This is a genomic window from Halomonas sp. SpR8, assembly GCF_031010195.1.
Lineage (GTDB): Bacteria > Pseudomonadota > Gammaproteobacteria > Pseudomonadales > Halomonadaceae > Vreelandella.
Genome location: NZ_JAUAMC010000006.1, coordinates 115,343 through 173,013, shown reverse-complemented (window position 1 = coordinate 173,013; position 57,671 = coordinate 115,343). Strand labels below are relative to the sequence as shown.

At 55.3% G+C, this 57,671-nt stretch carries 52 protein-coding genes (2 of these 52 running past the window's edge); 24 read left to right on the top strand and 28 right to left on the bottom strand.

Annotated features, from left to right (window positions below):
- The 7 genes from QT230_RS13520 to ccoG form a co-directional block, all read right to left on the bottom strand.
- A protein-coding gene (locus QT230_RS13520; protein WP_308322417.1) for an acetate--CoA ligase family protein crosses the window boundary here: on the bottom strand, positions 1-376 show its 5' end (the start). Its footprint begins 1,739 nt before the window's first position; the window shows 376 of its 2,115 coding nt (coding positions 1-376); the start codon lies at positions 374-376; its stop codon lies off the left edge, out of view.
- Entirely contained in the window at positions 373-1,170 is a 798-nt protein-coding gene (locus QT230_RS13515; protein WP_308322415.1) for an enoyl-CoA hydratase/isomerase family protein, read from the bottom strand. Before QT230_RS13515 ends, QT230_RS13520 begins: the two co-directional genes overlap by 4 nt.
- Before the next feature lie 255 nt (positions 1,171-1,425).
- Complete coding sequence (locus tag QT230_RS13510; protein WP_308322413.1) at positions 1,426-2,382, bottom strand: tripartite tricarboxylate transporter substrate binding protein; 957 nt, start codon at positions 2,380-2,382, stop codon at positions 1,426-1,428.
- A 181-nt stretch (positions 2,383-2,563) separates the two neighbouring features.
- A complete protein-coding gene (locus QT230_RS13505) occupies positions 2,564-3,541 on the bottom strand; it encodes a tripartite tricarboxylate transporter substrate binding protein (protein WP_308322411.1) in 978 nt (325 codons plus the stop codon).
- Between the two features lie 113 nt (positions 3,542-3,654).
- Positions 3,655-5,016: an MmgE/PrpD family protein gene (locus QT230_RS13500; protein ID WP_308322409.1), complete on the bottom strand. Its 1,362-nt coding sequence runs from the start codon at positions 5,014-5,016 to the stop codon at positions 3,655-3,657.
- A complete protein-coding gene (locus QT230_RS13495; protein WP_308322407.1) occupies positions 5,013-6,257 on the bottom strand; it encodes a CoA transferase in 1,245 nt (414 codons plus the stop codon). The genes QT230_RS13500 and QT230_RS13495 overlap by 4 nt, the downstream gene beginning before the upstream one ends.
- A gap of 206 nt (positions 6,258-6,463) precedes the next feature.
- Positions 6,464-7,894 carry a cytochrome c oxidase accessory protein CcoG gene (ccoG, locus tag QT230_RS13490; RefSeq protein ID WP_308322405.1) on the bottom strand — a complete coding sequence of 477 codons (1,431 nt, stop codon included), beginning with the start codon at positions 7,892-7,894 and terminating at the stop codon, positions 6,464-6,466.
- A 345-nt stretch (positions 7,895-8,239) separates the two neighbouring features.
- Between ccoG and mapR the strand changes: the two genes are divergently transcribed.
- Complete coding sequence (gene mapR / locus QT230_RS13485) at positions 8,240-9,649, top strand: GntR family transcriptional regulator MpaR (protein ID WP_308322547.1); 1,410 nt, start codon at positions 8,240-8,242, stop codon at positions 9,647-9,649.
- Positions 9,650-9,823: 174 nt separating this feature from the next.
- Here the strand turns inward: mapR and QT230_RS13480 are convergent, their stop codons facing one another.
- Complete coding sequence (locus QT230_RS13480; RefSeq protein WP_308322403.1) at positions 9,824-10,030, bottom strand: cold-shock protein; 207 nt, start codon at positions 10,028-10,030, stop codon at positions 9,824-9,826.
- Between the two features lie 439 nt (positions 10,031-10,469).
- Here QT230_RS13480 and QT230_RS13475 point away from each other — a divergent pair, with 439 nt between their 5' ends.
- A complete protein-coding gene (locus QT230_RS13475; RefSeq protein WP_308322401.1) occupies positions 10,470-11,090 on the top strand; it encodes a LysE family translocator in 621 nt (206 codons plus the stop codon).
- A gap of 60 nt (positions 11,091-11,150) precedes the next feature.
- Here the strand turns inward: QT230_RS13475 and QT230_RS13470 are convergent, their stop codons facing one another.
- The 5 genes from QT230_RS13470 to QT230_RS13450 form a co-directional block, all read right to left on the bottom strand.
- Entirely contained in the window at positions 11,151-12,557 is a 1,407-nt protein-coding gene (locus tag QT230_RS13470; protein ID WP_308322400.1) for a Na+/H+ antiporter NhaC family protein, read from the bottom strand.
- Between the two features lie 34 nt (positions 12,558-12,591).
- Positions 12,592-13,881, bottom strand: a complete 1,290-nt coding sequence (locus QT230_RS13465) for an FAD-dependent oxidoreductase (protein WP_308322399.1) — start codon at positions 13,879-13,881, stop codon at positions 12,592-12,594.
- A 6-nt stretch (positions 13,882-13,887) separates the two neighbouring features.
- Positions 13,888-14,685, bottom strand: coding sequence for an IclR family transcriptional regulator (locus tag QT230_RS13460; RefSeq protein ID WP_308322398.1), 798 nt, complete (start codon positions 14,683-14,685; stop codon positions 13,888-13,890).
- Between the two features lie 345 nt (positions 14,686-15,030).
- The gene (locus QT230_RS13455; RefSeq protein WP_308322396.1) at positions 15,031-15,183 is read right to left on the bottom strand and encodes a hypothetical protein; all 153 of its coding nucleotides are present in this window, start codon (positions 15,181-15,183) and stop codon (positions 15,031-15,033) included.
- A gap of 144 nt (positions 15,184-15,327) precedes the next feature.
- Positions 15,328-16,653, bottom strand: coding sequence for an MFS transporter (locus QT230_RS13450; protein WP_308322395.1), 1,326 nt, complete (start codon positions 16,651-16,653; stop codon positions 15,328-15,330).
- Positions 16,654-16,884: 231 nt separating this feature from the next.
- Between QT230_RS13450 and QT230_RS13445 the strand changes: the two genes are divergently transcribed.
- Together QT230_RS13445 and paaX are read left to right on the top strand one after the other, a co-directional pair.
- On the top strand, positions 16,885-17,361 hold the full coding sequence (locus QT230_RS13445; protein WP_308322393.1) for an NYN domain-containing protein: 477 nt from the start codon (positions 16,885-16,887) through the stop codon (positions 17,359-17,361).
- A 300-nt stretch (positions 17,362-17,661) separates the two neighbouring features.
- The gene (gene paaX, locus QT230_RS13440) at positions 17,662-18,588 is read left to right on the top strand and encodes a phenylacetic acid degradation operon negative regulatory protein PaaX (RefSeq protein ID WP_308322392.1); all 927 of its coding nucleotides are present in this window, start codon (positions 17,662-17,664) and stop codon (positions 18,586-18,588) included.
- Positions 18,589-18,637: 49 nt separating this feature from the next.
- On the opposite strand, the gene paaY is transcribed toward paaX, so the two are convergent.
- Positions 18,638-19,252 carry a phenylacetic acid degradation protein PaaY gene (paaY, locus tag QT230_RS13435; protein ID WP_308322391.1) on the bottom strand — a complete coding sequence of 205 codons (615 nt, stop codon included), beginning with the start codon at positions 19,250-19,252 and terminating at the stop codon, positions 18,638-18,640.
- Between the two features lie 11 nt (positions 19,253-19,263).
- On the bottom strand, positions 19,264-19,506 hold the full coding sequence (locus tag QT230_RS13430) for a hypothetical protein (protein ID WP_308322388.1): 243 nt from the start codon (positions 19,504-19,506) through the stop codon (positions 19,264-19,266).
- Positions 19,507-20,075: 569 nt separating this feature from the next.
- Here QT230_RS13430 and paaG point away from each other — a divergent pair.
- The 10 genes from paaG (at position 20,076) to paaZ (ending at position 30,686) form a co-directional block, all read left to right on the top strand.
- Positions 20,076-20,867 (top strand): 2-(1,2-epoxy-1,2-dihydrophenyl)acetyl-CoA isomerase PaaG, encoded by a 792-nt coding sequence (paaG, locus tag QT230_RS13425; protein ID WP_308322386.1) that lies wholly within the window; start codon positions 20,076-20,078, stop codon positions 20,865-20,867.
- 1 nt (position 20,868) lies between these two features.
- Positions 20,869-22,419: a 3-hydroxyacyl-CoA dehydrogenase PaaH gene (paaH, locus tag QT230_RS13420; protein ID WP_308322384.1), complete on the top strand. Its 1,551-nt coding sequence runs from the start codon at positions 20,869-20,871 to the stop codon at positions 22,417-22,419.
- Positions 22,412-22,879: a hydroxyphenylacetyl-CoA thioesterase PaaI gene (gene paaI / locus QT230_RS13415; RefSeq protein WP_308322382.1), complete on the top strand. Its 468-nt coding sequence runs from the start codon at positions 22,412-22,414 to the stop codon at positions 22,877-22,879. The genes paaH and paaI overlap by 8 nt, the downstream gene beginning before the upstream one ends.
- Positions 22,880-22,987: 108 nt before the next feature.
- Positions 22,988-24,301, top strand: a complete 1,314-nt coding sequence (gene paaK / locus QT230_RS13410) for a phenylacetate--CoA ligase PaaK (RefSeq protein ID WP_308322380.1) — start codon at positions 22,988-22,990, stop codon at positions 24,299-24,301.
- 313 nt (positions 24,302-24,614) lie between these two features.
- Positions 24,615-25,601: a 1,2-phenylacetyl-CoA epoxidase subunit PaaA gene (gene paaA, locus QT230_RS13405; RefSeq protein WP_308322377.1), complete on the top strand. Its 987-nt coding sequence runs from the start codon at positions 24,615-24,617 to the stop codon at positions 25,599-25,601.
- Between the two features lie 115 nt (positions 25,602-25,716).
- The gene (gene paaB, locus QT230_RS13400) at positions 25,717-25,998 is read left to right on the top strand and encodes a 1,2-phenylacetyl-CoA epoxidase subunit PaaB (protein WP_022521442.1); all 282 of its coding nucleotides are present in this window, start codon (positions 25,717-25,719) and stop codon (positions 25,996-25,998) included.
- Between the two features lie 11 nt (positions 25,999-26,009).
- Positions 26,010-26,834 (top strand): 1,2-phenylacetyl-CoA epoxidase subunit PaaC, encoded by an 825-nt coding sequence (paaC, locus tag QT230_RS13395; protein ID WP_308322372.1) that lies wholly within the window; start codon positions 26,010-26,012, stop codon positions 26,832-26,834.
- Positions 26,818-27,432 (top strand): 1,2-phenylacetyl-CoA epoxidase subunit PaaD, encoded by a 615-nt coding sequence (gene paaD / locus QT230_RS13390; RefSeq protein ID WP_308322370.1) that lies wholly within the window; start codon positions 26,818-26,820, stop codon positions 27,430-27,432. The genes paaC and paaD overlap by 17 nt, the downstream gene beginning before the upstream one ends.
- Positions 27,433-27,451: 19 nt before the next feature.
- Positions 27,452-28,534: a 1,2-phenylacetyl-CoA epoxidase subunit PaaE gene (gene paaE / locus QT230_RS13385; protein ID WP_308322369.1), complete on the top strand. Its 1,083-nt coding sequence runs from the start codon at positions 27,452-27,454 to the stop codon at positions 28,532-28,534.
- A gap of 109 nt (positions 28,535-28,643) precedes the next feature.
- Positions 28,644-30,686, top strand: a complete 2,043-nt coding sequence (gene paaZ, locus QT230_RS13380; protein WP_308322368.1) for a phenylacetic acid degradation bifunctional protein PaaZ — start codon at positions 28,644-28,646, stop codon at positions 30,684-30,686.
- 111 nt (positions 30,687-30,797) lie between these two features.
- On the opposite strand, the gene QT230_RS13375 is transcribed toward paaZ, so the two are convergent.
- From QT230_RS13375 to QT230_RS13360, 4 genes are all read right to left on the bottom strand, one after another.
- Positions 30,798-32,093, bottom strand: coding sequence for a TRAP transporter large permease (locus QT230_RS13375; protein ID WP_064235576.1), 1,296 nt, complete (start codon positions 32,091-32,093; stop codon positions 30,798-30,800).
- Positions 32,086-32,628, bottom strand: coding sequence for a TRAP transporter small permease (locus QT230_RS13370; protein WP_308322367.1), 543 nt, complete (start codon positions 32,626-32,628; stop codon positions 32,086-32,088). Before QT230_RS13370 ends, QT230_RS13375 begins: the two co-directional genes overlap by 8 nt.
- A gap of 27 nt (positions 32,629-32,655) precedes the next feature.
- Positions 32,656-33,705, bottom strand: a complete 1,050-nt coding sequence (locus QT230_RS13365; RefSeq protein WP_064235578.1) for a TRAP transporter substrate-binding protein — start codon at positions 33,703-33,705, stop codon at positions 32,656-32,658.
- A gap of 357 nt (positions 33,706-34,062) precedes the next feature.
- Positions 34,063-34,551, bottom strand: coding sequence for a MarR family winged helix-turn-helix transcriptional regulator (locus QT230_RS13360; protein ID WP_064235579.1), 489 nt, complete (start codon positions 34,549-34,551; stop codon positions 34,063-34,065).
- Positions 34,552-35,029: 478 nt separating this feature from the next.
- On the opposite strand from QT230_RS13360, the gene QT230_RS13355 reads away from it, so the two are divergent.
- From QT230_RS13355 to maiA, 6 genes are all read left to right on the top strand, one after another.
- Positions 35,030-35,998, top strand: a complete 969-nt coding sequence (locus QT230_RS13355; RefSeq protein ID WP_064235580.1) for an MBL fold metallo-hydrolase — start codon at positions 35,030-35,032, stop codon at positions 35,996-35,998.
- Positions 35,999-36,072: 74 nt separating this feature from the next.
- Positions 36,073-37,803: an FAD-dependent oxidoreductase gene (locus QT230_RS13350; protein ID WP_308322365.1), complete on the top strand. Its 1,731-nt coding sequence runs from the start codon at positions 36,073-36,075 to the stop codon at positions 37,801-37,803.
- Positions 37,790-37,990: a DUF2783 domain-containing protein gene (locus QT230_RS13345; protein WP_215094170.1), complete on the top strand. Its 201-nt coding sequence runs from the start codon at positions 37,790-37,792 to the stop codon at positions 37,988-37,990. Before QT230_RS13350 ends, QT230_RS13345 begins: the two co-directional genes overlap by 14 nt.
- A gap of 62 nt (positions 37,991-38,052) precedes the next feature.
- Positions 38,053-39,360: a homogentisate 1,2-dioxygenase gene (gene hmgA, locus QT230_RS13340; RefSeq protein ID WP_308322364.1), complete on the top strand. Its 1,308-nt coding sequence runs from the start codon at positions 38,053-38,055 to the stop codon at positions 39,358-39,360.
- 34 nt (positions 39,361-39,394) lie between these two features.
- Complete coding sequence (locus QT230_RS13335; RefSeq protein ID WP_308322363.1) at positions 39,395-40,414, top strand: fumarylacetoacetate hydrolase family protein; 1,020 nt, start codon at positions 39,395-39,397, stop codon at positions 40,412-40,414.
- Positions 40,415-40,439: 25 nt separating this feature from the next.
- Positions 40,440-41,084 carry a maleylacetoacetate isomerase gene (gene maiA, locus QT230_RS13330; protein ID WP_308322362.1) on the top strand — a complete coding sequence of 215 codons (645 nt, stop codon included), beginning with the start codon at positions 40,440-40,442 and terminating at the stop codon, positions 41,082-41,084.
- Between the two features lie 55 nt (positions 41,085-41,139).
- Here maiA and QT230_RS13325 read toward each other — a convergent pair whose 3' ends face one another.
- The gene (locus QT230_RS13325) at positions 41,140-44,655 is read right to left on the bottom strand and encodes an indolepyruvate ferredoxin oxidoreductase family protein (protein ID WP_308322361.1); all 3,516 of its coding nucleotides are present in this window, start codon (positions 44,653-44,655) and stop codon (positions 41,140-41,142) included.
- A gap of 177 nt (positions 44,656-44,832) precedes the next feature.
- Here QT230_RS13325 and QT230_RS13320 point away from each other — a divergent pair, with 177 nt between their 5' ends.
- The gene (locus QT230_RS13320) at positions 44,833-45,315 is read left to right on the top strand and encodes an Lrp/AsnC family transcriptional regulator (RefSeq protein WP_064235587.1); all 483 of its coding nucleotides are present in this window, start codon (positions 44,833-44,835) and stop codon (positions 45,313-45,315) included.
- Between the two features lie 91 nt (positions 45,316-45,406).
- Here QT230_RS13320 and QT230_RS20870 read toward each other — a convergent pair whose 3' ends face one another.
- The 5 genes from QT230_RS20870 to QT230_RS13300 all read right to left on the bottom strand — a co-directional run bounded on the left by QT230_RS20870 (position 45,407) and on the right by QT230_RS13300 (position 50,103).
- The gene (locus QT230_RS20870) at positions 45,407-45,643 is read right to left on the bottom strand and encodes a glutathione S-transferase family protein (RefSeq protein ID WP_374694464.1); all 237 of its coding nucleotides are present in this window, start codon (positions 45,641-45,643) and stop codon (positions 45,407-45,409) included.
- Positions 45,644-45,747: 104 nt separating this feature from the next.
- Complete coding sequence (locus QT230_RS13315; protein ID WP_308322360.1) at positions 45,748-47,061, bottom strand: aminotransferase class V-fold PLP-dependent enzyme; 1,314 nt, start codon at positions 47,059-47,061, stop codon at positions 45,748-45,750.
- Positions 47,062-47,124: 63 nt separating this feature from the next.
- Positions 47,125-48,621, bottom strand: coding sequence for a tripartite tricarboxylate transporter permease (locus QT230_RS13310; protein ID WP_308322358.1), 1,497 nt, complete (start codon positions 48,619-48,621; stop codon positions 47,125-47,127).
- A gap of 33 nt (positions 48,622-48,654) precedes the next feature.
- The gene (locus QT230_RS13305; protein ID WP_308322356.1) at positions 48,655-49,089 is read right to left on the bottom strand and encodes a tripartite tricarboxylate transporter TctB family protein; all 435 of its coding nucleotides are present in this window, start codon (positions 49,087-49,089) and stop codon (positions 48,655-48,657) included.
- 24 nt (positions 49,090-49,113) lie between these two features.
- A complete protein-coding gene (locus QT230_RS13300; RefSeq protein WP_308322355.1) occupies positions 49,114-50,103 on the bottom strand; it encodes a tripartite tricarboxylate transporter substrate binding protein in 990 nt (329 codons plus the stop codon).
- 179 nt (positions 50,104-50,282) lie between these two features.
- On the opposite strand from QT230_RS13300, the gene QT230_RS13295 reads away from it, so the two are divergent.
- Together QT230_RS13295 and QT230_RS13290 are read left to right on the top strand one after the other, a co-directional pair.
- The gene (locus tag QT230_RS13295) at positions 50,283-51,212 is read left to right on the top strand and encodes a LysR family transcriptional regulator (protein ID WP_308322353.1); all 930 of its coding nucleotides are present in this window, start codon (positions 50,283-50,285) and stop codon (positions 51,210-51,212) included.
- A gap of 558 nt (positions 51,213-51,770) precedes the next feature.
- Complete coding sequence (locus tag QT230_RS13290; RefSeq protein ID WP_308322352.1) at positions 51,771-52,826, top strand: TRAP transporter substrate-binding protein; 1,056 nt, start codon at positions 51,771-51,773, stop codon at positions 52,824-52,826.
- Positions 52,827-53,235: 409 nt separating this feature from the next.
- Here the strand turns inward: QT230_RS13290 and QT230_RS13285 are convergent, their stop codons facing one another.
- The 3 genes from QT230_RS13285 to QT230_RS13275 all read right to left on the bottom strand — a co-directional run bounded on the left by QT230_RS13285 (position 53,236) and on the right by QT230_RS13275 (position 57,099).
- Positions 53,236-54,696 (bottom strand): sodium-dependent transporter, encoded by a 1,461-nt coding sequence (locus tag QT230_RS13285; protein ID WP_308322351.1) that lies wholly within the window; start codon positions 54,694-54,696, stop codon positions 53,236-53,238.
- A gap of 330 nt (positions 54,697-55,026) precedes the next feature.
- Positions 55,027-56,589, bottom strand: coding sequence for a sigma-54-dependent transcriptional regulator (locus QT230_RS13280; RefSeq protein WP_308322349.1), 1,563 nt, complete (start codon positions 56,587-56,589; stop codon positions 55,027-55,029).
- Between the two features lie 33 nt (positions 56,590-56,622).
- The gene (locus tag QT230_RS13275; RefSeq protein WP_308322348.1) at positions 56,623-57,099 is read right to left on the bottom strand and encodes an Lrp/AsnC family transcriptional regulator; all 477 of its coding nucleotides are present in this window, start codon (positions 57,097-57,099) and stop codon (positions 56,623-56,625) included.
- A 128-nt stretch (positions 57,100-57,227) separates the two neighbouring features.
- On the opposite strand from QT230_RS13275, the gene hppD reads away from it, so the two are divergent.
- Positions 57,228-57,671 carry the 5' portion of a 4-hydroxyphenylpyruvate dioxygenase gene (hppD, locus tag QT230_RS13270; RefSeq protein ID WP_308322346.1) on the top strand. Its footprint extends 663 nt past the window's final position, so 444 of the gene's 1,107 nt are visible here — the first part of the coding sequence; it begins with the start codon at positions 57,228-57,230; its stop codon lies beyond the right edge, outside the window.

The following is a 57,671-nucleotide window of genomic DNA, read 5'->3' as shown; positions in this document are numbered from 1 at the left end:
GGAGCCGCATGGAACCTGCGGCTTCTTTTAACTCATCTTGTAACGCCAGGCCTTCCTCACCAGCTTCGGCATAACCACTGGCCAGCACCACCGCCGCCTGACAGCCCATTTTGGCTAAGGAGCGTACGGCGTCGATACTGCGCTTGGCATTCAGCAGCACAAGCCCTACATCGGGTGCTTCGGGTAGCGCTTCGACACTGGGGTAACAGGTCAGCCCCTGGATCTCGGTTGCTTTGGGGTTAACCGGATAAATCGGCCCTTTAAAGCCATGCTTAAGCAAATAAGAAACCGGCAGCCCTGAGGTTTTTTTGGGGTCTGCGGAGGCACCGATGACCGCAATGCTTTTAGGATTCAGGAGGGCGTTAATTTGACTCATTGTTGAGCCTCCTTCATGCGGTCAAGGAATGCCTGCACCGAGGTACGGTGCTCTTCAGAGGTGTAACAGATGCCCTGGGCTTTGCTGCCTTCAGCAAACACCTGCTGTTCGGACATTTCGTAGCTTTTATTGATAATTGATTTAGTGAGGGCCACCGCTGTGCGTGAACCGCTGCTCATCTCATCCGCCATGGCGTGGGCTGTGCTCAGCAGTGCATCAGCACTACAGCGCTGATCAGCAATGCCTAGCTGCAACGCCTCATCGGCATTGACCTGCCGACCACTGAAAATCAGTGCCTTGGCACGCGGCAGCCCGACCCGGCGTGGCAGGAAGTACATGCCACCGCCATCAGGAATCAACCCACGGGCAATATAAGCCCAGGTGAAGTGGGCATAGTCCGAGGCAATCACAAAATCGCAGGAGAGCGCTAAATCCGCGCCTAGACCAGCCGCCGCTCCATTCACCGCCGCGACGGTCGGAATGGGCAAGTTAAGCAACAGGCTAGCCGCATAGTGAACGCCTTGCTGGCGCTCCCAACCGTTAAAACCAACGGTGGCGGGGTCGGCTTCCATCCGGGTTTTCATACCGGCGATATCGCCGCCTGCGCAGAACCCTTTGCCGCTTCCGGTGAGTATCAAGGCACGCACCGAGCGATCCGTGCGGATATTGACTAAATGGGCGACTAACTCAGCGCGCATGGCATCGCTCATGGCGTTGCGTTTATCGGGGCGGTTTAGGGTGAGCAGGGCAATGCCATTTTCAACTGAATAAGACACTAATGATTCTTGGTTCATAACCAGATCCTCTAATACGTTATTATTTGCAGGGTTATTAGAAATAAGTCGTTAATAGCAATAATTAGCCATTAGAAATAAAGCGCTAACAGTTATTTTGACCACAATGCTTTATATCTTCCATTGACGAAAAATAAGGGTCTGACTATCAAATTGTTATAGCGAAGGTGGGGTATAGAGCTTCAATAAGTAAAGGAAAGCATTAATATGCGGCGAAGAGATTCGCCGCATTAAATCATCTAAATAACAGTGATTTTATTTGTCTAGCTCTTCCTGAGCGACTTCACTAATTCGATAAGCAAACTCGGTATATTCTTCAGGGCCCATCCAAGAGTCTGTTACCCCAGCGCTACGCGCATAAGCTTGGTAGTGGTCGGTTTTCATCGCCTCATGGAAAGCATCGGCAATTTGCTGCTGCAGCTCCATGGGCATACCGGCTGGGCCAAAGATGCCCCTTACCTGTACCCAGCTTGAATCAACCTCGTAGCCTTGCTCTTCAAAAGTAGCCACATCGGGAAGACTCTCTAGCCGATCCTCGCCATGTACCCCAAGCCCTTTCAAACGGCCCGCGTCGAAATACGCCTGAGCACCGCTTAAGTTGGACATCCCCACATCTATATGGCCACCTAACACAGCGGCAACAATGTCGGGCGTGGAGTTAAAAGGCACCCACTCAAACTCCACATCGGCGACATTTTCAAGCATGCTAAGACCGATATGCTGCGTAGAACCCTGCGGCCCAAACCCGCCAACCGTCACTTTTCCATCGCGCTGTCTAGCTTCGTTAATCAAATCATCCAGATCACCTATCGGTGAGTCGGTTTGTGTCCAGATCAAGTTGGGATCAGACTGCGCCGTCGCAATCCAGCTAAAGTCATCAATGGCAAACACGCCTTTCAAATTCGTGAGCATGCCGGTGAAGTGGGAAAGAGTATTAACCGCCAGCGTCAGTCCGTCAGGCTCTGCAGAGCGTACCCGCGACATTTGACTAGCACCACCGCCGCCTGGGGAATTTATAATCGCAATAGATTGGCCGATCTGAGGCTCCAACGACTCAGCAAGCGTTCGCATAAACACATCGGCGGAACCACCCGCTTTAGTGTGCATAATGATGCGGACGGTATCTTGCGGCCATTCGCTGTCATCAGCAGTGACCGGGGCACTAGCGATTACCGCTGATATAACGGCAACGCTTACCAGCATCTTGGTCATTAGGTTTCTTTTTTTAGCAAACATGGGCATGCACCTCTTTTTATAGCTCTTTTATAGCTATTGTTATTGCGTCATTAAAAAGCAGTTGAAATTTTATTTTCACCAACTTATTTTCACCAACTAAGAGCTGTTAATTAATCACTCCCAGTTAGCAAAACTAAAGACCACTAACGTTCAAAACCTACTGGTCTAATTCAGCGCTAGCCACCTCGCTAATGCGATACGCAAACTCGGTGTACGCTTCCGGCCCCATCCAAGAGTCGGTAATTCCCGCATTACGGGCATAGGTTTGATAATGCTCGCTCTTCATGGCTTCATGAAACGCATCAGCGATTTGTTGCTGCGTTTCTACAGGAATGCCTGCTGGCCCAAATACACCCCGAACCTGTACCCAACTGGTATCCACATCAACGCCTTGCTCAGAAAAAGTCGGCACGTCGGGAAGAGCCGCTAGGCGCTCATCAGCGATGACGCCAAGCCCCTGGATTCTTTCGGCATCAAAAAATGTTTTTAACGCACTAAGATTAGAAACCCCAACATCTACATGTCCGCCCATAACGGCGGCTACAATGTCAGGGGTGCCGTTGTATGCAATCCATTCAAACTCGACATCAGCCGCATTCTCAAGCATCGAAATAGCGATATTTTGTGTGGATCCTTGAGGACCAAACCCGCCCACACTGACTTTACCGCCACCCTCTTTGGCTTTATCAATCAGCGAGTCAATGCTATCTATTTCTGATGTTTGGTTTGCAAAAACAATATGAACATCCTCTTGGGTAGAGGCTATCCAGGAAAAATCATCTAGTGCAAAAACACCCTTTAAGTTGGTCAACATCCCAGTAAAGTGGGATAGCGTATTAATACCCAGCGTTAAACCATCGGGATTTGCACTCTTAAGGCGCGACATCTGGGTTGCACCCGCACCTCCTGGAGAGTTGATCACCACAATAGGCTGGCCAATTTGTGGTTCTAATGACTCGGCTAGCGTCCTTATAAATACATCTGCCGACCCACCTGCCTGGGTATGCATAACAAAGCTAACAGGGCCTTGTGGCCAACTGTCATCACTCGCGTTTGCAGCGGTTAATGGGAGTGCCAATGATATAAATACAGCGCCAGCTATTAACTTACGCAAAGGAGTTGTCTTATTAACCACGTTAAATACCTCAATCGTTATAATTGTGATAACCACTTTATCGATACTGGCACAGCCTCAAATTACCCACCACCAACGATAAATTGGGGTTTGGTTAACTTATTGTCTGCCACTTATGTATTAACTAACTCAATAGAGCCTGGCAGTTGGTTGCTCGACATCACGACCTCTTGCAGTGACTGACTCGCAGCAGGTGAAAGCGAGCCATTTACCAACTCTTGATACTTTTCAAACAGCTCAGTATCGGTCATGGGATTCTCAGGATCTCCTTTACGGGTCTCCTGTAGATGCTGATAGGTGTTTCCATCTGTGGAAGTGACAATGATATTGGCCATCCGCTGGCGCGGGTAACGAGCTGCAATATCGGCGCGTTCCACGACACTCACCTTGGGCATTAACGCACGGATGCGGTCATCCTCCAGCGCCGGCGGCTCAAAGGCTTGCAGCCTGACCTTGCCCAATACCAAGTAAGCGGCAATACAGTACTGGATACTGAAGCGCGCCTCTTGAGCCGATGAAGGAGTCGGACGATTGCACATCGAATAGGTCGCGCCGTAGCCTTCGATATGGATGGATTCAATACTCTCCGCTGTAATGGGCGCAGAGACTTGCAGCGCTTTCAAGCCATCCAGGGCGGGAAAAATATGCCCGCAGCAGCCATGGTTTTTCACCGTCATGCGGGTAATCGGCGTCCACTCATCAAGCCCTTCAAGCGCCGTACCCCAATTACCCGTGGAGTCGCTGGTGGCAGCCGCAAATCCATGGCTGGCATGCAGGCTGTCCAGCGATGCGGTGACTCCTTTTGCCGCTGCCATGCCCGCCATTAACCCTGCATCGGCGGCGTGGCCTGCGTGTAGCGGTTTGGCCATGCCCTCGCCCTGTAAGTTCTGCTGATGCCCCCCGGCAAAGCTACTGGCCAACGCTATGGCGTGACCAATTTGCTCAGACGTGGCGCCGAGCAGCATCGCGGTTGCAACCGCCGCCCCTATGGTGCCCACCGTGGCGGAGGTGTGCCAAAAGCGGTAGTGGCTGGGCTGGATAGCAAGGGCAATACGGCAGCCCACTTCATAGCCACCAATAATGGCGCGATGAAGCTGCTCACGCGTGGCCTGGATGTCCTGCGCAACCGCGAGAGCCGCCGCTATCGTTGAGCTACCGGGGTGGTAGCCGCCGTCTTTAAAGATATCGTCAAACTCAACGGTGTGGCTCGCCGTGGCATTGAGCAAAGCGGCATAACGCGGCGACCCCAGGTGGCCATCCACATAGCACACCGCTCTGCCCTCGCCTCGGGTGGCGGCAAAGGCATCTGCTAGCAGCGTGGCGGGCGCTTGGCTGCACCCCGGGAGCGTGGTGGCAAACCAGTCCAGCAGTGCCCGGCGAGCGGCCCAATCAGTCTCCGCGTCCAGCGGGCGAGTGTTCCAGCGATAAGCAGCCTGGGCCAGGCGTTCAAGCGGGTTGGGCGTAGTGTTATTCACGGCCGATCTCCTAAGCGGCTATCGATATCAACGCTGCTTTCTAAAGGCCCGCTGATTGCACCATCAGCGATAAGTGCCGCCAAATCCTGCTTTGAATAGCCCAGACTCATCAGTACCTCAGCAGTTTGCGCGCCCACTTTTTGCGGTGGCGACGTAATGCCACGGGTACCTTCAGACATACAAAAAGCTGATACAGGCACAGTGAGCGCTTGTTCAACGTCTGGGCTTAATGGCTGGGCGTGCAAAACGCCTCGTGATTGCACATGGGGATCGGCCAGGGTTTCCTCTAATCGTCTAATCCGTGAGGCAGGAATCCGACGTTTCTGCAGAAAGGTTTCCCAGTAGTCGGCAGTCATCGTGCTAATAATCTCGGCGATTACCTTGGCCTCTTCAGCGTGGCTATCAAGACGTTGATTATTGTTCTGTTTGATCATGTCCTCCCGACCCAGAGCCGTCCACAAACGCTTTTGCTGGGTCAAGTTAGAGGCGGCGATCATTAACGGCTGATCCGAGGCTTGGTAGCAGCCGATGGTGGCAAAGGGAAAGGTATTACCTTTGGGTTCCGGTTTTTTGCCGTTCCACAGCAACGCTGTTAAATAGGGGCTTGAGAGCATCAGCGCTGTATCTGACATGGAGACATCTACAAACTGCCCTCTGCCACCATTGCGCTCACGCTGGAATAGGGCTGTTGAGATGGCAAACGCCGCCGTGGTACCGGTGGCATAATCCACCACCGGTGCGCCGCTTTTTAGCGGGCCGGTATGCCGGTCGCCGGTCATTGCCATCATCCCCGAATAGGCTTGGATAACATTATCGTAGGCAGTGAGCTCCCGGCGTGGGCCGGAGCTGCCAAAGGCTGAAATGGAGCAGTAGATCAGCTTAGGGTTGAGCTCTTTAAGGGCTTCATAGCCCAGCCCGAGTCTGTCTAATGCCCCAGGCCGATAGTTTTCGACAAACACATCCGCAGTGGCGAGTAGCTTCTTTAACGCCTCACGCCCTTGGGGATGTTTAAAGTCGATCGCCACGGCTTTTTTATTGCTAGCTTGGGACATAAAGGCAGTGCCCAGCCCCTGATCATTAAGCGCACGATCAGACCCTTGCATGCGCGCTTGATCCGGGTCGCTGGGGGACTCAACCTTGATCACATCAGCACCCAGCACGGCCATTTGGTAGGTAGCGAAAGGCCCCGCCAATACGTGGGTAGCATCCACAACACGGATATTTTCAAACGGGGAAGACATAACGACCTCAGCGCACTTATAGATTGTTGTTGCTCTTCATTGTTGACCGGCAGCCATATTTCGCCGATCTGTCGTTAATTAACAATGCAGAAATAAACTCACTATGTGCACTGATAAAACGTCAGGGGATGGTTAACAAATGGTTCTAATAGGATCCCAGGCTCCTCGCCTCCCGAGATCCTATCGAGCGCCTAGCGCTATAGCCACTACTCCCTAGAAGGCCCCAGAAAACGTGTTTCACTGACGCTTACTATCGAGGGGTCGTCTAATGCAATGAAGCGCAGTTCAATGGAATGGCTGGGCCGTGACAGATCACCAGCATCGGCGGTGAGGGCTAGACGTAGGCTGCGTGTCTCGTTAGCCGCTACTTCTAACGTATCCACACCCTGCAGACGAAGCCCTGGTAGCCCCATGGCGGATATCACGTAATGATGGGGTTGGTTATCTTGATTGCGCAGCGTCACGTTGTAGTAATTGATAATGCGGCCCTCGACCGTGCTTTCAAACAGCGCCTGGCGATCGCGGGCAATCTCTACATCAATAGGCACCCGGGCGTTCAAGAAACCGACTAACAGCACCACCATGGAGAGTAACGCCGCCGTATAAGCCAATAGCTGAGGGCGCCAAAAGCGGGTCGGTTTACCCTCCAGCGCGCGTTCGGTGGTGTACCGAATCAGGCCAAGCGGCTTATCGATCCGCGCCATCACGCTATCGCAGGCATCGATGCACGCCGCACAACCAATGCACTCGTACTGCAGCCCGTCACGAATATCGATGCCGGTGGGGCATACCTGAACGCACAGCTCGCAGTCGATGCAGTCGCCAGCGCGAGTGGCCTCAACGCCCTTTTGAGGATGGTTGCGGCGCGGCTCACCGCGGGCGGCATCGTAGGAAACAATCAGCGTATCGGCGTCGAACATCGCCGACTGGAAGCGCGCATAGGGGCACATATGCAGACACACCTGATGGCGAAGCCAACCGGCATTCAAGTAGGTGAACAGGGTAAAAAAGCCAATCCAGAACAACGCCAATGGGTGTGCATCCAAGGTAAACGTATCCACCACTAACGCTCTGATGGGCGTGAAGTAGCCGACAAAAGCTATCCCCGTTGCCAGAGCAATCAGTAGCCAAGCTGTATGTTTAGCGGTCTTTCGCCAAAGCGTGTCAATGTTCCTAGGTGCTTTATCACGTCGAATGCGACGGTGCCGAGGCCCCTCCAGGCGATGCTCAAACCAGATAAACAGAAACGTCCACACGCTTTGCGGGCAGCTATAGCCACACCACACGCGCCCTGCCACCACCGTGATCAAAAACAGACCAAAGGCGCAGAGCACCAGAATCCAGGTGAGTAAGATAAAGTCCTGTGGATAAAACGTCGCCGCAAACAGGTGGAATTCCTGGGCAGAGAGGTCAAACCACACCAGCGGCCGATCGCCCCAATTGATCCACGGCAAGCCGAAATAGAGCGCCATCAGCAGCCAGTTAGAGTGGCGCCGAATACGCTGAAAAAAACCGCCTATTTCGCGCACATAAATATGCCCAGGTTTGGGAGGCCGATGGGATTTATGAGGCGGAGGCGTATGGTGTTCAACCGCGGCCTCGGTGGTCAGGTCTTGCAGTGGGATGCGTTGCGTCATACCGATATCCAAAAAAGAGGGAATGGAGTTTTATGCGGTCGAGGGGCGTCGCGGGTAGATGATTAACCATTTGTTAGCAGGCGCGACTTTTAAGTTAGCCGCTACTTTGCCTGTACAGAGGAGACACAAACAGACGCAGCTGCAGATAAATAAAGCGTATCAGTTAGCATCAGCGCACCCATATCCCTGCTTTCTGATATGCTGTTTATTAATATATTTGAGCCTGTTTTATACTTTTCACGTGCGACACAGTGGTGTTTTCCATACGCAGAGAGCCGCGCTGTGCCTGCTAACACTGTGATCGAGTATTCGGGCGTTTTACTCAATGCACCGACGGTTTATCCCATGAAACGCTACGAACAGTTTGCCGATGAGATAGCCACGCTGATTCGCCAGGGCGTGCTTGGCCCTGGGGAGCGCATTCCTTCAGTGCGCCAGGCCAGCCGACATCATGGCATCAGCCCTTCTACGGTATTCCAAGCTTATTACTTACTGGAAAACCAAGGGCTTATCACAGCACGGGCGCGCTCGGGGTATTTTGTTCGTGAACACGCCCGGCGTTTGCTGGAAGAACCACGCGTGACACTGCAGCCCACCGACCCGGCGGAGGTAGAAGTCAGCGAGCTGGTGTTCTCGGTGCTTGGCTCGCTGCAAGATGACCGAACGGTGCCCTTCGGCTCGGCTTTTCCCAGCCCCGAGCTGTTTCCGCTTTCTCGCCTGGCCACTAGCATGACACGGGGGTTGCGCGAGCTTTCGCCCCAACAGGTGGTGGCTGATATGACCACCGGGCACACCGATCTGTGTCGGCAGATTGCCCTGCGCTACATGCTGGGCGGTATTCAACTGCCGATGGATGAGCTGGTGATTACCAATGGCGCCATGGAGGGGCTTAATCTCGCCCTTCAGTGTGTGACTCAGCCGGGTGATCTGGTGGCAATAGAGTCCCCAGCGTTTTATGCCAGCCTGCAGGTATTGGAGCGGCTAAAACTTCGCGCCGTGGAGATACCGGTTCACCCACGGGAGGGAATCGACCTCGACGTTTTGGCAGAGCGGCTAGAGACGCTGCCGATCAAAGCCTGCTGGTTTATGAGCCATCTGCAGAACCCCATCGGCGCCAGCCTGAGTAAAGAACGTAAACAAGCCCTTTATCAGCTGTTAAAACAGCACCAGATACCCATGCTAGAGGATGATGTGTATGCCGAATTGTACTTTGGCAGCACGCCGCCTGCGCCCGTAAAAGCCCTCGATGATGAGGGCTTGGTGATTCACTGCAGCTCTTTCTCAAAGTGCTTGGCACCTGGCTACCGGGTTGGCTGGGTTGCGGGTGGCCGCTATGCCCAGGCTATTTCGCGGCTAAAACTGATGACCACCATCTCGCCTTCGGTGCCCGCCCAGGCGGCGATTGCCGACTACTTGCAGCACGGCGGTTATGACCGCCACTTGCGCAAGCTCCGTCACGCTCTGGAAGCCCAACAAAACAGCATGCTGGCGGCCGCCGATCGCTACTTCCCTACCCATACCCGCATCACCCGCCCGGCAGGCGGCTACTTTTTATGGGTGGAGTTTCCCGAAGAAGTGGATTCGCTGCGGTTGTTTAATTTGGCATTGGATCAGGGTGTTAGCCTAGCTCCAGGCCCCATCTTTTCCGCAACCCAGCAGTTCCGCCATTGCATACGTCTGAGCTACGGATCTCCCTGGACGCCTAGCAGCGAACGAGGCATGGAAACCCTCGGGCGGCTATTAAGCCTTTTCTAACGCTGTTTTACCGATATCCGTTTGAATAAACCACTACGTGCCAAGCCACGCGTTGCAAAAATTAAACTTCGTATAAGCCATTGAATACCATCAGCGGAACGCAAAAAACCCCGCTCTTGGCGAGGTTTTTTAAGCTTACCGATCTAATCGATATTCAACATTTTGGTATGGCGCTTAGCCTATAACCTTAATATTGGAAGCCTGAAGGCCTTTCTGACCCTGAGTCACATCAAAAGAGACCTTTTGACCGTCTTCCAGGGACTTGAAACCTTCAGCTTGAATTTCAGAGAAGTGGGCAAACACATCGTCGCCGCTATCTTCTGGAGAGATGAAACCAAAACCTTTGGCGTCGTTAAACCACTTTACAGTACCAGTTGCCATGATCGAAATCCTCGATTTTGTGAAATATTGCCGGGGGAAATACCCGAACTGCAGTGGGTATAACAAGAGACTTTCACCAGACTCAAACACTGAAGATGCTTCGATACTGCTGACAACGTTCGACTTGCTAACCACTGCCCATACCGTGAACCCTTAAGCGCTACACGTCAACACCTGAGGCTCAAGCAAACTGACTGACGCGCTAATGGGCTCAGCCATGGTGTTATCCCTGCCTACTATTGAGGGTTATCAAATAACCGATGGCGTTGGCTAACTGTCAGCGAATGCAACACTTAGCGATGCTTCAGTGTCGTAAGCGAAGCATTATCTCAATAAATAGCGCAGTAAATCAGCGGATAGAATTGCCACGCGGCAATACAGAGCTTACAACTATATGGCGAGATTTAATTAATAATTCAACAACAGGCAGATTAACGCTATGTCGATTGAGCTCTGGCTATCGTTTGTATTGGCTTCGTTTTTGGTGATCGCTTCCCCTGGCCCTGCCGTTGCCCTGCTGGTCATGACCGGCATCAATCAAGGCCGCAGAGCCGCGCTGGCGATGCTGCCCGGCTTTTTTATGGGCGATTTGGTGGCTATGTCGCTTTCCTTTGCCGGCGTAGGCGCCCTGCTGATGGCGTCGGCGGAGCTATTCGCCATCGTCAAATGGCTAGGGGTTGTCTATCTACTTTATCTTGGCATCAAGATGTGGCGTGAGTCCGGCCAATTGAACGACCTGGAAGCCTCTGGGGCTAACGTTAAACAAGGCACCGCAAAGGCATTTTGGGTGACACTCCTGAACCCCAAAAGCATTCTATTCTTTATGGCCTTTATGCCGCAGTTTATTAACCAGACCCAACCGTTGGCGCCCCAGTTGGCGATCCTGTTTACCACCTTTCTGGTGATAGGAGTCATCTCAGATCTCAGCTATACACTGCTGTCGACCACTAGCCGACAACTCATGTCCGCCAGGTTTCGCCGCCTGTTGCACCGCTGCGGTGCTGGTAGCTTGATCGGCGCGGGAGTGTTGATGACCGTGATGCGCCGTCCTGCTGGGTAGTACCGTTTGGTGTTAGTCCTGCGACAACGCACGCTCTTTGTCATCGCAGGGAGAACGGTGTTACAGCGTGAGGCCAAGCAACAGGTACATCGCCAGGGAAAGCATAGCGACGGCTAGCGCGAAGGGAATCTGCGTTTTGATATGATCGATATGATCAGAAGCAGCCCCTGTTGAGGCCAGCACTGAGGTATCCGACAGGGGCGAACAGTGATCCCCAAAGACCCCACCACCCGCCACAGCGGCCACTGTGGCATACACCAGCGGTGTAACCATATCGCCGCTAAAGTTGAACGCGAGCGGCACAGCCAGCGGCATCATGATAGCGAAGGTGCCCCAAGAGGTGCCGGTTGAAAAAGCGATAACAGCGGCAATCAGGAACGTCATGGCCGGGAGCAGAGCCGGTGTTAGCCAGCCAGCGGTGGCTTCGACGATATAGTTAGCCGTGCCCATGTCTTTGGAGAGCTGATTCAACGAGTAGGCTAACGCCAGAATGATAATGGCGGGCATTACCCCCTTCATCCCTGCCATTGAGGTTTTCATAATATCGCTGAAGGGAATGCCCTGAAGGCGCATAACGATACCGAGAAACACGGAAGCCGCCAGAAATGCCTCCATGGTCTTGGCCGAGTCCATCACGATAAAGGTGCCCACCGCAACGCCAACCACTACCAGAACCGGGGCGAAAAAATTCCAGAACAGGCTGGTGCGTGCCCCTTCATAAGGCGGAATTTCCGTCAGTTCCTCACCCACCAGCGGTTCTGCCCCATCACGCAGCACTTTGCCCTCCTCCTGAGCCCGGCGCTCGGCTTCGCGCATCGGCCCAAAGAGCGGAATGACGCCCACGATCACCAGCCCGACCACCAACACCGATAGCCATGCATAGAGGTTGAAAGGTATCGCATGCAGAAAGACTCCCATCGCCTGAGCAGCATTTTCGATGGGGCCCATACCGATCAACAGGCCGGAGATAAACACTGCCCAACCAGTGATGGGCACCATGACACTTACCGGCGCCGAGGTAGAGTCGGCGATGTAGGCCAGTTTTTCCCGCGAAACCCGGTACCGATCCGTTAGGCCACGCATGGTGCTACCGACAAACAGAGGGCTGAAGTAGTCGCTGAAAAAAACGAACATGCCCATCACCCAGGCAACCAACTGAACCCGTACCCGCGATAAAGCACGGCGTTCCACCCAGGCGGTAAAGTTCTGAATCGCCCCGGTGCGTTGGAAAAACGCGATCACTGTGCCAATGAATAGCTCCAACAGCAGTATCCAGGAGAAGCTGGTGGTGCCCAGAGTTTCCTTTAACAGCGTCGGAAACCCCATCAGCCCATTGCCCAGGGTAATCACCCCAACGAAACAGGCAACAGCCAGCGAAAAAACCGTATTACGGGTGACAAATGCCAGCACGATGGCCAATGCCGCCGGCATAATGGACAGCAGCCCGATATGATCTTGAGGATCCATTGTCATCTCTCTTTTTTTATAGTGGTGGGTGGAGTCAGGTTTCGTTTTTTGCCTTACGGCGCTCCATTTCACTGGTCAGGTAGAAACCCAACCGACGAACGGGGTCAGGGGGCATCCAGCTCGCCTTGCCGAACAGCGGCGCAATATCCTCAACCGGCTGTCCGAGCGCGTATCGGGCCAAGGCATCGCCCAGGAAGGTACCTTTGACGATACCGCCGCCATTACACCCCGCCGAAACATACAACCCGGGCTGGATCTCGCCCCAAAGTGGTGCACCGTTATAGGTCAGCCCGGTGGTACCTCCCCAGACCTTGTCGAAGTGCACGGGGGTGAGCTCCGGGTAGCGGGCCTCAAGGCTCGCTTTCAGTTCGGCCTCGATACGGGCGTTATCGGCTTCGCGCTCATAGCTGTAACGCGAGCGGATCATCAAGCGGCCATCAACGGTAGTGCGCAGCGTACAGCCTAAGCGGTGTGCGGGGAGCAGCCCCCAGGTCGTTGCGGCGATGCGTTGGCGCTCTGGTTCCGGTAAAGGCGCGGTAATAGCGGCGTAGGTATAAATAGCGGTTAGCCGCGAAGGGTCGGCACCCAAGGCCCTGGAAAAAGCGTTATTAGCCAGAATCACCTGCCCAGTCGTAACGTCGCCTTCGGGTGTCGTAACGCGCCATTTCTTCCCATCAGGTACTATTTGAGTCGCTGGCGAGCGCTCATGCAGCTCGATACCGGCTTCCAATGAATCCGCTAAACCCACAATCAATGCGGCGGGCTGGACGAGATAGCAGTCCGGCGAATAAATCCCCTGGGTATAGTAGTGCGTACCGATTCGCTCAGCGAGTTGGCTACCGTTCAACGTTTGGTAGGGAAGCCCAGCAGCCTTCAGAAACGCTTCATACTGGTTCAAAGCGCGCTGGCCTATCGCGCTACGGGCAGCGCGATAGGTGCCACTACGCTCGAGTTGGCAGTCAATACCCAAACGTTCGACACGCGCGCGCAGTAGCGCCATGGTTTGTCGGCTTAACGCGTTCAGCTTCTCCATGCGCTCAAGCTCTTCGGGGCGAGCATCGTTAGCCAGGGCAATTTCCAGCATAAAGCCGGAGTTGCGCCCTGGGCTTCCTTCGCCTATCAGATCAGCTTCGAGGATCTTGATACGGTCTCCAGGGCGCGCCTGGTGCCAGGCAGAGGCTGCCGCAAAACCGGTATAACCGGCTCCGATGATGACGACATCTGCCTCGGAGTGACCGCGTAGAGCGGGGCGCGGCTGGCGCTCGGCTAGCCAAGCGTTCCAGCCACAAGGGCGCTGATGGGATGGATGCGTAGTGTGTGGCATAGCGCGTTAATCCAGATACAGCAGGCCATGGGCCTGATTGACCATGGCGGCAACCTCTTCCTGCATGCCTTGGAGCACTTCCCACTTGTGATCTGCCGTCATACGCGATTTGAGCATCGAACAGCTCATGGCACCCAAGGGGTGGCCGCTATGGTCAAGAATAGGAATGGCCAGACCGCTGTATTCCGGGAGCAACGAACCTTCTACGCCCCGGGCGTAACCATGTTTCAGTTGGTGGGCAATTTCGGCGTCGATGTCAGCGATGGCAATCGCGTATTCGTCTATCAGCCGTTCCGCGTTATGGCTGAGTATTTCGTTTCTTTCATCCGCACCGAGATACGCGAGCAAGGCAATCGACGCTTGGCCAACGCCTAGTGGCAAACGTCCCCCCGTCGCCCTAACGAAACTCCCCACCGGATAAGCACCGTTCTGTACTTCCAGGCAGACAGCATTGACGCCATCGCGAGCGAACAGGTAGAAGCTGTCTCCCCAGCGCTGCGCCAGCGCCAGTAACCTTGGCCGGGCCAAGTCCCTCAATCCCGCGCCATTGCCCGCCTGGGCACCCAGCACTAGCAGCTCATAACCCAGCAGATAACGCCCACGGACAGGAGAAGAGCGTAAGAACCCTTGCTGCTTGAGACCTTTTAACAACCGGTAGAGCGTAGGACGGCTGAAGCTCAACGCATTCAGATAATCGTCTATACTTGCACCCCGGTAGCCACCACGCGCGGTAATCTGCAATATTTGCATGGCATGATTGAGCGTCGTAGGACCAAACGCTGTGCTGCTTTTATTTACCGGCATTGTGCTTATCGTTATTTGTTTATGTAGGCTAAAACATAGCAAGACAAATTCACGATTTCATCTCACTAAATGAGACATAGCCGCTTTAGCGCATAGAGGTGAATGCTCGTATCAAGCCATCTAATCGGAGGTCGTTAAAGCCCACGTAGCGCCTTCGGCAGATGAGGAAGAGTCGCTGCACTACCGGGGCATGGGAGAGTTCATGCTGTCAGGTAAATCTATTGATCGAACGGAACTGTTTAAGCCATCGATGCTAGTCTGAGCCGTTCTGCGCTGGAGACTTTCCATCCTTCTCTAATCGCCATAATACCCTTGGAGTTGGCCAGTTAACCGAACTCGCTTTGATTAACCGGCCATGGCGGCTAGTGCCTTGTTGGCCAAGGCCCGGGGGAAATTGGCAACGCTAAACCACTCATCGCCGTAATGAAATTCCGCGTACTCCGCCATGCGTGCATCGCTTTCATAATAAGTGCTGGAAGAAGTGACGGCGGAACGCATAGCGCGCGCTGAGGCGGGTTTCGTTGCCGCAGGAGATCCAGGAGCCGCCCTTGAAAAGCTACCAACAACTCTCCAGCGCCGTCTTTGGCGGCACGTGGAGCAGTCGAAATCGCTCGCTATTCTGTTTAATGCGACCTACAACACTCAAGGCGTACCTTTCTCTTCTGCCTCGGGTTCAATGGGTTCGTTGGCTTCGATGGGTTCACCATTTTCATCCAGCAATTGGTGGTCATAGGCTGCCTGAAGCCCGGTATCTTCCACTAGCGGCTGCTCTTCTGGTGCTTCTTCTACCGTTTCGTCTGTCCAGTCTGCCCAGTAATCGATATGGCCTGGATAGATGGGCGATAGCACCGCGACCAGGATGCCCACCACTGAGAAGATCGAAAACGCTTCTGCATAGCCAACGCCATCAACCAATATACCGACCACCGGAGAGCCCACGGCCTGCCCAAGCGCACAGGCCATAAACGGCAGTACTGGCCCCATTGATAGCCGCCCCGGCAATAGCCGGATAGCCGTCATCAGATACAGTCCCGTTAAGCTCATATAGGCAAGCCCGAAGACCATCGCGGAAAACATCGCCAGCGGTAACTGACTGGGGCTAGCGGCCAGCAATGCCAAGCTTGAAGACAGCATCATCAGCATCAATGCCTGGGTAATGGGCGGGTTATTGCGGTCGGCTAAATCACTCACCACGGCACCGCCAAGCCCAGCAATACCCACCGCAAACCACAGCCAACCGGTTTGGTTAGCGGGCAGCGCACCCAGGGTAACCGCCAAGTCGGGGGCGAAAAGCCAGTACGGTGCAGACACAAAGCCCATGGCGAAGGCAAATAACGTAAGCCGAATAAGCCGCGACCACTGCAACCGGGTGATAGGCGGCGGCGGTGCAGCGTTGGCGGGAATAACCCGTGACACGGAAGGAATGAAGTACCATGCCGCCGCTACCCCCAGACCGGTCAGAACGGCAAAGATCGTGTAAGTCAGCCGCCACGCATCCGCAAGAAACACCACCGTCGGCACTGCCACGATAATCCCCACGCTGGTGCCTGCGTTCATAATGGAACTGACGCGCCCGTGCATCGTCCGGCTCACCAGCGCCTGCATAGCGGCTGTGAGGGCGGGCATCATCAAACCGGTGCAGATACCGCAGATAAACACCCCCACACCTAGCGCAAGTGGGCCTGACGCCTGACTGATCAGTCCCAGACCACCTATCCCAAAACCACCCGACAGCATCGCCAGATTACGCGCACCGAGTCGATCAGCGGCAAGCGGAGCAACCAGTGTGGCCAACACGAAACTGATAAACGGCAGCGCCCCGATGATGCCAATGAGGTACGATGTGAGTGCCAGCTCGGCGCTAATAGAGGGTACAAACAGACCAAACGCAAAACGTGCCAGCCCGTAACTAATCGCGACCAGCGCGGCACCGAAGATAGCAAACCCAATGTTCGACAAGGTTCTCATACTGACGACTCCACGGCCGCGTGTGACATGAAAGAAAATCCCCTGTCAGCCTAGCTGTCCCATTGGCTATCTGCACATCCCAGTGTCGATATTGGATACGGACGGGGCGCTTTACGGCGATGTGGGGCAAGCTACAGGGGGTGCTGTGGCGATAACCCTCATGGCAAGCATGATACATTTATCCATTCAAACCGTTTAAGCTGATCACTACCGTGCAAAAGGTTACTTATTATGACCAGCGTTGCGATATTTGTGGATATCCAAAATGTCTATTACACCGTTAAAGAGTCGTATCGCCGCAACTTTGATTACAACAAGTTCTGGGCCCAGGCAACCGCTAACAGAAAGGTGGTAAAAGCGTTTTGCTACGCCATCGATAGAGGCGATCAAAAGCAGCGAGAGTTTCAAAACATCCTCAGAGCGATTGGTTTTGAGGTAAAGCTGAAGCCTTTTATCCAACGCTCAGATGGCTCCGCCAAAGGTGACTGGGACGTGGGCATCGCGCTCGACGCCATTGAGTATGCCGAACAGGCAGATGTGATCGTGCTGGTATCCGGCGATGGTGACTTTGATCTGCTGGCCAATAAAATCCGTGTTAAGCATGGAAAACGAGTCGAAGTTTATGGTGTCCCTCAACTTACTGCAGCGTCACTAATCAATGAGGCCAGCGAGTTTATAGCGATCGATGAAGGGCTTCTGCTAGGCTAAATTTCGTTCAGAAAAGAGTATCTGCGCGGCCTTTGATGCCTGAATTCATAAAACAACTGCAGCACTTTAGTGAAGGCTCAGGGCCAGCAGCGCCCCCTTTCCGCCTAACCAACCAAAGTGAAGCAGAGCAAGGGAAATGGGCAAAGCGACTTCCTCGTTTAATAAATGCCGTATCGTACTTCGAAAGAGTACCGACTCAGGTCAAATCACCAAAAAACGTGATACGATAATTTTCTATATTCGTAATATTTTCTGTCCTTGTTACTGACAAAATCACTGCAAAGGAAGCCAACTTTCACCATGTCGTCAGCTACAGACTGCGTCACTACGCTTATTGATGACTTTCAAAAGCGGCGACCAATCCGCGCCGGCTCACTGATTATTACCGTCTATGGCGACTCAATCGTTCCGCGGGGCGGTACCGTGTGGCTTGGTAGTCTTTCGAAGCTGGTAGAGCCCATCGGTATCAATGAGCGGCTAGTGCGTACCTCTGTTTACCGGCTGACCCATGAGACCTGGCTACGGGGTGAAAAGGTAGGTCGTCGCAGCTATTACCGATTGAGTGGCCCTGGGCGGCGGCGTTTTGAACAAGCTTTCAAACGCGTCTATCACGGCGCTCAGCCTCCTTGGTCGGGCCAGTGGACATTGGCATTGCTGACACAGCTCCCCCCAGACCGGCGTCAGCAGATTCGTGACGAACTCGAATGGCTGGGTTTTGGTAGTTTTGCACAGGGCGTGCTGGCACACCCTACGCTGTCATGCGCAGAAGCCATGGCGGCCTTGCAAGAACTGGATGCGGCAGACGATACGATCGTTATGCAAACTCAGGCTATGGAGCCCATGACCAGCAAACCGCTACGCCTCCAGGTCAGAGAGAGTTGGAACCTCGACGAATTAGCCGAGCTCTACCAACGTTTTCTGGTTAAGTTTCGCCCCCTCTGGAACGCCCTCAACACAGAGAACCATTTGGGACAGGAAGCGTGCTTCATTGCGCGAACCTTGCTTATTCACGAGTATCGCAAGGTTCAATTACGCGATCCCCTTCTGCCTGACGAACTCCTCCCCACGGCGTGGGAAGGCCGCTACGCCCATCAGCTCTGCCGCAATCTCTATCGTTTGCTCTACGAACGCGCAGAGCGCTGGCTAGATCGACACCTGGAAACCGCCGAGGGCCCATTACCCGCCCCCGGGCCCAGTTTTTACCAGCGCTTCGGCGGGCTGGAATGAACGCCTCACAAGACAACTGAATTAGTCGTCATATCGAGCATACCGCAACTTATGATTGTGACGACTGATCCAGCGTCTGCTGTTTAGGCTGAGTGTCACCGGCCAGCAAAGCTGGGCGGTCAGCATCGAGTTCTGCCAGCGGTTCACAGGCTTCCAAGCTGTCACGACAACGGGTCACTAAACGCTGATACTCTTGGGTGCCCTGTTGTTTCCAGGCAAACTCTTCATCACTCAGCGTGCGCTTGACCTTTGCAGGTGACCCCATCACCAGCGACTGGGGCTCACACTCGAAGCCTGCCTTAACGAAGGCTGCTGCCGCCACGATAGATCGCTCAGCAATGTTGGCACCATCCATCACCACGGCGTTCATCCCCACCATGGCATCACGCCCAATCACGCAGCCATGCAGTACCGCGCCATGGCCGATATGGCCATCCTTCTCAACCTTAGTGACGCAGCCCGGAAAGCCATGCATCACACAGGTATCCTGAAGGTTGGATCCCTCTTCCAGCACAAGACGGCCGAAATCGCCGCGCATCACCGCGCCAGGGCCTACATAACAGTTGGGGCCCACGATCACATCCCCGATCAACACCGCAGTAGGATGTACATAAGCCGTTGGGTGAACCACTGGCGTCACCCCTTCAAGTCGATAGTAAGGCATAACGTTCTCCGTTAGTTTGATTGGCCGTGGCGACGGCTTTGCACCACCACGAAGCGGTTGGCAACAAAGGCTTGATTACATAGGGAAGCATTCGCGGCAGGATTGTTAGACGGTGCCGCTTTAACGGCATCCTCAGGGTATTTGCGTATGCTTTCTGGATAGGGTGCCCAAAAATCACGGCCAGAGGTAGCGGCGACAGCCCAGTCAAGAATCTCACGATGAAGGTCGAACATCTGCTGCGCTGATTGCGTCATGGGGCGCTCCTGCACTCACTTATTTTTTTGATACGCTATATTCTTGAAGACTATCTTTCCCGTAACAAAACATCAAACGCTTTCCCTGCCACCACTTACTTAAGTAGTGATGTACTAACTGTCGATAAACTCGATAGATATGAGCTGGGTGTGCCTTCTTGAGCTACTTAACCGTCTTTCATACCATGGTCTAAGACCCCTCATCTCTTTGCAAAAAATACATGCAAGCTATTGTTAAAAAAGCATAAATAAACCAAAACAACCATAAGCGACACACTAAAGACAACCAGGCAATATTGATGTGTATCAAAATAAACCTATACTCGGCAGATATTCATCCTGCGCACCCCAGGCCGAACTGAGGTAAAAATGCCCTCTACTCTAAAAATAACCACACCCATGGAAGGCGTTTTATGCATCACGCTGAAGCGCCCGGAAGCACTGAATGCGCTTTGAACGCCATGCCTTCACTTTGCTGGAGGGCACCGCCGACTGCGACGAGGGTATTCGTGCCTTCCTAGAAAAACGACCCGCCACTTTTAAAGGGCACTGAGACAAGGATATTACCCATGAGCCAAGCGCCCCTGCTTTACAGCGTCGAAGACGGCGTCGCCTGTATTACGCTGAACCGCCCCGACAGCCTGAACAGCTTCAATACCGAAATGCACGCCGAGATGCGCAAGGTGCTTAAGGCCGTGCGCCAGGATCCAAGCGTTCGTGCTCTGCTGCTGACGGGTAGCGGCCGCGGCTTCTGCGCCGGTCAAGACCTTTCCGACCGTAGCGTCGCGCCCGGCGAGCAAGCGCCTGACCTCGGCGAGTCGCTGGAGAAACGCTATAACCCTATGCTGCGCGCCCTTAAAGACATGCCGTTTCCGACTATTTGTGCGGTGAACGGTGTGGCTGCAGGTGCTGGTGCCAACATCGCCCTGGCTTGCGACATCGTGTTGGCGGCTCGCTCGGCAAGCTTTATTCAGGCCTTCTGTAAGATCGGTTTAATACCAGACTCCGGCGGCACCTGGACATTGCCTAACTTAGTGGGCATGGCCCGCGCCAAGGGCTTGGCAATGCTGGGCGACAAACTTCCCGCCGAGACCGCCGAGCAGTGGGGCATGATCTGGCGCTGCGTTGACGATGAAGCGCTCCAAGAAGAAGCCATGAACATGGCTCGCCACCTAGCCACTCAACCCACACGCGGCTTGGCACTAATTAAGCGCGCCCTGCATGCCAGCAGCGATAACAGCTTCAACGAACAGCTCGACCTGGAGCGCGATCTTCAGCGGCTGGCCGGGCGCTCGGAGGATTACCGCGAAGGCGTCAGCGCTTTCATGGAGAAACGTCACCCCACCTTTAAGGGAGCGTGATATGCCAGCACTTCCTAGCACCGCCACTATTGGCGTTATCGGCGCAGGCGCCATGGGTGCCGGTATTGCTCAGGTAGCCGCCCAGGCTGGCCACTCGGTGATTCTCTATGACAATCAACCGGGCACAGCAAAAGCCGGTATCGACAACATTCGTCGCCAGTTGGAAAAGCGTGTTGCCAAGGGCAAGATGCCTCAAGGTGATGTGGATAACATCATCGCTCGCCTACAGCCTGCCGATGCCATTGATGCCCTGGCCGATAGTCGCCTGATTATCGAAGCCATCGTCGAGAACCTTGAGATTAAGCGCCAGGTGTTTGCTCAGCTCGAAGCGCTATGCTCACCGGAGACCTTGCTCGCCAGTAATACCTCATCACTGTCGATTACTTCCATTGCCGCCAATCTTGAATACCCCGAGCGCATGGCGGGGCTGCACTTCTTCAACCCCGCGCCGGTGATGAAGCTAGTGGAAGTGGTGTCTGGACTGGCGACCACCACCGAGGTCGCTGAGACTCTGTTCGATACCGCCAGCGCCTGGGGCAAGGTCGCGGTGCACGCCAGTTCCACCCCGGGCTTTATCGTGAACCGCGTGGCACGGCCCTTCTATGCTGAAGGTCTTCGCCTGCTACAGGAAGTTGCCAGCGATGCCGCCACCCTGGATGCACTGATGCGCCAGGCCGGCGGGTTCCGCATGGGGCCTTTCGAGCTGATGGACTTGATCGGTCATGACGTTAACTACGCCGTGACCCGTTCGGTGTTCGATGCCTACTACGGCGACACCCGGTTCAAACCCTCCCTGGTGCAACAGGCGCTGGTTGAAGCCGGTCGCCTGGGGCGTAAGTCTGGCCAAGGCTTCTTCGACTACCCTACTGAAGGAGAGCGTGCAAATACCGTTATGGCTCAGCCCAAGTTTGCAGCACCAGCAAACGCGGAACTGCCCGCACTTGTCGTACAGGGCGCGAATAGCACCATCGCTCCGCTGCTGGAACGCGCTCAGGAAGCCGGGCTTGATGTGGTACATCGCGAATCGCTACAACAAGACGGTACGTCTCGCTTGTACCTAGGCGACCTGGTGCTGGCCCTCAGCGATGGGCGCTGCGCCGCCGAGCGCGCGGTTAATGAAGGGCTCGAAGCCCTGGTACTGTTCGACCTGTGCCTGGACTACCGCAGCGCCAGCGCCATAGGGCTTGCTGCCAGCCATACAGCGTCGCCCGAGGCCCGCCAGCTTGCCACAGCTTTCTTCCAACGTTTGGGAATGGATGTGGCCTGGCTGACCGACACGCCAGGGCTGGTGGTATTGCGCACCGTGACCATGCTCGCCAATGAAGCCGCCGATGCCGTTTTGCAGGGCGTGTGCAGCGCCAAGGATGGCGACCTGGCCATGCAGGCCGGGGTCAACTACCCACGCGGCCCCTTGGCCTGGGCAGACTCGCTGGGACTGCCCTTCGTTCACCGTACCCTTACACACCTGCAGCAGAGCTACGGCGAAGAGCGCTATCGCAGCTCTTTCCTGCTGCGCCGCAAAGCCCTGAGTGAGGAAAGCTTTCATGAGTGACTCCCAACTGACCCCGCAACAGCTGGCGGAAGCCTGTGCCGAGGCAATGTTTTCCCGCGACCATGCCAGCCAAGGGCTGGGGATGCGCATTACGCGCATGGTACCCGGCTTCGCCGAACTGACCATGACCGTGCGTCAGGACATGGTGCAGGGGCACGGCAACTGCCATGGCGGCTTTCTGTTTGCCCTGGCCGACTCCGCCTTTGCGTTTGCCTGCAATAGCTACGATGAAGCCACAGTCGCCGCTGGCTGCAGTATCGACTATCTCGGCCCCGCCCAGTTGGGCGATGAGCTCACCGCCACCGCCGAAGAGCGCAGCCGCCGTGGGCGCACCGGCATTTACGACATCACGTTGCGCAATCAGCACGGCGATACCGTTGCCTTGTTCCGTGGACGTTCCTACAAAATCCGCGGCAGCGTACGCCGCCTGGAAGACACCGCTGCTGGAGACAACCAATGAAAGACGCCCTGATCATTGAGCGCTTATAAGCATTACTAAAACCGCTCCATAGACCATGGCGCATTTAGACACTCGTCCAATAACAACTTGCTTGACCGGAGCCCCCTGATGAATCAGCCCGCTACGCCTATCGACACTGCAACTCTCGACCCCTTGGAAACTGCCAGCGTCGACGAGCTCCGCGCCACTCAGCTCAAGCGTCTGAAGTGGAGCCTGAAGCACGCTTACGACAATGTGCCGTTCTACCGTCAGTCTTTCGACAAGGCTGGGGTGCATCCCGATGATATCCAGACACTGGCGGATCTCGCCAAACTGCCGTTCACCACCAAGGCCGATCTGCGCGACAACTACCCGTTTGGCATGTTGGCCACGCCGATGAGCGAGATCGTGCGTATCCACGCCTCCAGCGGCACCACGGGGCAACCCACGGTGGTTGGCTACACCCAGAAAGATATTGATGTGTGGTCCGATGTGATGGCGCGCTCAATCCGTGCCGCTGGCGGCAGCCGCAATGACAAGGTGCATGTGGCGTATGGCTACGGCCTGTTCACCGGTGGGCTGGGGGCGCATTACGGCGCCGAACGCCTGGGTTGCGCGGTTATCCCCATGTCAGGTGGCCAGACCGAGAAACAGGTTCAGCTGATCCGTGATTTTGAGCCGGACATCATCATGGTCACCCCTTCTTACATGCTCAACATCGCGGACGAAATGGAGCGCCAAGGCATCGACCCTCACAAGCTGCCACTGCGCACTGGCATTTTCGGCGCTGAACCCTGGACCGACAGCATGCGTACTGCCTTAGAGCAGCGTCTGGGCATCGACGCCCTCGATATTTATGGTCTCTCCGAGGTAATGGGGCCGGGCGTGGGCATGGAGTGTCTGGAAACCAAAGATGGCCCGACCATCTGGGAAGACCATTTCTACCCCGAGATCATCGACCCCACCAGCGGCGAAGTACTCCCCGATGGCGAATACGGCGAGCTGGTGTTCACCACCTTGACCAAAGAAGGCCTGCCGGTAATTCGCTACCGCACCCGCGACCTGACCCGCTTGCTGCCGGGCACTGCGCGCCCCATGCGGCGCATCGATAAGATCACTGGCCGCAGCGACGACATGCTGATCATTCGCGGCGTGAATGTATTCCCCACACAGATCGAAGAGCAACTGCTCAAGATCGCGTCGCTTTCGCCCCACTACGAGATCGAAGTCAGCCGCCAAGGCAATATGGACACGGTACTTGTACGTGTCGAAGCGAATCATCATGACATCGCCCGCGACCCCGTGGCCTGTGAACAAGCCGCGCAAGAACTTCAGCATGCCATCAAGACATACATTGGTATCAGCAGCCAAGTTGAAGTGTGCCCGGTAGAAAGCGTTATGCGTTCGATGGGTAAGGCCAGACGCGTCAAGGATCTTCGCTGATGTAATCTTCCTTGCTTAACAGGCTTTTATCGCCCTAGCGTGAAACGGAAGACGGAAAGACCGACGCCCTTGCAGGCAGCCCTGCAAGGGCTTTTTTATGCCCATACAGTCAATTTAAGCAAAAAATCCAACATATTCAGAATCACTTAGCTTTGGCTATTTTTCCTTTATATACCAAGCATCTTTGCCTCATCTGTTATCACAAAGTCTTAAAGCGACACACAAAAATACTTATTGATAAAATATTTTGTGTCACTATACTTCAAGCAAGATAAGTCACACTCCCTGACACACCGACGCCGCGGAGGTCTCTATGTACGCGCAGCTCGTGGAAACCGGTTCTAGCCAACTTAAGACACTTGACGAGATGGGCCCCGAGGAACGCCAGTTCCAGGAGCGCATCAATGACGAAATTAAAATCGAACCCAAGAATTGGATGCCGGACGCCTATCGCAAGACATTGATCCGTCAGATCTCACAACACGCTCACTCCGAGATCGTCGGTATGCTGCCGGAAGGCAACTGGCTGACACGCGCGCCGACCCTTAAGCGCAAGCTGCAGCTAATGGCCAAGATTCAGGATGAGGCGGGTCACGGGTTGTACCTGTACAGCGCCATGGAAACCTTGGGTGCCGACCGCGACGAAGAGATCGATAAGCTCCACGACGGCCGCGCCAAGTACTCCAGCATCTTCAATTACCCGACGCTCAACTGGGCTGACATGGGCACGATCGGCTGGCTGGTCGACGGCGCAGCCATCGTCAACCAGGTGCCGCTACAGCGCACCTCTTACGGCCCCTATGCCCGCGCCATGGTTCGTGTGTGCAAGGAAGAGAGCTTCCACCAGCGCCAGGGGTATCAAATCCTGCTGACCATGATGCAAGAGGGCACCGATGACCAGAAAGCCATGGTGCAGGACTCCATTAACCGCTTCTGGTGGCCCTCGCTAATGATGTTCGGGCCATCCGACGAAAACTCACCCAACAGCGCCCAGTCGATGGCCTGGAAGATCAAGCGCCACAGCAACGATGAGCTGCGCCAGCGCTTCCTCGACCAAACCGTACCGCAGCTAGAGCTGCTGGGCTGCACCGCGCCTGACCCGGATCTCAAATATAACCAAGAGACCGGCCACTATGAGTTCGGAGAAATCGATTGGCAGGAATTTTTCGACGTAGTGAAGGGCAACGGCCCCTGCAACCGCGAGCGTGTCGAGGCACGCCGTAACGCCATTGATAACGGTGCCTGGGTGCGTGAAGCCGCCGTGGCTTATGCCGCCAAGCGTCAACGCCGGGCGGCCTGATTTTTAAAACCTGTCTTTTAAAACTTGTCTTTCAAAACCTAGTTTTTAAAACCTAGCTCTTAAAACAATACAGAGCCCCGCGGCACGGGGCTCCTTTACCACAGAGGCTTTCCTCATGGCTGACTGGCCCCTCTTCGAAGTGTTTATACGCAGCAAGCACGGCCTCAATCACAAGCACGTTGGTAGCGTACACGCCGCCGATCGCCGCATGGCCATTGAAAACGCCCGCGAGCTTTATACCCGTCGCAATGAAGGGGTGAGCATCTGGGTGGTTCCGGCCAGCGAAATCACCGCCTCTTCTCCCGATGAGAAAGAGCCGCTGTTTGACCCGTCTAACGACAAGGTCTATCGCCACGCATCCTTCTACAAACTGCCGAAAGAAGTCGGCCACATGTAAGGGAGGCAGCGATGCAAAACATGGCTCATCGAAACACAGCTCAAAAAACACAAGCACCGCTGACCGATTACCTGCTGCGCCTTGGCGACAGCGCCTTGGTACTCGGCCAGCGCCACGCACAACTTTGCGGTAAGGCACCAGCGCTGGAAGAAGAACTGGCCTTGATGAACGTGGGTCTCGACCTCTTCGGTCAGGCGCGCAACTGGTTGGGCTATGCCGCTGAACTGATGGCCGCTGATCTGATGGCTGCTGAACCAGAAGGCCAGGTTCATGATGCCGACTCTTTGGCCTTTCGCCGCGATGCCCAGGACTTCCGCAACCTGTTGCTCGTCGAGCAGCCTAACGGCGACTTCGCCGACATCATGGGGCGCCAGTTCCTGTTCGATGCATGGCACGTCCACCTGCTTGACGGGCTGTCTCACTCCAGCGACCCGCGCATTGCTGAAGTGGCCGCCAAGTCGCTTAAGGAAGCAACGTACCACCTACGCCGCTCCTCTGAATGGATGATTCGCCTGGGCGATGGCACGGAAGAGAGCCACACCCGCATGCAGCGAGCGCTCGACAACCTTTGGCAGTTCACTGGTGAGCTACTGCAGGGTGACGAGATTGATCAGGCCATGTTAGCAGCCAGCATCGCGCCTGACCTGGAAACCGTTGCCTCTCGCTGGAAAGCCACCGTGGAAGAGGTGCTTGAAGAAGCCACGCTGGTGCGTCCTTCCTACGACGCCTGGATGTATACCGGCGGCAAAGTCGGACATCACACCGAGCACCTGGGCTTTCTATTGGCGGAAATGCAATATCTGCCGAGGGCATATCCCGATGCGACCGTCTGGTAACCATCCGTCTGCGCCTATCAATAACAGACCTAACGTTGACAGGCTTACCGATGACTGGCCTTCCAGCGACTTGATCGGCAGCGACCGCAGCGGGCTGCCGCCCGCCGGTGACGAAGGCGATGTCAACACCGTGCTGGCTGTACTACAGGAAGTTCCCGACCCGGAAGTGCCTGTGGTCAGTGTGGTTGAGCTGGGCATTGTGCGCGATATCGCTTGGCTTGATGGACGGCTGGTGGTCAATGTGACCCCAACCTACTCCGGCTGCCCAGCCACGGAAGTTATCGAACAGCATATCCATGAAGCGCTGGTGGCCGCTGGCTACGCAGACCCACTGATCCAGCGCCGCCTGTCACCCGCCTGGACTACCGACTGGTTGACGGACGCAGGTCGCGAAAAGCTGCGTGCTTACGGCATCGCGCCACCGGTAGGAAGTGCTAGCAAGCGCAGCCTGACCGGCCAGTCTGATCCAGTCGTGCCCTGCCCTTTATGTGGCAGCAACGCGACCGAACGCGTCAGCGAATTCGGCTCTACGGCCTGCAAGGCGCTCTACCGCTGTCGCGATTGCCTGGAGCCTTTCGATTATTTCAAGTGCCTGTAAAACGACGAGACCATTTCCCATGAGCCGATTTCACGCCTTGACCGTCAAGGATGTACGCAAGGAAACCCATGATGCCGTTTCCATTGCTTTCGACATTCCCGACGACCTGCTGGACGCTTTTCGCTTTACCCAAGGGCAGTACCTGACGCTGCGCCGCGATATCGAAGGTGAAGATATTCGCCGCTCCTACTCCATCTGCACCGGCGTCCACGAACATGAGCTAAGAGTCGCCGTCAAGCTGGTGCCGGGCGGCAGTTTTTCGACTTTTGCCAACCAGCAATTGCAGCCCGGTGACCGCCTGGAAGTAATGCCGCCCCAGGGCAAGTTCTTTGTGCCTCTCGACCCCAGCCAAGAAGGACACTACCTGGCGGTGACCGCTGGCAGTGGCGTCACCCCCATCATGTCGATTGTTTCCACCACCCTGGAAAGCGAGCCAAAGAGCCGTTTTACCGTCATCTATGGCAACCGCTCCACCACGGGCACGCTGTTTCGCGATCGCCTGCAGGATTTAAAAGATCGCTATCTGGAACGCCTTAACATCATTTATGTGTTCAGCCGTGAGCAGCAGGAAATTGATCTGTATAACGGTCGGATCGATGCCGATAAGTGCAACGCCCTATTTGACCGCTGGGTAGACGTGCCCAAGCTCGACGCCGCGTTTATCTGTGGCCCGCAAGAAATGACCGAGATCGTGCACGATGTGCTGACCCACCATGGATTGCCAAAGGAAAAAGTACACTTTGAGCTGTTCACGACAGGGCTACCGACGGCAGGCGCCAAGCGCCGCCAAACGACCAGAGCCGCTCAGCTTGAAGCTGAAACTTCGCACATCAAGGTAATCATCGACGGCCGCACTATTGAATACGACTTGCCCCGCAATACCCAGAGCATTCTGGAAGCAGGTAACGAGCATGGGGCCGATCTTCCATTCTCATGCAAGGCCGGCGTGTGCTCCACCTGCAAGTCAAAAGTCATCGAAGGCGAGGTGGAAATGGACGCCAATTTCGCCCTGGAAGATTACGAAATAGATGCTGGCTACGTACTGTCCTGCCAGTGCTATCCAATCAGCGACAAGGTGGTGCTTGACTATGACGAGGTATAAACCCTAGCCCACCTACGCCCAAGCCGGCGACTCCGTCGGCTTTGTTGATCCTGATACCAGCAGCTAATACCAACAACTGATCCCCAAAAGATGGGCGGGAGAACACTCAATGCCAGTTTTACAGAGTTACATCGCAGGCCAGTGGTTCGGAAAAACCGAGGCCAAAGCACTGATCAGCGCCATCAATGGCGAAACCATTGCGCATACCCACCAAGAAAGCATCAACTTCGCCGAAGCAGTGGCGTATGCCCGCAACACCGGCGTGAAAAACATGTTGGCGCTGGATTTCCAGCAGCGGGCAGCCATTCTCAAAGCGCTGGCCGCCTATATCCAAGAGCGTAAGCGTGAGCTCTATGCCATCTCTCATCACACTGGCTGCACCAAGGCCGACTCCTGGATCGACATTGACGGTGGCTTCGGCACCCTGTTTACCTACGCCTCCACAGGCCGCAAGGAACTGCCCTCCGGCAACGTGGCCCACGAAGGCCCGGTCACCCAATTAGGGAAAGATAACCACTTCAACGGCACCCACATCTTGGTGCCCCGCCGCGGTGTTTCTGTCCATATTAATGCGTTCAACTTTCCCATCTGGGGCATGCTGGAGAAGTTCGCCCCCGCCTTTCTGGCAGGCATGCCGTGTATTTTCAAACCAGCAACCGCCACTAGCTACCTGACCGAAGCTGCCATACGCATCATCAACGACTCTGGCCTGTTACCGGAAGGAGCCTTGCAACTGGTGATTGGTGGCGCCGGTGACTTACTAGACCAACTGGAAGAACAGGACTTTGTCACCTTTACCGGTTCAGCAAACACGGCCCTGATGCTGAAAAGTCACCCAAACATTATGGCCAAGAGCATCCCATTCAACGCCGAGGCGGACTCACTCAACAGCGCCATCATGGCCCCGGATGTCACCCCGGAAGATGAAGAGTTCGAGATCTTTGCCAAAGAAGTCGTCAAGGAGATGACCGCCAAAGCAGGCCAGAAATGTACCGCCATCCGGCGGGTGTTAGTGCCCGCCGAGCACCTGGATACATTGGCGGACATGATTAAAGAACGCCTTTCCAGCATCGTCGTCGGCGACCCTTATGAAGAAGGTGTGCGCATGGGCGCCCTCTCTTCTCGTGATCAGCTCCACGACGTCAACGAAGCCATCGAACGCCTACTGGAAACCAGTGAGTGCGCGTTCGGTAAAGATGGTAGCTTCAAGCCTGTCGGCCAGGGAGTCGAACACGGCGCGTTTATCGCTCCCCACTTGCTGATCAACCACAATCCGTTGAACGACGGTGGTGCGCACGACATTGAAGCCTTTGGCCCCGTCGCTACCCTAATGCCCTACCGCGGCATCGACGAAGCCCTGGCCATCGCTGCCAAAGGCAAGGGTAGCCTGGTCACCACACTGACCACCAAAGACCCTGCCATTGCTGCCGAGATGATTCCCGTCCTGGCCGCGCATCACGGCCGCCTGCAGATTCTGGATGCCCAAGCCTCAAAGGAATCCACTGGCCACGGCTCGCCGTTACCGATGCTCAAACATGGCGGGCCCGGCCGCGCAGGCGGTGGCGAAGAGCTGGGTGGCATTCGTGCGGTTCATCACTATTTACAGCGCACCGCTATTCAGGGGTCGCCCACCATGGTCGCGGCAGTGACAAGGCAATATGTGCGTGGCGCGAAGGTGATCGAGACTGACGTCCACCCGTTCCGCCGCCACTTTGACGACCTACAGGTTGGGGAATCATTGTTAACCCACCGCCGCACCGTCACCGAAGCCGACATCGTTAATTTTGGCTGCCTTTCCGGCGACCACTTTTATATGCACTTCGACGACATTGCCGCCAAAGAGACCCAATTCGGCCAGCGTATCGCCCATGGCTACTTTGTGCTGTCGGCTGCTGCCGGTCTGTTCGTTTACCCAGGCGAAGGCCCCGTGCTGGCTAACTACGGCCTGGATACCCTGCGCTTTATTACGCCCGTGCTGGTCGGCGACACTATTCGCGCCCGCCTCACTTGCAAGCGCAAGATTGACCAGGGCCGGGCGTCACCTGATGGTCATCCGCAAGGCGTGGTGATGTGGGACGTGGCGGTGACCAATCAACATGATGAGCTGGTCGCCAGTTACGACATCCTAACGCTGGTCGCGAAGCGGCAATAACGGTTCAGCCGGTAAAGCCAGACACAAAAGTAAGGCCACAAAAGTAAGGCAAAAAGCAAAACGGATGACAGGGCATACGCTCTGTCATCCGTTTGTTTAGCAAGGACGTTTTTAATACAGTAACTGCGGCAGGAAAAGCACAATAGCGGGGAAGATAAGCACGAGCAGTGCGCGTAGGGTACCCGCGACCCAGAAGGGGGTGACACCACGGAAGATAGTGCCGGTTGATACATCCGGCAATACGGCTCGCAATACGAACACGTTCATACCGACAGGGGGCGTTATCAAACTGATCTCGATCACGATCACTACCAATATGCCGAACCACACCAAATCATAGCCAAGTCCCGCCACGACCGGGAAGAAGACCGGCACGGTCAGCAGCATCATCGACATACTTTCGAATACACAGCCGAGCAGTACGTAAATGGCCAGGATGGCGAGAATAACCACGAAGGGCGCTACGTTCAGCCCGGTGACCAACGCCAAGAGATCATCGGGAAGCCCCGCACGGTTAATAAAATTAGCAAAGATGAGCGCCGTCAACACCACCGCAAATAGCATCGCTGTTGTACGCACAGTGTCCATAAGGACATTCATGAGTATAGTCGGCGTCAAAGCACGCTTGAGTAGCGCAATCACAAAGGCTCCCATGGCGCCAATACCCGCTGCTTCAGTTGGGGTGAATATACCCAAATAGATGCCGCCGATAACCAATACGAACAGCGCCAGGGTACTCCCCACATTTTTTAGCGCTGAAAAGCGCTCATTCCAGGGGACTTTTTCGGCCGCTGGCCCAGCGCTGGGATCACGCCACAGAACCCACTTAACCGCGCCAAGATACATCACAATGCCCAGCATGCCGGGGATAAAACCCGCTGCAAACAGTTCACGAATGCTGGTCTCGGTAATGATGCCGTAGATCACCAGCATCACGCTGGGAGGAATCAGTATCCCAAGGGTTCCGCCCGCGGCAATGGAAGCCGCCGCCAGTGAATCCTTGTAGCCGTACTTGCGCATCTGGGGCATGGCTACCCGCCCCATAGTGGCACAGGTCGCAAGGCTCGACCCACAAATAGCACTAAATCCTCCACAAGCCACAATGGTTGCCATCGCCTGACCGCCCTTACGGTGACCAAGGAAACCGTTAGAGGCTCGGAATAGCGCATCTGAGAGCCCAGCATGGGACACCAAATTACCCATCAAGATAAACAGGGGTATCACCGATAGACCGTAGTCCCTAGCGGTGTCTACCACCCGCCGCGACGCCATGGCTTCAGCCGCGTTCCAGTTACCCGTCAGGTAGTAGAAGCCCACAAAGCCCACGATCCCCATGGCAAACGCCAGAGGCATGCGCAGGAATACCAATATCAACAACGCCGCAAACCCATAAAGTGCTTCAGTCATGCTTATCTCCCTGGCTGACGGGGCCACCACACTTAATCACACCCACGCCTTCTAGCAGGTAACTCACCGCTCGACCTAGGGTGAGCAGAGCGGAAAGAAACAACATGATGGCAATCAGGTAGATAAGGTAACCATCGGGAATACGTAGAAACTCAGTGACATCGCCCCACTCAAAAGCACGCACGCCCAGCGCCCAAACCCGTGTAGCGATCACCCATAAAGCCACTGCGATAATTAGGTTGACGATCATCTGGCGCAGCCATATCCAGCGCGCAGGGAATACGGCGTCCAAGAGATCCACGCTAACGTGCTCTTCACGCCAGCATGCTACTGGCAGTGACAGGAACACCACAGCGGCCAGCATCTGCTGAGTCAACTCGACGGTTCCAAGGATAGGTAGATTAAAGAAATAACGGCCTACTACGTCAGCAGTCGTCAGCAGCATTAAGGCAAATAGGGTGGCACCCGCCACCCCCTCCAGCGCCAGCTGCATGACCCTACCGACATTTGACCAGCGAGTCGTCAGGATCGGCATAGTCGCCCTCCACTTGGCGAAGGGTAATTATGATTGTGGCACTAAGGATGCCACGCTCTCTTGTGTAGCAGCTTCTTCAAGCTGTTGGTGGAAATACTCAAGCGCCGCTTGCGCATCGATACCACGCTCACTGACGTTCTCAGACCAAGTGTCAACGAGGTCATTACTGATACCACGCAGCGTTTCAAGATCTTCGTCGCCAAGGGCCGTAAAGGTATGGCCCTGCTCTTTGGCGAACTCGACGCCTCGCTCATCGGATACATCCATCATGTAGCCGAATAGTCGCGACAGCCGCTCACCCGAGACTTCTTCCACAGCGGCACGATCCTCTGCAGACATCTCATCCCAAATACTCGGATTAACCACGATGGTGAAGCTGCCTCGATAGAAGCCCCCATCCACCGTCAAGGTATAGGGAAATATCTCGGCTACCCGAAAGCTTCTAAGACCTTCCGGCACCAGCATAGCGCCATCAATAACGCCCTGAGAGCCAGCTTCATAGACCCCGGTTGGCGGCAGAGCCACACCGGTCAGGTTCAGGGCATTAGAGAGGTCTCCCATCACCCCGCCACCGACGCGAATGCGCTCGCTCTCCAGATCGGCAAGGGTTTGGTACTGCTCACGACTAAAGATCCAACCTGGGCCGTGCACGCCCGCAGCCACCACATCAACGCCACGATGCTCATCAGCTTGCGCTAAGTGCTCCTGGTGCGTATGCCAGTATGCCGCAGAGGCGTTCTCCGACGAGAAGTCTTCGAAGGTAGGGAACTCAGGTAACTGAGTGGCCAGAAAGCGCCCAGCGTTATAGCCATGGAACACCCAGGTAGCGTCTGCGATACCATCGGCAACCATTTCCATCTGGGAAGCTGGAGGCCCCATATCATGTATCACATCTACGGTTACGCGACCTTCCGTCGCCTCTTCAATCCACGCTTTCCACGTTGGCCATACCATGGTGTTGATGCCGTGATTAGGGCCAGCCCAGGTGCTCACGGTGATAGTGGTTTGCGCTAGAGCGGTGGTACTCAGCGTCGCAGCGGCGATAGCGCCGATCATCAGGTTTGTTGTTTTATTCATTTTTCTTTCCTCTGGTCGTCACGAACGGGGAGCGTCAAACGTGATACTTTATTATTGCTATAAGAAAAATATCTGAATCACGTTAGTTATCACAATGCCTGCAGATGCGTGGATCGTGCAACGATCCATCGACTAAAAGATGCTAATACTTAAGTAGTAATTTATATTTTTTGTTAAATTACAAACGGTTAATCTAAAAAATAGATTCTTAGAGTTATTCCCAATGACCACAGGGAAATAATTTTTCGCCAATTTTTTTGTTACATAAATCACATCACCCGAGACACTAATGACGCGCCATTGATCAGGTAAGGCTTAACATCGGCTACCAGAGGACGAGTCACCTGTATCGAGCCTTTAGCCAATTCTCTCCAACTGCCGTTCAAGCTTGCGCATGGTATTGAGCAAATCACGATATTCACCAACGCTTAGGGTCGACACCAGATTGGCTTCCCACGCCTGTGCTTCGGGTACTAACTTATTAAGTAGCGCTTGCCCGGCCTCTGTCAGCTGTAAGTCATGTAGTCGCTGATCTTGCTGTGATGGCGTGCGGTTTATCAGCCCACGGTCTTCCAGCGACTGAATAGCTCGAGACACGCGAGCCTTATCCATATTGGTGTAGGCGCAGACTTTTTTAGCGGTTAAATCATCACAGTGGCTGAGCCACGCAAGCACACGCCACTGGGCGATGTTGAGTTGATAGGAGTCGGCATAAAGCTTTTCTAGCGCCTGACTGATCCGATCAGCCAGACGGTTAAGCTGATAGGGTAAAAATTGATTGAGGTCGAGCTCTGCCCTGGCCGAAGACTCCAGAGATGCATCGCCGCCGACTTTATCCATCGTCATTATATTTCTCCTAGAGCCGCCATTTATCTGGGTGGTAATGAAAAATCAGCACGATAGCTGGGAATGTGGGCACCAGCAACGCGCCTATCGTACTGACCACATCATACTGACCACCTAGCGCAAGAGAGTCATCCTCGCTCCATCCAATAACACTCTTAGCTTCCCCCAATAGCACCTCGTCACTTACTGCTCCTCAACATATATGGGCGTCATCAAGCGTAGTTTCACCCTATCAGAACAAGGTGAAACAGTGCCGACAGGTACTCTCTCTTGCAACCAATTTATCGATTTTAATTATTATACTTAAGTATAGGCTTGCAATAATCATCTGATTTATTGGGCATTATCGCTAATCCCGTGCAGAAATAAGACTGATTTATCTGTAGACCACTGGACATTTAGTTTCATTAGAAACTATCCTCCTGGCATACAACAATCCAATAAATACCTGAACCACCCTGATAGCACCGGAGAAATCATGAGCAAGAAATTCGCGTCCCATGCCGACACCCAAGAGAAGCAGATCAGCTTCACCAAGCTGGCAGAAGGGCTCTATGCTTACACGGCTGAAGGCGACCCTAATACGGGCATAGTGATTGGTGATGACAGCGTAATGGTCATCGATACCCAAGCAACGCCTATCATGGCTCAGGACGTCATCCGCCGTATCCGCGAGGTAACCGACCTACCGATTAAGCATGTCGTGATGACCCACTACCATGCCGTACGTGTTCTCGGTGCTTCCGCCTACGATGCGGAGAATATCTACGCCAGCCAGAGCACCTATGACCTGATTGTCGAGCGTGGCCAGCAGGACTATGAATCTGAAGTCGGCCGTTTCCCTCGCCTGTTCAAGGGAGTGGACTCTGTACCTGGACTAACCTGGCCAAACATCGTCTTCCAGGAAAAGCTGACGGTGTACATGGGTGAGCGTGAAGTACAGATCATTCACCTGGGCCGCGGGCATACCAAGGGAGATACCATCGTCTGGTTGCCGAAGGAAAAAATCATGTTTTCCGGTGACCTCGTTGAGTATGGCGCCACCCCTTACACCGGTGACGCTTACCACGAGGACTGGCCTTCCACGCTGGATCGCCTACAGGCCATGCAGCCCCAAAAGCTGGTACCCGGCCGTGGCGATGCACTGCAAACGGTCGAACAGTGCCAGGAGGCCATTCAAGGCACCCGCGACTTTTTGAATGATATGTATGGCAGTGTCAAAGCGGGCAAAGCGGCGGGCAAGTCTCTCTCCGAGTGTTACGCCGAAACCTACGCGGTACTCAAGCCAAAGTATGGTCACTGGGTCATCTTCGATCACTGTGTGCCTTTCGATATCACTCGCTGCTACGACGAAGCAGGCGGCGAATACCCGGATCCCCGCATCTGGACGGCAGAGCGCGATACCGCTATGTGGCACTCGCTGCAGGATGCCGTCGAAAATCAGTAAGTGCCACTAGTGACACCCACTGATCATGCCCAGCAGTCGGGTGTAACGCACCCGACGCTGAAGGGGAGCAATAGATGCCAACAACCTATAAAAATCCTGTCTATCCTTACCGGCGCCCGCCTGAACTCGATGTACAAGAAGTTCGCCACTATCCGGTAGTGATTGTCGGAGCGGGGCCTAGCGGCCTCGCCGCCGCCATTGATTTGGCTCAGCAAGGCGTTAATTCGATCGTTCTGGACGATAACAACACCGTTAGCGTGGGTTCACGAGCGCTGTGCTTTGCCAAGCGCTCGCTGGAAATTGTCGACCGCCTGGGCTGTGTTGACCTGATGCTCGAAAAAGGCGTCACCTGGCAGCGTGGCCGCGTTTTCTTTCAGGAGCGCGAAGTCTATGACTTCAACCTACTGCCGGAAGATGGCCACCGCATTCCCGCCTTCATTAACTTACAGCAGTACTACTTTGAAGAGTTTCTGGTCAACCGCACTCACGACTTTCCAGAGCAAATTGACCTTCGTTGGCAACATAAGGTCATCGACGTTGATGCTCAGCCTGACAGCACCGCCATCAAGGTCTCGACCCAGGATGGTGATTACCAGCTGACCTGTGACTATCTCCTCGTTTCCGATGGCGCTAACAGCCAAATTCGCGACATGCTGGGCCTTGAGTGCAAAGGCCAGGTATTTCAGGATCGCTTCCTGATTGCTGATGTGGTGATGAAGGCAGACTTCCCAACAGAGCGCTGGTTCTGGTTTGACCCACCCTTCCATCCTAACCAGTCAGTGCTGCTGCACAAAGAGCCCGATAATGTTTGGCGTATCGACTTTCAGTTAGGCTGGGATGCTGACCCGGAAGAAGAAAAGAAAGAAGAGAACATTCGGCCACGCGTGCAGGCAATGCTGGGCAAAGACGTGGAGTTTGAGCTTGAGTGGGCCAGTGTCTACACCTTCCGCTGCCGCAAGATGGATAATTTCATTCATAACAGCGTGATATTTATGGGCGACGCAGCGCATCAGGTATCACCCTTTGGTGCCAGGGGCGCCAACGGTGCCCTGCAGGGCGTCGACAACTTAGTCTGGAAACTGGCTCGGGTTCTCAAACAGCAGGCGCCCAAGACGCTTTTGTCCACCTACAACACCGAGCGCCAACATGGCGCGGCAGAAAACCTCCTTAACTCTACCCGCGCCACTGATTTTATTACCCCGAAGAGCCATATCAGCCAAGTGTTCCGAGATGTGACGCTGGAGCTGGCTGAGCAACATGCCTTTGCGCGTAGTTTGGTCAACAGTGGTCGCCTCTCCATGCCTTGCCGCTATGACACCTCACCGCTCAATACGCCCGATGTTAATGGTGGCCCGAGCGAACTGCGCCCCGGCAGCCCGGCCAAGGACGCTCCCATTCGATTGAGAGAAGAGAACGCCTGGCTACTCAATCAATTTGGCGATGGCTTTGTGTTGTTACTCGACGGACGAATTGATGGTGTGCACGCCGACACGCTTGCCACATCGTTTAAAGCGCTATTAGGCCGTTGCACTGATTTAAGCATGGTGGTCGTGGGCCCTGCACCGGATGTGCTTAGCGCTCTACCGCGCACAACCATGGTGGACGACGCTGAGGGGCTAGTGACGCAACGATATGGCCTGAAAGCAGGTGGCGGGTACCTTATTCGCCCTGATCAACACGTTGCTGCGCGCTGGCACGCTATCACTGCCCGCAAGGTTGAAGACGCATTAGACCGCGCGCTGGGCGTTTATCTTGCGGGTGCCTCTGACACGACAGTCCAGGAAAGTTGCTATGCCAAGGCTTGAATTGAATCCGAATTTCACTGATCCGGACGCCTTTTACGCCGCGCTCACGGCGCTACATCGCGACCGTAGCGAGGCAGAGAGCGAGCGCATCAATGCACGCCTAATCCTGTTGCTTGCTAACCACATTGGCGATCAACGGGTGCTTGAAGAGGCAATTTCCCATGCAGGGTTAGTGGGCGACAGTTAGTGGGCGATAAGTAGCCGACATACATTGTTCACTATAACGTTCAAATAACGCAGGACTTAACAATGACTGAACAGTTGCACTATCAGAGCGGTTTTCATAATCACTTTTCAACCGAAGCACTTCCAGGGGCATTGCCGATTGGGCAAAACTCCCCTCAGAAGTGCGCTTATGGGTTATATGCAGAGCAACTAACCGGCTCCGCATTTACAGCGCCACGTCATCAAAATTTCCGTAGCTGGCTTTACCGTATTCGCCCTTCTGTCGTTCAGAGCGCGTATCAGCCACTCGAAAATCACAAGGTACACACCGCTCCATTAGATAAACCAGCGGCTGATCCCAATCAAATGCGCTGGGATCCCGTTTCTCTACCGAGCGAGCCGACTGATTTTATCGACGGCTTATTTACCATTGCCGTCAACGGCGATGCGGGTACCCAGGCTGGCGTAGGCGTGCATGTCTACACCTTTAATACAGACATGACCGAGCGTTTTTTCTACAACGCTGACGGAGAACTGCTGTTTGTTCCCCAACTGGGCGCCATTCGTCTACGTACCGAATTTGGTGACATCGAGATCGATAATGGTGAGATTGCCGTTATTCCACGCGGTGTGAAATTCCAAGTGCGCAGAGCTCAGGGTGTTGATGCTGCGCGGGGATATATATGCGAGAACTATGGCAGCCCTTTAGAGCTTCCAGGCCTCGGCCCCATCGGGTCTAACGGTTTAGCAAACCCGCGTGACTTCCAAAGCCCCGTGGCAGCCTATGAAGATCTAGAAGGCGACTACCGTTTAGTGGCTAAGTTCTCTGGTCGTTTCTGGGAGAGCAAACTCGACCATTCGCCGTTAGATGTCGTGGCGTGGCACGGCAACTGCGCGCCTTATAAATATAATCTGGCTAATTTTAACACCATCAATACGGTTAGCTTCGATCATCCGGATCCGTCAATCTTCACCGTATTGTCGTCCCCCTCCGATACGCCGGGAATGGCGAATCTTGATTTTGTCATTTTCCCACCGCGCTGGATGGTTGCCGAGAATACCTTTAGGCCACCCTGGTTCCATCGCAACCTAATGAGCGAGTTTATGGGGCTGATACACGGCGAGTACGATGCCAAAGCTGAAGGCTTCACGCCTGGCGGCGCCAGCCTACATAACTCAATGTCGCCCCATGGCCCCGATGCTGAGACATTTGAGAAAGCCTCCAACGCGGAGCTCAAGCCCCATTTCATAGGCGACACACTGGCCTTCATGTTTGAGAGCCGCTACTTCTTTCACCCGACCCCTGCGGCTCTGAATGCTGACTTCCGTCAACGTGACTATGTGGATGTTTGGTCGACGCTGCGCTCCCACTTCAACCCAAGCCAGCCCTGAACCCGCCCCCCCTGACGACAAGGATTGATTCACCATGAAACTTGCAACACTTAAGCAGGGCCGCGACGGAGAACTTATCATTGTCTCTCGTGACCTTTCCCGTGCAGTGAGCGCTGTTGATATTGCGCCCACACTTCAGGCAGCTATTGAGGAGTGGGCGACGGTTAGCCCCAAGTTGGAAGAGCGCTATGCACAACTTAACAGTGGCCGTGCTGAAGGTGCTTTTGCGCTGGACCAGAGTACGCTGCACTCCCCTTTACCACGTGCCTATCAATGGGCTGACGGCTCCGCCTACCTGAACCATGTCAAGCTGGTACGCCAGGCACGTAATGCCGAGATGCCCGACACCTTCTGGACTGACCCGCTAATGTACCAGGGCGGTAGCGACCGTTTCCTGGCCCCCACCGAGGATATCGAAGCGGTGAGTGAAGAGCATGGCATCGATTTTGAAGGTGAGATCGCCGTTATTACTGACGACGTGCCGATGGCAGTGACCCCCGAGCAAGCAGCCAAGCACATTAAGCTAGTGATGCTGGTCAACGATGTGAGCCTGCGTGGCCTTATTCCCGGCGAGCTAGCGAAGGGCTTCGGCTTTTTCCAAGCCAAGCCCGCCTCTTCTTTTTCGCCTATTGCGGTGACCCCCGATGAGCTGGGCGATGCCTGGCAGGATGGCAAGGTACACCTGCCGCTGACCGTGCACCTCAATGGAGAGAAGTTTGGCGAGCCAGAAGCCGGCCCAGATATGATTTTCAGCTTCCCACAGCTGGTTGCCCATGCGGCCAAGACCCGCTATCTAGGCGCGGGTGCTGTTATTGGCTCGGGCACTGTTTCCAATCCCGACCCCGATGGCGGCCCTGGAAAGCCAGTGGCTGATGGCGGAGTGGGCTATAGCTGTCTAGCCGAAGTGCGCATGGTGGAGCAGATACTCTACGGCCAAGTAAAAACGCCCTTTATGCGCTTTGGCGACCGGGTTCGCATCGAGATGTTCGACCGCGATGGCAACAACATCTTTGGTACGATCGATCAACAAGTCGTGAAGTACCAGCCAAAATGACGCGAGGCAACATAAGGAAAGCAACATGACGACACTTTACGGCTATTTCCGTTCGTCGGCTGCTTATCGGGTACGTATCGCCTTAAACCTGAAGGGCCTGGACTACGACCAGGTGCCGATCAATCTGGTCAAAGGTGAACAGCGCAGTGGCGATCATCTAGCGCGCAACTCTCAGGGGTTGGTGCCCAGCCTAGTGCTAGATGATAGCTGCGTGATTAACCAGTCGCTGGCTATCTGTGAGTATCTCGACGAAGAGCACCCCGAACCCGCGCTGCTACCGTCGAATGCGTTAGCCCGCGCTCAGGTTCGCGCCCTCGCGCAGATGGTGGCTTGCGAAGTTCACCCACTTAACAACCTGCGGGTACTCAAGTATCTCACCGGTGAGCTGGGGGCAGATGAGGCGGCTAAGCTAGCCTGGTATCGCCATTGGATTGCCGAGGGCTTCACAGCCATGGAAGCAACACTTTCGACTGCCCCCAGCAGCGGCGACTTTTGCCATGGCGACACCCCGACACTTGCGGATATCTGCCTAGTTCCCCAGGTGTATAACGCAGAACGCTTCGAGTGCGACTTATCAGCGTACCCGACACTCCAGCGCATCGCTGCCCACTGCCGGACACTGACAGCCTTCCAAAAGGCAGCACCCGAGGCGCAGCCTGACGCCAGCTAAACCCTCCTGAACAGGCCGCGCATTGCGCGGCCTGCCTTTCGCTTGGCGGGCAGCCTCAGGCGGCTTCGACAGCGATGGCTTTCGAACGACCTTGGCGTAATTCGATCAGCAGCTTCTCGCGGCGCGCATTCGCCTTCTCGGCGGCAGCTTCGCGAACTGGCCCGTAGCCACGAATCTCTTCCGGCAGCTTGGACAGTGCCAAAGCAGTGGCATGATTAGTGCCATCAAGACGCGCCACTAGCTCGTCAATCAGCTGCTCGTAGTCCGCCAGTAAGGCACGGTCGAGCTTCCGGTCTGCGCTGAAGCGGAAAGGGTCGAGGGCCGTGTTGCGCAAACCGCGCATCTTGGCCAACGCGCCCATTGCCTTCAACATCCAGGGGCCGAAGCGACGCTTCACGGGCCGCCCTTGCGTATCCTTACGGCCACTCAACAGCGGTGGCGCCAAGTGGAAGGTTAGCTGGTAATCACCCGAGAACGTTGCTTTCACTTCATCCAGGAAATCGCTCTGGGTGTAGAGCCGCGCCACTTCGTACTCATCTTTATACGCCATCAAGCGATAGAGCTGATGGGCGACGGCTTCACTCAATGCTTGGCCACCGTTTAACGCTGTTTCTGCTTCGCGCACTTTTGTCACCTGGGCGACGTAACGTTCAGCCCAGGCACGGTTCTGATAGCGCTCCAGGTGGCGACGATTGCGCGCGACCACGTCGTCCAGGGAGGCATTCGTGGGCAGTGGCATCGTATCCAGGTGCTGCTGGAGATAGTCGGGTTCCACCGCTGCCAAGCGCCCCCAGGCAAATGCCTGACGGTTCTTTTCCACGGCGACGCCGTTAAGCTCCAGGGCGCGCTGCAGCGCAGGTTCAGAAAGCGGCACCAATCCTTGTTGCCAGGCAAACCCAAGCATCATCATATTGGAAAATACCGTATCCCCTAGCAGTTGTTCAGCCAGGTGGTTGGCATCCAGCGATGCAAAGCGTTCGTCTCCTACCGCTTCACGCAACAGATTAAGGCGTTTGCTGGGCTGCATATCCGCGTCGCGGTACAGGACATAGTCCGCGGTGGCTAGCTCCGCCAGGTTGGCAACAATACGGGTAGTCGGCTGGAGCACATTCAGCGCTTTCTGCGAACTGGCCACGACCATGTCACAAGCAATGACAGCATCGGCCTGCCCCGCTTCGATGCGTACCTGATTCAGCTCGTTGGGCTGCGCTGCCAAGCGAACATAGCTAAGTACCGCCCCGCCTTTTTGAGCGAACCCCATAAAGTCGAGCACGCTGGAGCCCTTGCCTTCCAGGTGTGCCGTCATCGTGATCAACTGACCGACGGTCACCACGCCCGTGCCACCAACGCCCCCCACCAGTAGGTCATAAGGGGCCTTCAGAGGCGCGATTGCAGGATTAGGCAAATGCGCTATACGCTGCCAAAAGGCGTTATCCGCCGCAACACCCTGGCCTTTACGCAGTTGGCCACCTTCAACAGTGACAAAACTGGGGCAAAAACCACTGACGCAGGACATATCCTTGTTGCAGGAGGACTGGTCTATTTTGCGCTTGCGGCCTAGCTCGGTCTCCCGCGGCACCACCGATAAACAGTTGGACTGTACGGAGCAATCACCACAGCCTTCGCAAACATGATGATTGATAAACACCCGGCGGGCGGGATCTTCCATCAAACCACGCTTGCGGCGACGACGTTTCTCCGCCGCGCATACCTGGTCATAAATCAACACGGTGCAGCCGGGAATCTCGCGCAGTTCACGTTGCAGCGTATCCATCTCTTCGCGGCCATGGAAGGTCACCTCTTTAGGAAACTCTTTTTCATGCCCTCGATACTTTTCGGGTTCATCGCTGACTACCATGACCCTGCGCACGCCTTCATCCAACGATTGCCGGGCAATCATGGGGACATTGATTTGCCCATCGACCGGTTGACCACCCGTCATCGCAACTGCGTCGTTAAACAGAATCTTGTAGGTAATATTGACGTTGGCTGCCACCGCCTGGCGAACGGCCATGGAGCCCGAATGAAACCAGGTGCCTTCTCCCAAGTTCTGGAAAATATGGCCATTTCCGGTAAAGCGGCTTTTACCTACCCAGTTAACACCCTCGCCACCCATCTGAATTAACGATTCGGTGCTGCGATCCATCCACGAAGCCATAAAGTGGCAACCAATACCCGCCAGGGCTTTGCTGCCTTCAGGCACCTTGGTGGAGCTGTTGTGTGGGCAACCCGAGCAGAAATACGGCATGCGGCGTACACCGCCAAGTTCCTTAACACCTGCTTGGCAAGCATCAACGATTGCCAGCTTGTCGCTAAAATCAATCTCGAAAAAGCGCGTAAGGCGCTCTGCCACGAAACCTGCCAAGAGACGCGGGCTAAGCTCGCCAACATAGGGAATCAGCGGTTTGCCGGTTTCATCCTGCTTGCCGGTAACGATTACCTCGCCGGGATGGTCGGGTTCCGACATGTACTCCTTCAACTGACTTTCGATAATGCCGCGTTTCTCTTCAATGACCAGCACCTCACGCTTGCCATGAATAAACTCAAGGATGCCGGGGCGATGGAGTGGCCATACCATCCCAACCTTATATATTTCTATCCCGAGATCACGCAGTTTGGCTTCATCCAGCCCCAGTAAACGCAGCGCCTCAAGCAAGTCCAAATGCCCCTTACCTGTGGTAACCAGCCCAAAGCTCGCCTGCTCTTGGCGAAATAGATACTGATCAATCGGATTAGCCGTGGCAAACGCCTGTACGGCGGCTAGCTTGTGCTCAATGCGGGTCTCGAGCTGTGGCCCCGGCAAATCGGGCCAGCGATAGTGCAGCCCGCCCTCCGGCATCTCGAAGTCGGGCGTTACGTAGTCGGGCAAGGGAGGCACCTCGACTGAGGCACCACTCTCTACGGTTTCAGACACGGCTTTAAAACCCACCCAACAACCCGAAAAGCGTGAAAGGGCATAGCCCCATAGCCCAAAGCGTTCATACTCCGCCAATGACGCAGGGCTTACCACCGGCATAAACCACGCCATAAAGGCGACATCAGACTGGTGCGGCATGGAGGACGACACACAGCCATGGTCATCCCCCGCAACCACCAGCACACCACCCGTCGGCGAGCTGCCGTAAGCATTACCGTGCTTCAGGGCGTCACCCGCACGGTCAACGCCCGGCCCTTTGCCGTACCACATGCCGAAAACACCCTCGACTTGCCGGTCAGGATCCGTTTCTACCTGCTGGCAACCCAGCATCATGGTGGCGGCCAGATCTTCGTTGATAGCAGGGACAAAGTCGATGTGGTGCTCTTCCATGGCGGCTTTCGCCCGCCAAATCTCTTGGTCTACACCGCCCAGGGGCGAACCACGATAGCCGCTGATGAGCCCTGCCGTATGGCGACCATTGCGGCGATCAAGCTCGGCCTGACGTAAGGCGATGCGTACCAAGGCTTGGGTGCCAGTGAGAAAAATACGGCCTTCGCCACGGCTATAGCGGTCGGCCAGCTGATAGTCATCGAGGGCAATATCGAGAGGCTGGGTAAGAGAACCCGCCTGCTCAGCGATTGAGGGGGTGGTCATGAGCGTTCACCAGTACGGTTGAAGAGTTATGGTTGTAATACGCTTGAGTCTAGCCAAGAGCGCACTAAAGGTGCTTGCTAATTCACCCTTCAAAACCCTGGTTCTCAATCATTACTTTCATTTTTAGCGTTTTTTCGCAATGATATTCAACAAATCACAAATAAATGAAATAGCTCTATGAAAGAAGCAACCAAAGAAATCACCTTAGACAGGCATGATCAGCGCATTCTTACCCTGCTTCAGCAACAGGGGCGCATTACCAACAATGAGCTTGCCGAACAGATAGGCCTTTCCCCTGCCGCCTGCTGGCGACGCGTAAAGGCGCTGGAAGAGAGTGGCGTCATTCGTCGCTTTGCGGCGCTGGTGGAGCCCAGCCTAGTGGGCCAGCCACTATCAGCCCTGGTTATGGTGACGTTGGTTCGCCACCACATCGACAATACCGTTGAGTTCGAAAACCGCATCCTGCAATACCCAGAAGTTCTGCAGTGCTATGCCACCACCGGCAACGCCGATTTCGTGCTGCGGGTGGTGATTGAAGACATGGCAGCTTATGACCGGTTTCTGAATGAAAAACTCTTCACTCTGGATGGCATTTCCCAGGTCAATTCCAATTTCGTGCTACGCAATATCAAAGAAGAGACCGCTATCCCGATTCGCTGAACCCACCGACTGCCACAGCTCTGGAGGCTCACCGCTAACATGGCTCTTCACCGTTGAGGGTATAGATGCGGTCTGAAGCCGCCTCCATCGATTAGCGGTCAGCACTACCGTGAGACCTTCTCGCAGGTCCCTGACGAAATACTCGGAGACCTCCAGCGGTGCATCTGGGCTCTCTTCTCCACCGACTCTGGAATAAAAGATATTTTTCGGCTAGGTAGAGCTGGATCGCGGGTGATTCGGTTATCGCACGGCCTTCATCGACCAGCGTGAGAACCTTGGCGGCGGGGTTGAGAGTAAGGAAGCCTTGTTGGAGGTGCTCTCCTTTCATGAGCTCCACCGCAACCTGCTCGTAGTCCAGGCTTGCGGGAGGTCAGGCGGCAAAGCGAGGCGCCATGCCTCGCGAGGCATGGCGGTGATGGGCGGCACGGGGCTTTACACCTGCGGCAGCACCTCGGCCAGCGCCGCCAGGCAGGCGTCGACCTCGTCGGCACTATTGTAGTGCGCCAGCGAGACTCGGGTGACCGCCTTCAGCCCGAGCGGGCGCAGGATATTGCCGGAAAATACGTCGTCGCTTCGCGCATGGACGCGTATCCCCCGCGCCCCAAGTTCGGCGACCACATGCTTGGCCTCGACCCCTTCGACGGCGAACGACACCACCCCCTCACGGTACGGAGAATCCTCGGGGCCAATCAAATGCAGTCCGGGATAGCCACACAGCCCCGGCAGGTCCGCGCCGCCGAACAGCAACCGATGCACCAGGGCACGCTCATGGGAGCGCATCGCCTGGCCAGCGGCGACCAAGCAAGCGCGGCGCGACGAATCATCGGTGAAGTGACCGCCCAGCCAGGCGAGGTAGTTGATCATCTCGCTGACCCCGGCAAGGGCCGAAGGGTCACGACTGCCCAACTCCCAGGCATCGGCGGGCTTGCCCGAGAGCCGGTCATGATCGACCACGCTCATGCGATCGGAGAGCCAGGTATAACCGTTATTGAAACGGCAGTACGCCTTGTAGGGCGAGACGACATAGGCATCGACACCGTAGTCATCGACAGCCAGGAACCCGTGCGGCGCATGCTGAATACCATCGACGATGATCATACATTCCGGGGCCACGGCACGGATTGTGCGCGCAATCTCGGCAACGTCCATGCTCATGCCGGTGACCGGGCTAGTATGCAGGATGGTCGCGATGCGGGTGTCCGGACGCACGCAGTCGGCGTAGAGCGCCGCCGTCACACGGCCTGTAGCGACATCGAAGGGCACCTCGATCCAGTCTCGGCCGGTGCGACGTGCCCACTGTGCAGTAGCGTCATAGGTCGCGGGGTGCTCCACCGAGCTCGCGAGAATGCTGCCGCCCGCCTCGGCGGTGAGCGCTGCTGCGCGGATCACACGAAATAGGCATTCGGTACCGGTCTCACCGCCAAAGATGACCCCACCGCTGGCGCCAAAGAAGGTGACTAGGTCGTCACGCCCAGAAGAAACGATCTGCGACACGGCATGGGAGGCGGGATTGTCTCGATGCTCGTTGTCGGGAATACCGGCAACTTCGGTGCTTCGCGTCACCACCGACTCGAGCGTTAATGACCCACCTGCATTCTCGAAAAAGACCCGCTTGCCGCTAAAAGGGCAGGTATCGACGTGCAGGAAGCGCTCCCGCACCTGGGTTAGCAGCTCACCAGGAAGGAAGGTACCGTCCGCCGCGAGGGGCTGGCGCAAAGTCGCAATGGGAGTTGGTGTTGTCGTCATGGTTTATATCTCCATCGGTCAGGCACAGGCGTTACCTGACCTTCATAAAAAAAGCCGTGGGAATTAGTGCTGGACGCTGCTGCGGCGTCGACGCCACTGACTCCAGAGCGGATACGCCAGCGCCAGCACCACGAGCAGGCAAAGCGTCAACGACAGTGGCCGGGTGAAGAAGGTGGTCAGATCCCAGTGAGAAATCTGCATTGAGCGCCTGAAGTTGACCTCGAGGATGGGCCCGAGAATCAGAGCTATCACCAGAGGCGCAGCTGGGTAGCGCCAGCGCTCCATGAAGAAACCCACCACGCCGAAGACCACCGCGAGCCAGACGTCAAAGATCTCGTTGCGCAGCGCATAGGTGCCGATCACGCTGAACACCAGGATCATCGGTCCTAAAACCGAGCCCGGCACCTTGGTCACCACCACTAGGTAGCGGCACAGCCACAGTCCCAGCACCGCGAACAGCACATTGGCCAGCAGTAGTGAGAGAATTAGGGTGTAGGTCGTCTCGGCGTGGTCGGTAAACAGACTTGGCCCCGGGATCATCCCGTGGATGGTCAACCCGCCGACGAAGACGGCTGTCACCGCATTGCCAGGAATGCCCAGTGTTAGAGTGGGAATCAGCGTGCCACCGGTCACGGCGTTGTTGGCCGATTCCGAGGCCGCCACCCCTTCCAGTTCCCCTTTACCGAAACGCTCGGGCGTCAGGGAATGACGGCGCGCCTCGTTGTAGGAGATAAAGGAAGCGATGCTGGTACCGGCCCCGGGAAGAATGCCCACCACCGAGCCGATCACCGAGGAACGCAACAAGGTACGCAGACAACGCCGAATGTCGAGCCACAGAGGGAGTCGGCGTCCCTTGAGTTGCTGCTCTCTACCAGTCAGCACGCCACCGCCTATAGGTACGCAGAGGTTGAAAGCCTGGGAGACCGAGAACAACCCAATCAATACCGGCAGCAGCGGTACCCCATCGAATAGCTCGCTGTAGCCGAAGGTGAAACGCTGCATGCCGGTGAAGGCGTCCAACCCCACGCAGGCCAGAACCAGTCCCACCGCCGCTGAAAGAACGCCCTTGAGCGGACAGTCCGACACCACACCGACGATAGTCACCAGCCCGAAGATCGCCAGCACGGTGTATTCCTGGGGGCCGAAGGCCAGCGCGACCGTGGACAGCGGCGGGGCGATGGCGATCAGCACGACCACGCTGAATAGCCCGCCGAACAGCGAGGCGAGGGTCGCCATGCCCAGCGCCTCGCCGCCCCGTCCAGCCTCCGCCAGTGGGTAGCCGTCGAGCGCGGTGGCGATGGAGGCATCCGTGCCCGGGGTGCGCAACAGGATCGCCGTCACCGACCCACCATAGACCGAGCTGACGTAGACTGCACCGAGCAGGATCAGCGCCAGATCCGGCGGCATGCCGAAGGTAATGGGGATACATAGCGCCACGCCCATCGTCGAGGAGAGCCCCGGAAGCGAGCCGATCGTCATGCCGGCCAGGGTGCCGAGAAACATCGTCAGCAGGGCCATTGGCGTCAGCACATTACCAAGGGCAGGAAGCAATACATCCATGGAGAGTCTCTTGAGTGAGGTCGCTGGCCGTCGCTAGCTTGCCAGCCAGCCGACGGGCAGAGGAACGGACAGCAGGTATACGAAGACCACGAAGATCACGGCGGAGAAGGTCATAGCGATCATTAAAGCCGCCGGCCAACGCAAGTGGCCCAACAACCGCAGGCTGGCCAGCAAGAACAGTGGCAGCGCGATGAAGGTGCCGGCGGTCACCATCAGGCCGAGCAGTCCCAGCACGCACAGGCACAACACGGCAAAGCGCGGCCATGCCAGCGGCGGAGGTAGCTCGTCAGGGGCGCGACGGCAAAGGGTGCAAAGAGCAATCCCTATGCAGACCATCCCTCCCAGCGTGCCAGCGATCACAGGAAAGACTCCCGCGTCGCCGCGCATATCCAGACCCGTAATCACCACAGCGGCACTGACCGCACCCATCAGCAAGGCTACAGCACGATCGATAGTGTCGAGAGTCATGGGGCTATCCCTCCAGGCGTCCGTTTACTGCTCGGTCCAGGGATTCTGTTCCCAGAGCGCCTTCATCCGGTCGTGACTATCGTGGATAAAGTCGACATACTCCTGCCCGTAAATGGGATTGACCGGCATGTTGAGTCGGCCCATCTCGGCGCGGAATTCGGGGTTCTCGACGACTTTGCGAGTCACGTCCAGCAAGGTGTCATAGATCTCCTGAGGCACGTCCGCCGGAACAGCAAATCCGCGTGATGCCGCGGCCAAAACGTCATATCCCTGCTCATGCCCAGTAGGCACATCAGGAATCGGCTCGCCCCGCTCTTCAGACCATATCGCTAGGCCGCGCGCCTTGCCTTCCTGAATCTGGATAACTGCTTCCGACATATTGCCTGCGAAGGCTGTGATATGGCCCCCCAACAGCGAGGCGGTTGCCTCGGCATTGCCGTTGTAGGCGACGAAGTTGAGGTCGATATCCGCTTCGGCGGCGAAGTTGAGGGCCGCAAGGTGATCGTCACCACCGACACCCTCGTGGGAGACAATAATCGACTTAGGGTCGTCCTTCACCGCTGCGACAAAGTCACCCAGGGTCTGGTAGGGACTGTTTGTGGCGACCACGAGCATGCCCGGGTCGGTGATCACGTTGGCCAACGGGCGGATGTCTTCGAGGGAGTAGCCAACGGTCTCCTCACGCGTGAACGGGTAGACTTCCACCACCGGTGAGTTGATTAAACCGATCGTATAGCCGTCCGGGGCAGCATTGGCTAAGTGCACCCAGCCCAGTTCGCCGCCGGCACCTGGCCGGTTGACTACTACCAGACGCTCGCCAAGCTCCTCCTCGGCGTACTTGGCGAAGATGCGCGCCATGGTATCGGTGCTGCCTCCAGCGCCGAACGCAACAATCATCTGGATCGGCTTGCTGGGGTAGTCTGCCGCCAGAGTCGACGTACTCAGACCATTCACTAACAGCGTCGCCATCGCGCCTAAGACCGCCTTCCGTACCGATATAGGGTGAGTCTTCATCGTCTTACTCCTTGTTACTATTATGTTTTGAGAGCCATGCAGGTTGTTCACCCGGGTACTACACCCCTAGCCTGATGCTGCTGAGCACTCACCCACTACATTAAAAGCACTCCACACTTTCAAAAAAGCGAATAAATTGCATATATTAAGAGTCTTAATTTTCATCATTCGGTAATGCCATGTTGACCCTCAAGCAGCTCGAAACTTTCGTCCAAGTGGTCGAGCTCGGCACGTTCGAGCGCGCCTCCCAGCGCCTCAACGCGACGCAGTCCACCGTTTCAAAGCGCATCTCCGAGCTGGAGCAGGCCACCGGCCTGCGTCTCTTCGATCGGTCCCGCCGCAACGCACAACTGACCGAGGAGGGTGAACGGCTGCTGGAGCTGGCCTACACGACGCTCGACGGTGCAAAGCACATCCTTGAGCTCAATGAGCAACCCGAGCGCACGCTGCATCGTGTGCGTATCGGCTTCACCGATCTGGCCGTCCTTACCTGGCTCCCGGGCTTTCTTCGGGATTACACAATCGAGCGACCCGATATACGGTTAGATGTCACCATCGATATGAGCCGTACCCTGTACCAGCAGTTTCAGGATGGAGAGTTGGATCTGGTGGTGATACCCCAGGCCCCTGAGGCCTTCGCCCAGCCGGGTGTGGAAGCCCGGCTGTTGGAGGAAGTGGAGATGGCCTTCATGGCCAGAGAGGGCCTGGTGGACGGCTACCGCCCCATTACCATAGGGGCGCTCGAACGCTACACCCTGATCAGCCAGGGCAAGCGCTCCGGATTCGCACAGGACGTAAACCGCTGGCTCTCCCACCAGGGTGTGGCCGCCGCCAACCTGACTGCCGATAATTTGCTGGCGCTGGTTGGCCTAGTGGCAGCAGGGCGTGGCATTAGCGTATTACCTAAACTCTGTGTCCAGCGTTTTGCCCGCGAGCAGGGACTGGAGATCCTCGAGACCACCCCCCCTCTGCCTGCGATCGGTTACTACGCGCTGTACCATGGTGGGGTACGTATTCAGCTGCTTGATGAACTCACCCACCGCCTCAGCGACGCAGCCGACTTCACTCGCCCCTTCTTCTTGCCCGAGAATCGTCCTGATCGTGATTGACAGGGAGCATGGGAAGCAACGATAAGAGCCATCGGACGATCTGTCGGTACCGCTCCCGTGCCCAGGGGCGCGGACACTTCTCTATATCTCGGGGATATATCGTAATGGCTGGTGACACATCGACGCGAAGCTCAGGGTCGAGCGCGCTAACACCACCGTGGCTTTCGGAGTAAATGCGGGCCGATGATGCGCCGGTCAGCTCCAGTTGCGTGGGCTTCAAATGCTTGTATGTCGCTGGTTAGACAGTTCATGAGTCCTCCTAGGAATCGTGGGACCGGCTTGAGTCGGATTGCGTAGTAGCTGTCCTAAGCATAATCGCCACCGATGACCGTCACACCATTAACTGCGAAGAGCTGCTGAGATTTCGAGAACCAAGCATAACATCAGAAAAATAGACTTAAGTATGACGGCCAACATTCTCAAATTGGTTGCAATTGAAACTATCTAGAGGCAAGGTAGGCGATGTGATTTACGCCACCTGAGAAGGCGCCACTTGCTCAGTGTTAGGCGTTACCAATAACAACACAGACGTTAATAACGTCGTTTTGGAGTTTCCGCATGAAACAACCAGCTCGCTTACTCATGGGTGCTATCGCGCTTTCAAGCATGGCGTTCAGTATGTCTGCACTTGCGCAGGCAACGATCACCGTTAGCACGTGGGGTGGGCCGAATCACGGTATTAATACCATTGTTTGGCCGACCTGGAAGGCGTGGATTGAAGAAGCCACTGATGACCGTGTCACGGTAGAAGTAGTGCACGATATGGGGCCTCCACCGGCACAAATGGAGATCGTTGCGGATGGTATTGCGGATGCCAGCTGGATTTTTCACGCCCATATGGCGGGCCGCTTTCTAGCAACGCAGTTGCCTGAATTCCCTACGTTTGAGGAATTTTCCTCAGAAGATGCTTCCGCTGCGTATTGGCATACCCATCAAGAATATCTGCAGCAAGCCAATGAGCATCGCGGCGTCGATGTGGTTGCGATGGGTGTACATGGCCCTGGCCAAATATTTACCCGTGATCAAATTAGCTCAATTGATGAGCTTGCGGGCAAACGGCTGCGCGTGGGCGGCGGGGTGATGAGTGGTTTAGCCGAGGCAATGTCCGTGACCGGTGTCGCCATTCCTCCCACTGGCACCTACGAGGCCGCCTCTCAGGGGGTTGTTGACGGAGCCATGCTAACGCTTGAAAGCTTGCGTAGCTTTCGTGTCGCTGAAGTAGCCCCGCATACCCTTACCGTAGATGGCGGCTTCTACCGCGGCAGCTTTGCAATTGTCATGAATCCCATGTTTTGGGATCAAGTATCAGACGAAGACCGCGCGGCGATTGAAAGCGTATCGGGTGAGCGACTTTCACGCTTGTTTGGCTACATGATGGATGTATCCGACCAGCGCGGTGTTGAGTTTGGTGAGGAAAATGGCGCGACTTTTACCCAGGCATCGGAACAAGACATTGACTACCTGCGGGGCGTCGCTAGCAATTTGCAGGATGCCTGGAGTGAGTCAGTAAAAAGTCGTGATGTTGACACGCCAGCAGCGCTTGCCTTCTTTCATGAACAGTTAGCCAATGAGGCGACTGAAGAAAGTATCGCAGCGGATGTTGTTAGCCACTGAAGTGGAAATTAAATGTTCTCGCCGCTGCGCATGCTGGACGGCGAGAGCAGCCCTCACAGACTGATGACGCCATACAAGCAACCACCTTCATCTACCTCTCTCTTCCCATAGTTAACCTGCCCCTTTAAGTTTCAATTAAAACCATCCCCCCCCCATCAAGATCATTCATCTCTTACCGGTTGGTACTGATATCATCAAGAACACCTGAGGAAGAACTATCATGGTTACTGCGCCGCGTTTGATAAGTGCCATCGCTTATTGCCCTAACGCCAAAGCCTTTGATGCCTTAGCGGCACAGTGAAGCGAGTTGATTAACCCCCCAAGCAACGTATCCCTCTAACGCAAAGCGCCCCCACCGACTATAGATGAGAGCGCTTTGATGGCTCTTCTTAATTACTTATCTGATGGCTTACGAAGCTTGGTGACGCAGCCGCGGGCTAGCGAACTCTCCCACCACGGTGATAAGCACCAACAGGGCCAACAGCCACGGCCACTGAGTGCCTACTTGGAGGGTCGCAAGGCCCAGCGCATCGATGAAAATTAGCACGATGCCTAACGGGCTAACGTAACGCACCATAAACAGCCACAGCGTGTGCTGGGTACGGGAGAGCCCTAGTTCCTGCCTGAATATTTCAGTACGCAGCAGGAAGCCTGCCATGAGTGCCGTACCTAAACCGCCTAACGGCATCATCCAGCGGGAGGTTAGGTAGTCCAGCCAGTCGAAGAAAGTCCGGCCTGCTAGCGTCCAATCCGCGCCCATGTTGAATGACAGCATGGCCAAAGTACTCACCAACCACAGCACAATACCCACACCCCAGGATGCCCGTTTACGCGTCATTCCTTTGCTTGCCACGAGCCAGGCCACGGTCGCTTCGATCATCGAGATCGACGATGTCAGCGCGGCCATCGATAGCATCACAAAGAACAGGACGCCAAACAGCGTACCAAACGGCATCGCTTGGAAGGCCAATGGCAAGCTCATGAAGATCAACCCTGGCCCTTGGCCGGGATTCATGCCGTTAGCGAAAATAATCGGGAAAATAGCCAAGCCTGCCATTAGTGCGACAACGGTATCGGCAATGGCCACGCTGAATGTCGTGCGCGCGATGGAGTGACCTTCTGGCAGGTAAGAGCCGTAGGTAAGAATCGCGCCAGAGGCGAGCGACAAGGTAAAGAAGGCATGCCCCAGTGCCGCTAACAACCCTTCACTGCTTAACCCTTCCGTATTGAAAGAGAACAGAAAAGACCATGCTTCAGCAAAACCACCGGAAAAGGCGCCATAACCGATCAGTATACCCAGCATGATCACCATGCCTGGCATCATCCAACTGACGCTCTTTTCAATGCCGGCTTGTACGCCTTTGCCCACGATGAACATGGTCAGGACTGTTACCAGCGTGCTCCAAGCGCCTAGCGTGAAAGGGTTGGCATTATTGGCGGCAAAAATTGCCGCCATGTCATCGACGCTATTACCCGCCAGCCCTCCGCTCAGCATCTTCCACAGATAGGAAAATGACCAGCCCGCGACCACGACGTAGAACGACAGAATCATGAAGCCACATATCATGGCCATCCAACCGAAGATCGACCAGAAGCTACCATGGCCCGACTCATGCACCACCCGGCGGATAGCGTCGACCGGGCTGCCTCGCCCACGGCGACCGAAGCTGATTTCAGCCATCATGATAGGGACGCCGACCGCCAATATACAGGCCAGGTAGACCAGCACGAAAGCACCACCCCCGAACTCGCCAGTGATGTAAGGAAACTTCCAGATATTACCCAGTCCCACTGCAGAACCAGTGGCTGCCAGTACAAATCCCCAGCGGCCCAGCCACAGCGTCTTGGGAGGCGTATTTTTCGTTGTCATTGGAAAACCTTATGCATTTATATTGTTTTTTAGGCTATTTATTATGAGCAGCTAGAACAGCTACTTAAGGGCGATCAGCTGCATATAAAAGCCAACCAACTGCAGTCAACCAGTCATAAAGAGCAATCTATAAAGAGTCTATGGGGATAGTTATAGGGCAGGAATGGCCTTAAATCGCATTCGTCGAGGCGCTGCTCGCATAAGCGGGATACAACTGTAAACTAATCGTTACACTTGAAAGGAAATGCCGATGGGCGGGGGCCAGCCGTTGTATTTTTCTGACACCCCGTAAAGAAATCGTGACAGTTAATTCACCTGTCATGGGACTTTTTAAGAGTCTTCTTGAGTACCAATGCCGTAACGTTTGAGTTTATTGGCAACGGTTGTATGCGAAACGCCCAATCGTTTTCCCAACTGGCGGCTAGAAGGGTACTGTTGATACAGCGTAGTTAAGATGCTTCTTTCCACCTCTCCCAGCATGTCGCTCAAGCTTCCCTCTAATGGAATGCCAGCCAACTCAGACGACTCCTCTCTGTGAGGAAGGCGCAAGTGCACCGGCTGGATGGCCTTCTCTTCACACAGCGATACTGCCTGGAACAGCACATTTTCTAGCTGTCGAACATTGCCCGGCCAGTCGTAGCGCATGATTTTTTCCAACGCAGCAGGCGAAAGCTCGGGCAAAGGACAGCCTATCTGACGCGCCGCACGATCCAGCACATAGGCCGCTAATTCCTCAATTCCATCCAAGCATTCGCGTAAGGGCGGTACCTGCAGCAAAAGCACATTGAGCCGGTGATAAAGATCGAGACGAAACAGCCCTTCGTTACACAGCTGAGTCAGATTCTGTTGTGTGGCGCAGATCACTCTGACATCCAGGAAGGTTTCCTCGTCGCTCCCCACGCGTCGGAAGCCGCCATCTTGAAGAAAACGTAACAGTTTCGTCTGCAGCCGGGGGCTCATTTCACCGACTTCATCAAGAAACACCGTGCCACCTTCGTTAAGCTCCAGAAGGCCAAGCTTACCTTCCGGCCGAGCGCCTTCGAAGGCACCGGGGGCGTAACCGAAAAGCTCTGTCTCGGCCATTGATTCAGGCAGCCCGGCACAGTTAAGCACCACAAACGGCGCTTTCCCACGGGAGCTTGCCAAATGACAGGCTCTAGCCACCAGCTCTTTCCCGGTTCCCGTTTCACCCACAATCAACAACGGTGCCTCTAAGGGCGCCATACGCCGCGCCTCGTTGAGCACAGTTTCCAATCGCGCACTCGACTGAAAGATGGCCTCAAAGCCACGCAGTTCTTGACGCTGCACTTGATAAATACGAGCACCGATACGGTCGGCACGATGTAACGTCACGACCGCCCCCGCGAGTGAATCAACCTTAGTATCTTCCGTGTGCAGTGGCGCGATATCAGCCAGATAGGTATCCCCTTTCAGTTTGATCCGCAATCCATTGATGCGTGAGTTGTTCCGGCGAATCAAATCGGGCAAATCCACCTCATCAAGGTAACGATCCAGTGAGAGCCCCGGTACTTCTTGAACGCGCACGCCTAAAACCTGAACAGCAATACGATTGGCCGCCACAATTCGGCCCTGCATATCTATCGACATCACTGGATCAGAAAGCGAGGACAGCAGCGCATCCAACTCCAAATGACGCCGCTCGCTGGGCATCAAGCTGGCGCGCTTAACACCAAACACGCCAGGGATGGCTTCCAATACCGGTTTCAGCGTCTGTAGCTGCGCATTGAGTAATTTTGGAACATATAAATAGATGGTACTGCCCTGATCACCCCCTACCTCGCCCCGAGCGACATTAATTCGGTAGTCAGCAAACTGGGCCACTATATCGCGAAGAATACCGATTCGATTCTGGCAGTAAAATTTAAGACGCATAGAGCCCTCACGGCACAAAACCAACTCAGCTACTTAGCCACCACTCACTGGCAGCCCCTGCTCTTCTTTCATACTACGCAGTATTATTTCTGAGCGAACCTGGGTGACATTAGGATGAGGTAATAAATGGTGATGAATAAAGTCCGAAAACGCTGTTAGATCCTTGGCGATGATATGTAACACATAGTCTGCGTCTCCCGACACAGAATAGGCCTCACGAACCATGGCATGCTTCGTCAGTAACGTCACAAAATCATCATCCATGCTTTCACCATGAGCTTTGAGATTAACTCTGGTGATGGCACGCAACCCAAACCCCAGGCTGGAAGCATCAAGCCTAGCCGAATACCCCTTAATGACACCTTCGGCTTCTAACCGTGCTTTGCGCCGGGAGCACTGCGAGGGAGACAGGCTGACGCGCTCTCCCAATTCTGAATTGGTGAGGGCTGAATTCTTTTGTAACTCTGCCAAAATTGCAAGATCATAACGATCTAAAGAAATTTCGTGCATATAACACTCCAATTGCGCACATACCGTGCACTATTTGGCTGCATCTTAGGTTAGTTTGCAACCTAATTGTACCGGCTCTTCCCTATACTGAACTTGTCACCCAACAAGACAATAAAGGAGAGATATCGATGGGCCCCTTCCCTCATGACGCACCCAAAGCAACCATAAATGATGCAAACCCAGCGGGCACAGATGGCTTCGAGTTTGTTGAATTTGCACACCCCGAGCCGGAAAAATTAGATAGCTTATTTCGGCAAATGGGCTTCGTTCCCGTTGCAAAACATCGTGACAAGTCGATCACCGTTTATCGTCAAGGCGATATCAACTACCTTCTTAACAGTGAGCCTAACTCGCATGCGTCAGCGTTTATTGAGGCGCACGGCCCCTGTGCTCCAGCAATGGCTTGGCGCGTTGTTGATGCTCAGCACGCCCTAAAACGTGCCGTTGAGTTAGGGGCTGAAGAGTTCACTGGCAATAAATCCATCGATGCACCTGCAGTTGTTGGTATTGGCGGCTCGCTGCTTTACTTTATTGATACGTATGGCGAAAAAGGCAGCTGTTATTCAAACGAA

What these genes read in the sequence shown, in the direction of transcription:
- QT230_RS13515 (WP_308322415.1), bottom strand. Translation starts at nt 1,170, where the DNA reads ATGAACCAAGAATCATTAGTGTCTTATTCAGTTGAAAATGGCATTGCC.
- QT230_RS13510 (WP_308322413.1), bottom strand. Translation starts at nt 2,382, where the DNA reads ATGACCAAGATGCTGGTAAGCGTTGCCGTTATATCAGCGGTAATCGCT.
- QT230_RS13495 (WP_308322407.1), bottom strand. Translation starts at nt 6,257, where the DNA reads ATGTCTTCCCCGTTTGAAAATATCCGTGTTGTGGATGCTACCCACGTA.
- ccoG (WP_308322405.1), bottom strand. Translation starts at nt 7,894, where the DNA reads ATGACGCAACGCATCCCACTGCAAGACCTGACCACCGAGGCCGCGGTT.
- mapR (WP_308322547.1), top strand. Translation starts at nt 8,240, where the DNA reads ATGAAACGCTACGAACAGTTTGCCGATGAGATAGCCACGCTGATTCGC.
- QT230_RS13480 (WP_308322403.1), bottom strand. Translation starts at nt 10,030, where the DNA reads ATGGCAACTGGTACTGTAAAGTGGTTTAACGACGCCAAAGGTTTTGGT.
- QT230_RS13475 (WP_308322401.1), top strand. Translation starts at nt 10,470, where the DNA reads ATGTCGATTGAGCTCTGGCTATCGTTTGTATTGGCTTCGTTTTTGGTG.
- QT230_RS13470 (WP_308322400.1), bottom strand. Translation starts at nt 12,557, where the DNA reads ATGGATCCTCAAGATCATATCGGGCTGCTGTCCATTATGCCGGCGGCA.
- QT230_RS13465 (WP_308322399.1), bottom strand. Translation starts at nt 13,881, where the DNA reads ATGCCACACACTACGCATCCATCCCATCAGCGCCCTTGTGGCTGGAAC.
- QT230_RS13460 (WP_308322398.1), bottom strand. Translation starts at nt 14,685, where the DNA reads ATGCCGGTAAATAAAAGCAGCACAGCGTTTGGTCCTACGACGCTCAAT.
- QT230_RS13455 (WP_308322396.1), bottom strand. Translation starts at nt 15,183, where the DNA reads ATGCGTTCCGCCGTCACTTCTTCCAGCACTTATTATGAAAGCGATGCA.
- QT230_RS13450 (WP_308322395.1), bottom strand. Translation starts at nt 16,653, where the DNA reads ATGAGAACCTTGTCGAACATTGGGTTTGCTATCTTCGGTGCCGCGCTG.
- QT230_RS13445 (WP_308322393.1), top strand. Translation starts at nt 16,885, where the DNA reads ATGACCAGCGTTGCGATATTTGTGGATATCCAAAATGTCTATTACACC.
- paaX (WP_308322392.1), top strand. Translation starts at nt 17,662, where the DNA reads ATGTCGTCAGCTACAGACTGCGTCACTACGCTTATTGATGACTTTCAA.
- paaY (WP_308322391.1), bottom strand. Translation starts at nt 19,252, where the DNA reads ATGCCTTACTATCGACTTGAAGGGGTGACGCCAGTGGTTCACCCAACG.
- QT230_RS13430 (WP_308322388.1), bottom strand. Translation starts at nt 19,506, where the DNA reads ATGACGCAATCAGCGCAGCAGATGTTCGACCTTCATCGTGAGATTCTT.
- paaG (WP_308322386.1), top strand. Translation starts at nt 20,076, where the DNA reads ATGAGCCAAGCGCCCCTGCTTTACAGCGTCGAAGACGGCGTCGCCTGT.
- paaH (WP_308322384.1), top strand. Translation starts at nt 20,869, where the DNA reads ATGCCAGCACTTCCTAGCACCGCCACTATTGGCGTTATCGGCGCAGGC.
- paaI (WP_308322382.1), top strand. Translation starts at nt 22,412, where the DNA reads ATGAGTGACTCCCAACTGACCCCGCAACAGCTGGCGGAAGCCTGTGCC.
- paaK (WP_308322380.1), top strand. Translation starts at nt 22,988, where the DNA reads ATGAATCAGCCCGCTACGCCTATCGACACTGCAACTCTCGACCCCTTG.
- paaA (WP_308322377.1), top strand. Translation starts at nt 24,615, where the DNA reads ATGTACGCGCAGCTCGTGGAAACCGGTTCTAGCCAACTTAAGACACTT.
- paaB (WP_022521442.1), top strand. Translation starts at nt 25,717, where the DNA reads ATGGCTGACTGGCCCCTCTTCGAAGTGTTTATACGCAGCAAGCACGGC.
- paaC (WP_308322372.1), top strand. Translation starts at nt 26,010, where the DNA reads ATGCAAAACATGGCTCATCGAAACACAGCTCAAAAAACACAAGCACCG.
- paaD (WP_308322370.1), top strand. Translation starts at nt 26,818, where the DNA reads ATGCGACCGTCTGGTAACCATCCGTCTGCGCCTATCAATAACAGACCT.
- paaE (WP_308322369.1), top strand. Translation starts at nt 27,452, where the DNA reads ATGAGCCGATTTCACGCCTTGACCGTCAAGGATGTACGCAAGGAAACC.
- paaZ (WP_308322368.1), top strand. Translation starts at nt 28,644, where the DNA reads ATGCCAGTTTTACAGAGTTACATCGCAGGCCAGTGGTTCGGAAAAACC.
- QT230_RS13375 (WP_064235576.1), bottom strand. Translation starts at nt 32,093, where the DNA reads ATGACTGAAGCACTTTATGGGTTTGCGGCGTTGTTGATATTGGTATTC.
- QT230_RS13370 (WP_308322367.1), bottom strand. Translation starts at nt 32,628, where the DNA reads ATGCCGATCCTGACGACTCGCTGGTCAAATGTCGGTAGGGTCATGCAG.
- QT230_RS13365 (WP_064235578.1), bottom strand. Translation starts at nt 33,705, where the DNA reads ATGAATAAAACAACAAACCTGATGATCGGCGCTATCGCCGCTGCGACG.
- QT230_RS13360 (WP_064235579.1), bottom strand. Translation starts at nt 34,551, where the DNA reads ATGACGATGGATAAAGTCGGCGGCGATGCATCTCTGGAGTCTTCGGCC.
- QT230_RS13355 (WP_064235580.1), top strand. Translation starts at nt 35,030, where the DNA reads ATGAGCAAGAAATTCGCGTCCCATGCCGACACCCAAGAGAAGCAGATC.
- QT230_RS13350 (WP_308322365.1), top strand. Translation starts at nt 36,073, where the DNA reads ATGCCAACAACCTATAAAAATCCTGTCTATCCTTACCGGCGCCCGCCT.
- QT230_RS13345 (WP_215094170.1), top strand. Translation starts at nt 37,790, where the DNA reads ATGCCAAGGCTTGAATTGAATCCGAATTTCACTGATCCGGACGCCTTT.
- hmgA (WP_308322364.1), top strand. Translation starts at nt 38,053, where the DNA reads ATGACTGAACAGTTGCACTATCAGAGCGGTTTTCATAATCACTTTTCA.
- QT230_RS13335 (WP_308322363.1), top strand. Translation starts at nt 39,395, where the DNA reads ATGAAACTTGCAACACTTAAGCAGGGCCGCGACGGAGAACTTATCATT.
- maiA (WP_308322362.1), top strand. Translation starts at nt 40,440, where the DNA reads ATGACGACACTTTACGGCTATTTCCGTTCGTCGGCTGCTTATCGGGTA.
- QT230_RS13325 (WP_308322361.1), bottom strand. Translation starts at nt 44,655, where the DNA reads ATGACCACCCCCTCAATCGCTGAGCAGGCGGGTTCTCTTACCCAGCCT.
- QT230_RS13320 (WP_064235587.1), top strand. Translation starts at nt 44,833, where the DNA reads ATGAAAGAAGCAACCAAAGAAATCACCTTAGACAGGCATGATCAGCGC.
- QT230_RS20870 (WP_374694464.1), bottom strand. Translation starts at nt 45,643, where the DNA reads ATGAAAGGAGAGCACCTCCAACAAGGCTTCCTTACTCTCAACCCCGCC.
- QT230_RS13315 (WP_308322360.1), bottom strand. Translation starts at nt 47,061, where the DNA reads ATGACGACAACACCAACTCCCATTGCGACTTTGCGCCAGCCCCTCGCG.
- QT230_RS13310 (WP_308322358.1), bottom strand. Translation starts at nt 48,621, where the DNA reads ATGGATGTATTGCTTCCTGCCCTTGGTAATGTGCTGACGCCAATGGCC.
- QT230_RS13305 (WP_308322356.1), bottom strand. Translation starts at nt 49,089, where the DNA reads ATGACTCTCGACACTATCGATCGTGCTGTAGCCTTGCTGATGGGTGCG.
- QT230_RS13300 (WP_308322355.1), bottom strand. Translation starts at nt 50,103, where the DNA reads ATGAAGACTCACCCTATATCGGTACGGAAGGCGGTCTTAGGCGCGATG.
- QT230_RS13295 (WP_308322353.1), top strand. Translation starts at nt 50,283, where the DNA reads ATGTTGACCCTCAAGCAGCTCGAAACTTTCGTCCAAGTGGTCGAGCTC.
- QT230_RS13290 (WP_308322352.1), top strand. Translation starts at nt 51,771, where the DNA reads ATGAAACAACCAGCTCGCTTACTCATGGGTGCTATCGCGCTTTCAAGC.
- QT230_RS13285 (WP_308322351.1), bottom strand. Translation starts at nt 54,696, where the DNA reads ATGACAACGAAAAATACGCCTCCCAAGACGCTGTGGCTGGGCCGCTGG.
- QT230_RS13280 (WP_308322349.1), bottom strand. Translation starts at nt 56,589, where the DNA reads ATGCGTCTTAAATTTTACTGCCAGAATCGAATCGGTATTCTTCGCGAT.
- QT230_RS13275 (WP_308322348.1), bottom strand. Translation starts at nt 57,099, where the DNA reads ATGCACGAAATTTCTTTAGATCGTTATGATCTTGCAATTTTGGCAGAG.